General features: G+C 42.7%; 46 protein-coding genes and 1 riboswitch. Of the genes, 21 read left to right on the top strand and 25 right to left on the bottom strand.

From position 1 onward, the window contains the following. Window positions 1–21: 21 nt before the first annotated feature. Complete coding sequence (locus ACFQ3S_RS09795; protein ID WP_377163810.1) at window positions 22–984, bottom strand: isopenicillin N synthase family dioxygenase; 963 nt, start codon at window positions 982–984, stop codon at window positions 22–24. A 243-nt stretch (window positions 985–1,227) separates the two neighbouring features. On the opposite strand from ACFQ3S_RS09795, the gene ACFQ3S_RS09790 reads away from it, so the two are divergent. Together ACFQ3S_RS09790 and ACFQ3S_RS09785 are read left to right on the top strand one after the other, a co-directional pair. Next, window positions 1,228–3,099 carry a DUF6600 domain-containing protein gene (locus ACFQ3S_RS09790; protein WP_377163808.1) on the top strand — a complete coding sequence of 624 codons (1,872 nt, stop codon included), beginning with the start codon at window positions 1,228–1,230 and terminating at the stop codon, window positions 3,097–3,099. Between the two features lie 74 nt (window positions 3,100–3,173). Then, complete coding sequence (locus tag ACFQ3S_RS09785) at window positions 3,174–3,620, top strand: thioredoxin family protein (RefSeq protein WP_377163806.1); 447 nt, start codon at window positions 3,174–3,176, stop codon at window positions 3,618–3,620. 570 nt (window positions 3,621–4,190) lie between these two features. On the opposite strand, the gene ACFQ3S_RS09780 is transcribed toward ACFQ3S_RS09785, so the two are convergent. Then, entirely contained in the window at window positions 4,191–4,364 is a 174-nt protein-coding gene (locus tag ACFQ3S_RS09780) for a hypothetical protein (protein ID WP_377163804.1), read from the bottom strand. 153 nt (window positions 4,365–4,517) lie between these two features. Between ACFQ3S_RS09780 and ACFQ3S_RS09775 the strand changes: the two genes are divergently transcribed. Next, window positions 4,518–4,829 carry a hypothetical protein gene (locus tag ACFQ3S_RS09775; protein ID WP_377163802.1) on the top strand — a complete coding sequence of 104 codons (312 nt, stop codon included), beginning with the start codon at window positions 4,518–4,520 and terminating at the stop codon, window positions 4,827–4,829. Between the two features lie 236 nt (window positions 4,830–5,065). On the opposite strand, the gene ACFQ3S_RS09770 is transcribed toward ACFQ3S_RS09775, so the two are convergent. After that, complete coding sequence (locus tag ACFQ3S_RS09770; RefSeq protein WP_377163800.1) at window positions 5,066–7,168, bottom strand: glycoside hydrolase family 97 protein; 2,103 nt, start codon at window positions 7,166–7,168, stop codon at window positions 5,066–5,068. A gap of 630 nt (window positions 7,169–7,798) precedes the next feature. Here ACFQ3S_RS09770 and ACFQ3S_RS09765 point away from each other — a divergent pair. Both ACFQ3S_RS09765 and ACFQ3S_RS09760 read left to right on the top strand, forming a co-directional pair. Beyond that, window positions 7,799–8,272 carry a ribonuclease H-like YkuK family protein gene (locus tag ACFQ3S_RS09765; RefSeq protein WP_377163798.1) on the top strand — a complete coding sequence of 158 codons (474 nt, stop codon included), beginning with the start codon at window positions 7,799–7,801 and terminating at the stop codon, window positions 8,270–8,272. A gap of 75 nt (window positions 8,273–8,347) precedes the next feature. After that, entirely contained in the window at window positions 8,348–8,809 is a 462-nt protein-coding gene (locus tag ACFQ3S_RS09760) for an SRPBCC family protein (RefSeq protein WP_377163796.1), read from the top strand. An 84-nt stretch (window positions 8,810–8,893) separates the two neighbouring features. On the opposite strand, the gene ACFQ3S_RS09755 is transcribed toward ACFQ3S_RS09760, so the two are convergent. The 5 genes from ACFQ3S_RS09755 to ACFQ3S_RS09735 all read right to left on the bottom strand — a co-directional run bounded on the left by ACFQ3S_RS09755 (window position 8,894) and on the right by ACFQ3S_RS09735 (window position 14,289). Continuing rightward, window positions 8,894–9,712 (bottom strand): transporter, encoded by an 819-nt coding sequence (locus ACFQ3S_RS09755; RefSeq protein WP_377163794.1) that lies wholly within the window; start codon window positions 9,710–9,712, stop codon window positions 8,894–8,896. A gap of 21 nt (window positions 9,713–9,733) precedes the next feature. Then, window positions 9,734–11,173, bottom strand: coding sequence for an acetylxylan esterase (locus tag ACFQ3S_RS09750; protein ID WP_377163792.1), 1,440 nt, complete (start codon window positions 11,171–11,173; stop codon window positions 9,734–9,736). Window positions 11,174–11,191: 18 nt separating this feature from the next. Continuing rightward, window positions 11,192–12,421, bottom strand: a complete 1,230-nt coding sequence (locus tag ACFQ3S_RS09745; protein WP_377163790.1) for an acyltransferase family protein — start codon at window positions 12,419–12,421, stop codon at window positions 11,192–11,194. A gap of 64 nt (window positions 12,422–12,485) precedes the next feature. Next, a complete protein-coding gene (locus ACFQ3S_RS09740) occupies window positions 12,486–13,439 on the bottom strand; it encodes a TIGR01212 family radical SAM protein (RefSeq protein WP_377163788.1) in 954 nt (317 codons plus the stop codon). Window positions 13,440–13,632: 193 nt separating this feature from the next. After that, a complete protein-coding gene (locus tag ACFQ3S_RS09735) occupies window positions 13,633–14,289 on the bottom strand; it encodes a metal-dependent transcriptional regulator (RefSeq protein WP_377163786.1) in 657 nt (218 codons plus the stop codon). 109 nt (window positions 14,290–14,398) lie between these two features. Between ACFQ3S_RS09735 and ACFQ3S_RS09730 the strand changes: the two genes are divergently transcribed. From ACFQ3S_RS09730 to ACFQ3S_RS09700, 7 genes are all read left to right on the top strand, one after another. Beyond that, a complete protein-coding gene (locus tag ACFQ3S_RS09730) occupies window positions 14,399–16,867 on the top strand; it encodes a TonB-dependent receptor (protein ID WP_377163784.1) in 2,469 nt (822 codons plus the stop codon). A gap of 73 nt (window positions 16,868–16,940) precedes the next feature. Next, on the top strand, window positions 16,941–17,501 hold the full coding sequence (gene pth / locus ACFQ3S_RS09725) for an aminoacyl-tRNA hydrolase (RefSeq protein WP_377163782.1): 561 nt from the start codon (window positions 16,941–16,943) through the stop codon (window positions 17,499–17,501). A gap of 199 nt (window positions 17,502–17,700) precedes the next feature. Beyond that, window positions 17,701–20,127 carry a TonB-dependent receptor domain-containing protein gene (locus ACFQ3S_RS09720; RefSeq protein ID WP_377163780.1) on the top strand — a complete coding sequence of 809 codons (2,427 nt, stop codon included), beginning with the start codon at window positions 17,701–17,703 and terminating at the stop codon, window positions 20,125–20,127. A gap of 12 nt (window positions 20,128–20,139) precedes the next feature. Next, window positions 20,140–20,493: a Spx/MgsR family RNA polymerase-binding regulatory protein gene (locus tag ACFQ3S_RS09715; RefSeq protein WP_377163778.1), complete on the top strand. Its 354-nt coding sequence runs from the start codon at window positions 20,140–20,142 to the stop codon at window positions 20,491–20,493. Between the two features lie 92 nt (window positions 20,494–20,585). After that, on the top strand, window positions 20,586–22,562 hold the full coding sequence (locus tag ACFQ3S_RS09710) for a M1 family metallopeptidase (protein WP_377163776.1): 1,977 nt from the start codon (window positions 20,586–20,588) through the stop codon (window positions 22,560–22,562). A gap of 108 nt (window positions 22,563–22,670) precedes the next feature. Beyond that, complete coding sequence (locus ACFQ3S_RS09705; RefSeq protein ID WP_377163774.1) at window positions 22,671–23,366, top strand: hypothetical protein; 696 nt, start codon at window positions 22,671–22,673, stop codon at window positions 23,364–23,366. Window positions 23,367–23,386: 20 nt separating this feature from the next. Next, a complete protein-coding gene (locus ACFQ3S_RS09700; protein ID WP_377163772.1) occupies window positions 23,387–24,004 on the top strand; it encodes an HAD family hydrolase in 618 nt (205 codons plus the stop codon). Window positions 24,005–24,336: 332 nt separating this feature from the next. Here ACFQ3S_RS09700 and ACFQ3S_RS09695 read toward each other — a convergent pair whose 3' ends face one another. From ACFQ3S_RS09695 to murQ, 7 genes are all read right to left on the bottom strand, one after another. Then, entirely contained in the window at window positions 24,337–25,239 is a 903-nt protein-coding gene (locus ACFQ3S_RS09695; RefSeq protein WP_377163770.1) for a hypothetical protein, read from the bottom strand. Window positions 25,240–25,286: 47 nt separating this feature from the next. Further along, the gene (gene metF, locus ACFQ3S_RS09690) at window positions 25,287–26,243 is read right to left on the bottom strand and encodes a methylenetetrahydrofolate reductase [NAD(P)H] (protein ID WP_377163768.1); all 957 of its coding nucleotides are present in this window, start codon (window positions 26,241–26,243) and stop codon (window positions 25,287–25,289) included. 79 nt (window positions 26,244–26,322) lie between these two features. Further along, the gene (gene tnpA, locus ACFQ3S_RS09685; RefSeq protein ID WP_377163766.1) at window positions 26,323–26,787 is read right to left on the bottom strand and encodes an IS200/IS605 family transposase; all 465 of its coding nucleotides are present in this window, start codon (window positions 26,785–26,787) and stop codon (window positions 26,323–26,325) included. Window positions 26,788–27,050: 263 nt separating this feature from the next. Then, complete coding sequence (metH, locus tag ACFQ3S_RS09680; protein WP_377163764.1) at window positions 27,051–30,725, bottom strand: methionine synthase; 3,675 nt, start codon at window positions 30,723–30,725, stop codon at window positions 27,051–27,053. 173 nt (window positions 30,726–30,898) lie between these two features. Further along, a riboswitch (SAM riboswitch) is annotated at window positions 30,899–31,013 on the bottom strand. 204 nt (window positions 31,014–31,217) lie between these two features. After that, window positions 31,218–31,952 (bottom strand): Bax inhibitor-1/YccA family protein, encoded by a 735-nt coding sequence (locus ACFQ3S_RS09675; protein WP_377163762.1) that lies wholly within the window; start codon window positions 31,950–31,952, stop codon window positions 31,218–31,220. Window positions 31,953–32,022: 70 nt separating this feature from the next. Further along, entirely contained in the window at window positions 32,023–32,589 is a 567-nt protein-coding gene (locus ACFQ3S_RS09670; RefSeq protein WP_377163760.1) for a hypothetical protein, read from the bottom strand. A 103-nt stretch (window positions 32,590–32,692) separates the two neighbouring features. Continuing rightward, window positions 32,693–33,499, bottom strand: a complete 807-nt coding sequence (murQ, locus tag ACFQ3S_RS09665) for an N-acetylmuramic acid 6-phosphate etherase (RefSeq protein ID WP_377163758.1) — start codon at window positions 33,497–33,499, stop codon at window positions 32,693–32,695. Window positions 33,500–33,597: 98 nt separating this feature from the next. Between murQ and ACFQ3S_RS09660 the strand changes: the two genes are divergently transcribed. Beyond that, the gene (locus ACFQ3S_RS09660; RefSeq protein ID WP_377163756.1) at window positions 33,598–35,196 is read left to right on the top strand and encodes a S41 family peptidase; all 1,599 of its coding nucleotides are present in this window, start codon (window positions 33,598–33,600) and stop codon (window positions 35,194–35,196) included. Here the strand turns inward: ACFQ3S_RS09660 and ACFQ3S_RS09655 are convergent. The 5 genes from ACFQ3S_RS09655 to ACFQ3S_RS09635 all read right to left on the bottom strand — a co-directional run bounded on the left by ACFQ3S_RS09655 (window position 35,189) and on the right by ACFQ3S_RS09635 (window position 41,140). Then, complete coding sequence (locus tag ACFQ3S_RS09655; protein WP_377163754.1) at window positions 35,189–35,845, bottom strand: DUF4919 domain-containing protein; 657 nt, start codon at window positions 35,843–35,845, stop codon at window positions 35,189–35,191. The two genes, ACFQ3S_RS09660 and ACFQ3S_RS09655, sit on opposite strands and share 8 nt — an antisense overlap. A 44-nt stretch (window positions 35,846–35,889) precedes the next feature. Further along, window positions 35,890–36,969 (bottom strand): hypothetical protein, encoded by a 1,080-nt coding sequence (locus tag ACFQ3S_RS09650; RefSeq protein ID WP_377163752.1) that lies wholly within the window; start codon window positions 36,967–36,969, stop codon window positions 35,890–35,892. Window positions 36,970–36,994: 25 nt separating this feature from the next. After that, window positions 36,995–38,095, bottom strand: a complete 1,101-nt coding sequence (locus ACFQ3S_RS09645) for a hypothetical protein (RefSeq protein WP_377163750.1) — start codon at window positions 38,093–38,095, stop codon at window positions 36,995–36,997. Window positions 38,096–38,220: 125 nt separating this feature from the next. Continuing rightward, on the bottom strand, window positions 38,221–40,542 hold the full coding sequence (locus ACFQ3S_RS09640) for a response regulator (RefSeq protein ID WP_377163748.1): 2,322 nt from the start codon (window positions 40,540–40,542) through the stop codon (window positions 38,221–38,223). Next, window positions 40,529–41,140: a DUF6436 domain-containing protein gene (locus tag ACFQ3S_RS09635; protein WP_377163746.1), complete on the bottom strand. Its 612-nt coding sequence runs from the start codon at window positions 41,138–41,140 to the stop codon at window positions 40,529–40,531. The genes ACFQ3S_RS09640 and ACFQ3S_RS09635 overlap by 14 nt, the downstream gene beginning before the upstream one ends. A 387-nt stretch (window positions 41,141–41,527) precedes the next feature. Here ACFQ3S_RS09635 and ACFQ3S_RS09630 point away from each other — a divergent pair, with 387 nt between their 5' ends. The 3 genes from ACFQ3S_RS09630 (at window position 41,528) to ACFQ3S_RS09620 (ending at window position 44,825) form a co-directional block, all read left to right on the top strand. Further along, window positions 41,528–42,268 carry a tyrosine-protein phosphatase gene (locus ACFQ3S_RS09630; protein WP_377163744.1) on the top strand — a complete coding sequence of 247 codons (741 nt, stop codon included), beginning with the start codon at window positions 41,528–41,530 and terminating at the stop codon, window positions 42,266–42,268. Window positions 42,269–42,781: 513 nt separating this feature from the next. Continuing rightward, window positions 42,782–43,702, top strand: a complete 921-nt coding sequence (locus tag ACFQ3S_RS09625; RefSeq protein WP_377163742.1) for a glycosyl hydrolase family 28 protein — start codon at window positions 42,782–42,784, stop codon at window positions 43,700–43,702. A gap of 385 nt (window positions 43,703–44,087) precedes the next feature. Continuing rightward, window positions 44,088–44,825, top strand: a complete 738-nt coding sequence (locus ACFQ3S_RS09620) for a LytR/AlgR family response regulator transcription factor (protein ID WP_377163739.1) — start codon at window positions 44,088–44,090, stop codon at window positions 44,823–44,825. A 20-nt stretch (window positions 44,826–44,845) separates the two neighbouring features. Here ACFQ3S_RS09620 and ACFQ3S_RS09615 read toward each other — a convergent pair whose 3' ends face one another. The 4 genes from ACFQ3S_RS09615 to ACFQ3S_RS09600 all read right to left on the bottom strand — a co-directional run bounded on the left by ACFQ3S_RS09615 (window position 44,846) and on the right by ACFQ3S_RS09600 (window position 48,118). Continuing rightward, complete coding sequence (locus ACFQ3S_RS09615) at window positions 44,846–45,385, bottom strand: DUF4199 domain-containing protein (protein ID WP_377163737.1); 540 nt, start codon at window positions 45,383–45,385, stop codon at window positions 44,846–44,848. 252 nt (window positions 45,386–45,637) lie between these two features. After that, window positions 45,638–46,111: a response regulator transcription factor gene (locus ACFQ3S_RS09610; protein WP_377163735.1), complete on the bottom strand. Its 474-nt coding sequence runs from the start codon at window positions 46,109–46,111 to the stop codon at window positions 45,638–45,640. Between the two features lie 130 nt (window positions 46,112–46,241). Then, on the bottom strand, window positions 46,242–47,087 hold the full coding sequence (locus ACFQ3S_RS09605) for a serine hydrolase domain-containing protein (RefSeq protein ID WP_377163733.1): 846 nt from the start codon (window positions 47,085–47,087) through the stop codon (window positions 46,242–46,244). A gap of 17 nt (window positions 47,088–47,104) precedes the next feature. Next, window positions 47,105–48,118: a sensor histidine kinase gene (locus ACFQ3S_RS09600; RefSeq protein WP_377163731.1), complete on the bottom strand. Its 1,014-nt coding sequence runs from the start codon at window positions 48,116–48,118 to the stop codon at window positions 47,105–47,107. 180 nt (window positions 48,119–48,298) lie between these two features. Between ACFQ3S_RS09600 and ACFQ3S_RS09595 the strand changes: the two genes are divergently transcribed. The 4 genes from ACFQ3S_RS09595 (at window position 48,299) to ACFQ3S_RS09580 (ending at window position 54,026) form a co-directional block, all read left to right on the top strand. Then, window positions 48,299–49,378 (top strand): DUF5700 domain-containing putative Zn-dependent protease, encoded by a 1,080-nt coding sequence (locus ACFQ3S_RS09595; RefSeq protein WP_377163729.1) that lies wholly within the window; start codon window positions 48,299–48,301, stop codon window positions 49,376–49,378. Window positions 49,379–49,605: 227 nt separating this feature from the next. After that, window positions 49,606–53,031 (top strand): isoleucine--tRNA ligase, encoded by a 3,426-nt coding sequence (ileS, locus tag ACFQ3S_RS09590; RefSeq protein ID WP_377163727.1) that lies wholly within the window; start codon window positions 49,606–49,608, stop codon window positions 53,029–53,031. Next, complete coding sequence (locus ACFQ3S_RS09585) at window positions 53,031–53,417, top strand: TraR/DksA family transcriptional regulator (protein WP_377163725.1); 387 nt, start codon at window positions 53,031–53,033, stop codon at window positions 53,415–53,417. Before ileS ends, ACFQ3S_RS09585 begins: the two co-directional genes overlap by 1 nt. A gap of 3 nt (window positions 53,418–53,420) precedes the next feature. Next, on the top strand, window positions 53,421–54,026 hold the full coding sequence (locus ACFQ3S_RS09580; RefSeq protein WP_377163723.1) for a lipoprotein signal peptidase: 606 nt from the start codon (window positions 53,421–53,423) through the stop codon (window positions 54,024–54,026). Between the two features lie 610 nt (window positions 54,027–54,636). Here ACFQ3S_RS09580 and thiL read toward each other — a convergent pair. Next, the gene (thiL, locus tag ACFQ3S_RS09575) at window positions 54,637–55,689 is read right to left on the bottom strand and encodes a thiamine-phosphate kinase (protein WP_377163721.1); all 1,053 of its coding nucleotides are present in this window, start codon (window positions 55,687–55,689) and stop codon (window positions 54,637–54,639) included. A 216-nt stretch (window positions 55,690–55,905) separates the two neighbouring features. Between thiL and ACFQ3S_RS09570 the strand changes: the two genes are divergently transcribed. Continuing rightward, complete coding sequence (locus tag ACFQ3S_RS09570) at window positions 55,906–57,435, top strand: DNA/RNA non-specific endonuclease (protein WP_377163719.1); 1,530 nt, start codon at window positions 55,906–55,908, stop codon at window positions 57,433–57,435. The last annotated feature ends 236 nt before the right edge of the window (window positions 57,436–57,671 follow it).

Genomic DNA, 57,671 nt, shown 5'->3' with positions numbered 1-57,671 from the left:
GGGGAGGGCTGGGGAGGGGGTTTACTTCTTCAACCCAATCTCTCTCAGCCTTTCGTCTAAATACTCACCGGCGGTCATGTCGCTGTACAATTTAGGGTGTTCGGCATCAATGGTACTTTCTAAACTGGTTAAATCCATTTTTGATTTAGGGTGCAAAAAGAAGGGCACCGAAAAACGAGAGAACTTCATTTGCTCGCGCGGTGGGTTCACTACCCGGTGCGTTGTCGATTTTAATTTGTTGTTGGTTAAACGCTGCAGCATGTCGCCTACGTTAACCACCACATCTTCGCCATGTGCTTTTACCGGGTACCACTCCTTATCGCGGGTAAGTACTTCCAGTCCGTCGGCACTGGCACCAATAAGCAGCGTAATGAGGTTAATATCTTCGTGTGCACCGGCGCGTACGGCATCATCGGGCAGGGCATCCGGGTCTTCAATAGGGAAGTAATGCAGCGTGCGCAAAATAGAATTACCGTTGTGTATCTTATCGTAAAAATAATCTTGCGGCAAGCCCAGGTAAACGGCTATCGCTTCGAGCAGCATCGTACCGGCAGCTTCTAACTTTTGGTAGATCTCGCGGGTTACGGTATTAAACTCGGGCAATTCTTCTACATAAACATTATCAGGGTAGCTTTCTTTAACCGGGTCGCCATCGGTTACGGTTTGGCCTATTTGCCAAAACTCTTTCAAATCGGGCACTTTAAACCCTTTAGCGGTTTCTTTGCCTTTACTGGTATAACCACGCTGACCAGCCAGTTCGGGCTTTTCGTATTTTAACTTTACATCTTCGGGCAAGGCAAATAAGGCCTGTACCTGTTTGTAAAGATCGTCTATCAGTTCCTTGCTCAGGCCATGATTGGTAATGGTAACAAAACCGGTATCGTTAAACGCCTGGCCAATGGCATCCGAAAACCTTTTACGGCTCTCCGCATCTCCATTTTTGTAGGTATCTAAATCTAACCGTGGAATATTTACTGTGCTCATAAAAGATTATTTTAGGTAACGATTGGTAAAATTAGCAAAAATTAAAGCCCTTCCCAAACCAAGCCCCCTCTAAATCTCCCCCGGGAGGGGAGACTTTTTAGAATTATTTCTAAAGCCCTCCCTCCCGGGGAGGGTTGGGAGGGGCTCCTTCTAATTTGTTACATAAGAAACAATAAGCAGGGTTAAACGCTTTTAATTTAGCAGTGTCGAACATTGTAACCATACCAATTAAACTACCAACCCATGAAACTGCTCTTCAAATATATAACCCTGTGCGGCCTGGCATTTATTACCATGCTGGCTGTGCCCCAAAAAGCAGCCGCCCAAAGCAACGAGATCTCCTTTCAGGATTTTTATAACGAGTTGCAACCTTACGGTACCTGGATAGACGACCCCGATTATGGCAGCGTTTGGGTGCCCGATGTGGACGAAGATTTTAGACCCTATGCCACCAACGGCCATTGGGTAATGACCGAGTATGGCAATACCTGGGCATCAGATTACGACTGGGGTTGGGCACCCTTCCACTATGGCCGCTGGCGTTTTGACGATTACTACGGCTGGGAATGGATCCCCGATTATGAATGGGGACCGGCCTGGGTTGACTGGCGCAGCGATGATAATTACTATGGCTGGGCACCGCTTGGCCCTAATGCAAATTTAGATGCGTCCTACAGTGGGTATGACATTCCTTACGATTACTGGACCTTTGCACCACAACTGTATATTAATAGCCCGGTAATTTACAATTACTATGTACCAAGGCCACGCATAAGCGCATTTTTTGGCCGCACCCGTGTAATTGATAATTTTTACACCCGCAATAACCGCAGGTATGCGGCTGGCCCGCGTGTGGCCGATATTCAGCGGGTAACCCGCAGCCGGGTACAGGTTTACAACATCAATAATATTAACCGCCCTAACAGGCCGTTCATACGCAACAATACTTTTAATATTTATCGCCCTAATGTAAGGAAGGTAGAAAACGCCCGCCCTAACCGCGTGGTAGATGCCAGGGCTTACCGCAATGCTAACCCCAACTTTAACATTGGGAACCGCAATGGCGCGGCTATTAACCGCAGCAATGCCGCACGTTTGGCCAGCACTGCCCGCAGTAACGATGCCGCTAACAGTAACGTAGTACGGGTAAATAACAACGACGACAGGTTTAACAACCGCAGGCCTAACAACGGCAACAGGCCAGCAAATACAACAGACGACCGTACCAGCCGCCCTAACCGTACCGACGGACAAGCCGGACGCATACCCGACCGTACCCGTACAGAGCAAGACCAGCGCCGCGGCCAGCAGCAAGATCAGCAACAGCTAACCGAGCAGCAACGCCAACAACAGGCCGATCAACGTCGTCCGCAATATGAGCAACGCAGGCAGCAAAGTGGTCAGGCAGCGAGCCAGCCACAAACCGATGAGCAGCGTCAGCAAGCCGAACAACGCCGTCAGCAATTTGAGCAGCAAAGACAACAGCGTCAACAAACAGGCCAACAAGGTCAGTCACAAACTGATGAGCAGCGTCAGCAACAGGCTGAGCAGCGCAGGCAGCAGGCAGAGCAACTGCGCCAACAACGCGAGCAGCAAAGGCAGCAGGCTGGCCAACAAACCGAGCAGCAGCGTCAGCAAAATCAGCAACAAGCTGAGCAGCGCAGGCAGCAGGGAGAGCAACTGCGTCAACAGCGTGAGCAACAAAGGCAGCAACAACAGCAGTCGGAACAGCAACGTCAACAATCAGAACAAGCCAACCAACAACGCCAGCAACAACAGGAGCAACAAAGACAGCAGCGTGAACAGGCTCAACAACAAAGACAGCAACAGGCCGAGCAACAAAAGCAACAACAGGAGCAAGCTAACCAGCAACGTCAGCAACAGGCCGAACAACAAAAGCAACAGCAGGAGCAAGCTAACCAGCAACGTCAGCAACAGGCCGAACAACAAAAGCAACAGCAGGAGCAGCAGCGTCAGCAACAGGAACAACAACGCCAACAGGCGCAGCAGCAAAGGCAGCAGCAGGCAGAGCAACAGCGTCAGCAAAGACAACAAGATCCGCAGCGTGAACAAAGGCCGCAACGCCCTCAACGGGAAGAACGTCGCCCACAATAATTCCCAAAGCAGCCTTTTAAAAATGAGGCTGCTTTTTATACATTTACCGTAATATTTTATTTGCTGATTACACCATGAAAATATTTTTGAGATCACTTGTTTGCCTGCTGATGCTGAGCTGTAATGCGCCGGTGAGCATGGCGCAAAACAATGGCAGCAGCCAAATTAATTTTACGGCCACTACCTGGGCCGATGCCTTAAAACAGGCAGCCGCACAAAACAAATACATTTTTGTAGATGCTTATGCCACCTGGTGCGGACCTTGCAAAATGCTAAAAGCAACTTCTTTTAAAAACGGTAAGGCAGCAGCACTTTTTAACCAGAATTTTGTGAACGTTGCCCTGGATATGGAGAAAGGCAGTAATCCGCAACTGGCACAGCAATGGGGCATGCGGGCATACCCCACCCTCATTATTTTTGACAGCAAGGGAAAAATTGTATTAAATACAGTAGGTTTTATATCCGGGAAAGACCTGGTACGCTTTGGGGAAGAGGCTTTAAGACGGCAAAAAACTATTTAACAAAAAAAAGCCGGAATTACTCTCGCAGTTACTCCGACTCTACATCTACCTATGAAAAACAGCCCTGTTGAGTAGGGCATTTATATATAAACAAACCTTATACCAACTGAAAAAATATATTATATTAAGCTATAAAATGCGGTTTATTAACATTTTTTCGTCCCTATTTGTGGAAAACATTACTGTAGAATGGGGCGCCATTTCCCGTTATTTTCCTGATAATTAAACCACTTCTTCACTAAGCATACTACACCAAGGTATCTGCCATTACGCAATGGTGCCACTTTTAATTTTTAAATTGTAATAAGCACTTGCAGTTGTATAAATCACTGATTAATAAGCTATAAATTATGCTTCATGATGATGGAGAGTAAACAACCCATCATTACCTTAAACATTCAATCGCGTAGAGGTATTAAACCTCCGGTGACCAGGATGTTACATCTGTAACCACAAATGGTGGTTTTTATCCTGAAAAGCATAAGCCATAAAAGCAAAATTTCTTTAGTAGAAAATATTTGTTATAAGCAGCATATTTCCTTAATTAAAATCAGGAAAACGTGCTTTAAGCTATTGTAAGCGGCCATCTGTACGCGTTCCAACCGAACTGGTGTCGCGCCTGGATGTCGCCGTGTCATTAACATTATTAGATGGGCCGCCAAATGTGTTTTTTGGGTTTTCGCCACAGGCTGCAAGGCTAAGCAAAAACGCTCCAATTAAAATGAATTTTCCTGCTGATTTCATGATTTAAATTTTAGTTAAAAAAAGACAAGTCAATAACTATATTGTTTAACATAAAATAATGTAGCTGTTTAAACATCATACAACTATTCAGAATAAACAATTTATATTCGGCATAAACACTAAACTATATGAAAAATACGGTGTTATTTTATTATGGAGCACCATGTATTCCTTTTATCAACCGATCCTAATGCCCCATGCCAGGACGTAATACACTCACGAGATACCCCTTTAAAAGTAAAGGTGTTTTGTGTTACAGAGAAAAATTACACCCCCAACCCTAATGAAATTCAGCTGTTTGGTTATGCGTATAAAAAATTATATGCATTTGAGACCATGAATATTAGCCCTGATGATGCACTGGATGTAATAAGTGCTATACAATGGTATGCCGATTATATAGAATTTCCCGATATGGAGATCCTACCCCAAGACCCGCGCATTGGACACAGCGTAGCTATTTAATTAACTCTTTTTACAGGTTGTTTAATATTTACAATCATAGGGTTTTAGCAGCCCCGAATGATCATATACCTGATTTAAGGTATGATATTTTATTTTCTACACGAGTTTCAATATAATAGTTTTTTATAAACATCATTGTGTTTTCAAAAGGGTATCGGTAAATATTGCTGCATTAAAGAACAAGGCCCGTTATTACTAACAAGCCTGTTCTATATATAAACACACAAAAACTTTCTTTATTTAATACTAATGGCAAAGCCACCACCAGGGGCTACGGCTTGCTTGAGTACGGTTTTAGAGGTCACCTTCATTTTACGGATGGTATAACTTTGCGGATTCTTGTCGAAACTGGCTTCTTTACCATCGGCGTAAATTGTGGCCTCATAGGTTTTACCTTTAGGCAGGTAATCGAATTTAACAGTAGCGGTACGGGCGTTTTCATCGGTGATACTGCCTACATACCATTCGTTTTTACCTTTGGCCTTACGGGCTATGGTGAGGTAATCACCGGGTTCGGCTTCTACCATATAACTGTCGTCCCAATCAATGGCTACGTCTTTTATGAATTGAAACGCATCCGAAAACTTATTATAAGTCTCCGGCAAATCGGCGGCCATTTGCAGCGGACTATACATGGTTACATATAAAGCCAATTGCTTGGTAAGCGTAGTATGCACGTACGATTTATTTTCGGGGTTATACGCGCTGATTTGAGTTTGAAAGATACCGGGTGTATAATCCATCGGTCCCCCTACTAAGCGGGTGAAGGGTAGTATAGTGGTATGGTCGGGGTTATTCCCTCCAAACGACTCATACTCGGTTCCACGGGCGGCTTCATTACCAATTAAGTTAGGATAAGTACGCGCTAAACCAGTAGGACGAATAGCCTCGTGCGCGTTCACCATAATTTTATAATCGGCTGCTTTGGTAATGGCATACAGGTAATGGTTAACCAACCATTGGCCATAGTGGTGTTCACCGCGTGGAATGATCTGACCTACATAACCACTTTTAACAGCATTGTAGCCGTTTTCTACCATAAACTTGTAAGCTGTATCCAAATGGCGCTCATAGTTACGCACCGAGCCTGATGTTTCGTGGTGCATAATTATTTTGATACCTTTAGATGCCGCGTAACGGTGCAGTTCTTTTACATCAAAATCGGGGTATGGAGTCACAAAATCGAAAACGTAGTCTTTAGTTTTACCAAACCAATCTTCCCAGCCTTCGTTCCAACCTTCTACCAATACAGCATCAAAACCATTTTTGGCAGCAAAATCGATATATTCTTTTACATGGGCGGTGTTAGCGCCATGTTTGCCGTTTGGTTTGGCTTTGGCAAAATCGGTTACGCCTAATTTTACGCTGTTTAAGTCGGTGTATGACCAGGTACTTTTACCGGTGATCATTTCCCACCATACACCTACGTATTTAACCGGCTTTATCCACGATACGTCTTTAAACTTAGTAGGCTCGTTCAGGTTATATACCAGTTTCGAGAGGAGGATGTCACCAGCCTTATCGCTTACGATCACCGTTCTCCATGGCGTTTGAGTAGGCGCCTGCATAAATCCTTTCAGGCCAATAGCATCAGGCGTTAAAAACGACTCGAGCACCATGTTCTTATCATCGAGGTTTAACGACATGCACGAGTAATCTACCAGCGCGGCTTCATGAATGTTAATGTACAAACCGTCTTTACTCTTCATCATCAACGGCGTTTGTACCCCTGTTGGCGAAAACGTGGTTTGGTTCACATTGTCGGTAATGGCAGCCTTCATTTTGCCGCGTATTTCAGACAAGTTAGAAGTTACCGTACTGTATTCCTGGGTATCGAAATCACCCGGTAACCAAAATGCTTTATGGTCACCCGCTAAGGCAAATTGCGTATGCTCTTCTTTGATGATGAAATAATTAAGTTCTGGTTGCGATGGAAATTCGTAGCGGAAACCTAAACCATCATTAAACAAACGAAAACGGATGCGAATAAAGCGGTCTTTAAGTGCCTTTTGAGTTAAGGTAACCAACAGTTCATTATAGTGGTTACGGATGGTTTTTTGCTCGCCCCAAACCGGGTTCCAGTTTTCATCGAACGTAGCCTGCTCTGTTTTAGTGATGGTAAATCCATCTAAAAAAGACGGAACGTCCTTAGTTTCCAAACCCAATTTACTGGTTTTAATAACGGCCTTTTGCTTGTAAGTAAGCTGGTACGTGGGTACGCCGTTATCTTGCAGTGCAAATTTTAGGGTGAGGTTTTTATCGGGCGATTGAATGGTTTGTGCTTTAACCAACAGCACGCTGTTAAAAAAAACAACAAGAGCTAATAAATATATACGCATGGTTTAAATAGGTTTTGTAGTACTTAATTGGTGCCGCAAAATTTGCAAACCTTTAAGCAGGCTCCTAATTATTTAAGCATTTGTAAATTAAATTTAAATCTTCAATATAGGTAATAAGTTATCAATCAACACAATAGCCATATATAAATTTATCTATTAGTGTATTTTATTTAATTCAATTTAAGCTTATTATTATCCCATTTAACGTTTTTTGGTTAATGCCACTAACAATTATTGCTTTTGCCCTGGTTTTTCGTCATGCGGAAAGCGGGGGCCTCGAGAGGTACGGCGACCATGCTTATCGCCAAATACAAAACAACTGCTTATAATAACCATCAAAGCTAATAAGAACAAAAAACACAATATTTTACTTTTAGTCATCTGCAAAAATGCTATCGTTTTAGCGGTAGCCTACCTCATTGTAAAAATATAATTTTAAACGTTAAAAGCATTAGTAGGCAAATTTGGTGTGTAAGTTATCCACCTGCATAAAAATACATGAGTAAACTGTTGAAAACCAACTTAATGTTAACAAATAAATCATCTTAAATTTCGTTTAATACGAATAACAATCGCTTATTTTTATAGACCCTAAAAAGGTCATTTAAAATTAACTCTTATTGTATTTTTATGACCTGGAGAAAATTCAGCGGTGAAATACTGCAAACCCCCATTTTAGAAGAAGTAGAAAAGACCATTGAGCGCGAAACCAATTCGGGTAATAAACTCAAGGTATGCATCGGTACCGATTCGCAGGTGAAAGGTGCCATTACCGATTTTGCCACCGTTATTGTTTTTTTGCGCGAACAGCGCGGCGGCTTTATGTACATTCATCAGGAACGTACTTCGCAAAAAATGAGTATTAAGGAGCGTATGCTGAGCGAGGTGCAAAAATCTATAGACATTGCCTACAAGCTTTGCGACTTGCTGGATTTGTATGATGTTGCTCTGGAGGTACATGCCGATATTAACACTAACCCGATGTTTAAAAGCAACCAGGCCCTGCACGAAGCCATGGGTTACATTTTGAGTATGGGTTTTGTTTTTAAGGCCAAGCCCGAAGCATTTGCCAGTTCGTATTGCGCCAATAAAATGGTACAATAACGTACCTTATTATCGAATTTGAATACTTTTACGTACTATTGAAACAGTTTATTTATTCTACTGTTAAAAAAATACATGAAAACTTACGAACGCCGCTGGGAGCTGTTTATTCCCATATCCTTGGATGAAGCCTGGGATTTTTTTTCGTCGCCGCTTAATTTGCAAAAAATTACGCCTGCCGATATGAAGTTTGTGGTAACCTCGCCTTACAACCAAGATACCAAGATGTATGCCGGCATGATTATCACTTACAAAGTGACCCCCGTGTTTGGCATCAAGCTTAACTGGATGACCGAGATTACCCATGTGCAGGATAAACAATATTTTGTGGATGAGCAACGCTTTGGTCCATACGCGTTATGGCACCATCAGCACCATTTTAAAGAAGTACCAGGTGGGGTATTAATGACCGATATTTTAAACTACGCCATAGGTTACGGCCCGGCCGGTAACATAGCCAACAAAGTGCTGGTTAAAAACAAGATAGCGCAAATTTTTAAGTATCGTGAAAAGGCGGTAAAGCAACTATTTGGATAGAATCGTTTTTTTAAAACGAAAATGGTGCCGTCAGTTTAAATGAGGGCACCATTTTAAATGCTGAGCAACTGTTTATTATAATTCTTAAAACCGGTATAGCCCTTGTAAGCCAAAGCCGTAGCCTCTACCTGTGTTACGTGCGGTTAAGGTATAAAAACCCGATGCCGAGAGCGAAAATCGGCGTGAAAACGCATGGGCATAGCTTAACGAGGTACGGGTTACGCGATAATCGCGGGCGGCGCCTGTAAAAATAATCCGTTGTTTATCGGGGCTGGAAGAATATATACCCGATACATCTAATACCAGCTGGTTTTCTTTATCTATAGAATAACCTAAAGCCGCTAAATAAGTAATTTGTGAAGGTCCGTTCGGATCGTAGAACTGGCGGTATCCTACCTCCAAGTTATAATATGCTTTTTTATCTTCAAGAGCGAGGTTACCCGTGTTCATTAATTTAACCTCGGTTCCATACATACCCAAACCCAAGGTTTGGTCGGCAAACTTGGCATAAAGCGGTACAATAACACCACCATATACCGAAGTATAGTTTTTGTATTTGTAATTAATGAGGTTGTAACTCAGGCCTAATGTTAAATCGGCCAAACCGGCAGATACCCTATCAGAAGTAGCGTAATTATTAACTTGTATGGCAATAGGCACACTAAAAACAAGATCTAACCTGCGCGATAAGCCGTAGCTGCCGTTAATACCCAAACTATAAGAAGCAAATGTTTTGGTACCCCTGATGTATTTACCATCGGCGTCCCAATAATCTTTTGCAAAAAAAGCCGATACGCCAGCACCCAGCATAAACCTTTTTTTACCCATAGGCCAACCCGCAAACGCCGGCTGTGTACAAATAAAATATAAGGCAACAAATGTTATGTAAAAAAATTTCTTCATATATAAGGGTTGGGATATAAGCTATGGTAATACAAAGCCTTCTTTAATCCAGTAATATTGGAATATGTAATAGCTATCGTCTACTTCGTGGGTTAAATTGGGGCTAACCCAGGTTTCTTTCTTTTTGCTGCCTAACTGGTTATACATGGTGAAACTGGCACGCGGTGGACAAAGCTCATCGAGCAAACTTACCGCCAGCAAAACCGGGCATTTTACGTTAGGTGCAAAATTAATAGGATCAAAATAATCCCATAAAGCAAATAATCTTTTTTCGTTGAATGATGGGGTTTTGCGTACATATTCGCCCAGCATCCATACGGGTGATTTTTTTCCGGGATATAGGGCAGCACTTACTTTTAACGCGGTACGCAGGTTACAATACAGCGGTAGTTCGGCTGTAACCAGTTTAACCCGGGTATCAATACCGGCCAGTGCTATGGCCAGAGCACCGCCCTGGCTACCACCAACTACGGCCAAGCGATTTTCGTCAATGCCAAAGTAATCGGAATATGCCGCTAAAAAGTCTAACCCGCGTACACAATCCATGTACACCGCACGGTAAATATAATCATCGCGCGAATTAATATGATACAGGTTGTACTCTCCGTTAAACTTCAGGGCATCTTTACTATTGCCATTCCCCCGTACATTAATGTTAAATACAATAAATTCATCATCGTCCATAGTAGGTTTCATGGTAATTACATAACCTGGCAACCTGTATTTAACAGGCATTTTTTTAGTGCGCTTAACGGGTATGGTCATCCAGCCGCGTATAACGGCGTTACCCCATGAGTGCATTTCCACCAGGTACACATCTTTTTCTTTGGTCGATAGGTCGGCCTGGCGGGTAACCTTGTATTGCGGCTCTACCTTAGCCAGTATAGTTTTGCTGTTTTCCCAAAAAGTATCAAAATCGCCGGGCTTGTTAAGCGGGTCAATTACTTTATCAGGGTCAACCCCGTAAATACGTTTAAGCGTATCATCATAAAATGATAAGTTGAGCATAAACTTTACCTGGTAAAAGCCTGGCTGCTGGCGTGGCAAATCCACATTAATAGTGCGGCTGCCTTCTTTACCCAGTTTAACATTATAAAGTTTTTCGGTAACTTTTTCGCCCATATCCGTAGTTACCATTACAGTTAGCTTCCCATCCTGTTTTACTTTATAAGTGCTCTGGAGTTCAACCTTGTAGCCAATTGATTGCGATGATTTTAATAAGCCCGATTTGGGGCTGGCTTTTATTTTAGTTATAATTTCACCTTCAGGATCATCTCCGCCGGCTTCCTCTTGGGGTAAAACAATAGGAGTATTGGCTTTTTTGTTAGGAGCAGGTGCCGTGGTAGTACTTGTACTACCTTTTTTGTTAGGCAAACTCGGAATAGTACCCTGCGGATTTTGAGCCCGCAACACCAAAGGAAAAAACAAGGAAAGTAGAAAGATGTAAGTATATTTTTTCATGTTTTATTAGCGGTGTTGTTATGTGGTAACCTTAACAGACTGCGCTGCTTTACCATCCTTGACTTTAATTAAAAAGTCTGATTTGCGAATATAATGATTTAAAGGCTCTTCAATAGTCTTAAATAACAATATGGATAGGGCATTAAGCAAAACAAACTGCAACGCTAAATTCACAATATCGTTCTCTAAAGGCGAGTGCCAGTCGAGGCCATTTTTATCATACCATTCAAAAATCCAGTCGTTAAGCCAATTAATTCCGTTGTTCAAATAATCGCGTATATAACCTAAATGTATAAGGTAAAATATATACGAGCTTTTACCCAGCAGCTCAACAAATTTATTGGAGAGCACCTTTTTTATAATACTACCCTCGGTAAGCAAGCCGTAAAAGAACAACGCAATGCAAACAGCCAGCAGATAGTTATTAGTAAATATCCCAAATGGGTTATGTAAGCCGGCCGACCATCCTTTTGGGATTGCCAGCTGCGACATAATGCCCACACAAACAAACATCAGCAAAAACCCTATATAAGTATAGCTAACGCTGCTGCTGCGGGTTGCCCCTTTCCTGAGCATGATAAGCGCCAATTGTATGCCAACAAAAAACTCAAAACAACGGCCCAGGAAGGTATGGATCATCATAAAGGTAAAATTACCGAAGAAACCGTACCAGTTTATGTTGCGAAAGAGGAATACCAGCAGCGCGCCAAAGCCGGTGATAACCACCGGAATCAAAAATTTATTGTAATTTTTAGATGCTAAAAACATGAATGGGGCCGAAAAATAAAAGCATTCTTCTACCGTAAGCGACCAGCCTTGCGAGATACCCGTGAACTTCAAATCATCAAAAAAACCCCTTAAAAAGGTAACATTCATGAGCAACGCACCTATGGGCGACGGGAAGTTGCCTACCACCCGGGCATCTTTAGTAAAGTAATAGTAAATGAACGCGCCCAATGTTAAAATAAGGTACATGGGATAAATGCGGGCGACCCTGTTTTTGAGATACTGCTTAAACCAGTTTTTCGTTAAATGAAAATTATGATAATACCGGTAAGCAATTAAAAAACCCGATAAAACAAAGAATATAGTTACCCCCATGTGAAACTCCTGTAGAAATCTTTGCACGGCGTGAGGAAAATTTCCGTCGAATATGTACTCAAAGTGGGATATAAAAACCAGGTATGCGGCTAAAGCACGCACACCAGTGAGGGCGGGGATATAGTTTGGTAAGGTTTTTTGCGACACTACAGCTTAAATTAAACACTAACTTAATCAGCTGTTTACTACAAAGCAAATACCAAATGCAGTTTTATAATAACGCAGAGCCTTGTACAATACCTCGGCTTTCTATCTTTTGATCGATATAGTATTGTATTTCCGATTTTTTAAGTTGCCAGTTAGGGGCTATCAGCAGTTCTCTATCCGAAAGGCCGAAGAGGCGCTGGATTACTACATCCGCCCGTACCAGAGGCAACAATTCGCACAAAAATTCGGCATAATCATCCAGCGTGAAAAGCTTAAAGGGTTCGCGTTTGTATTTAACACCCATTACCGAGCCTTCTACAATATGCAGGTGGTGAAACTTCACAAATTTGATCTGCGGAAAACGGTTGATCTCATCGGCATAGCGCAGCATCATTTCGCGGCTCTCCCAAGGGAAACCAAAAATGGTATGCACACAAACATCCAGCTTACTGTTCTCTACCAGTTTAAGCGCTTTAATCAAATCATCGTGCGTACAGCCGCGGTTGATCTGGTTAAGCGTATCATTATAAATGGACTCCATACCCATTTCCAGGTCTACATCGAAACGATCGGTATAGCTTTCGAGCAGGGCGATTTTTTCGGCGTCGATACAATCGGGACGTGTACCTACCGAGAGGCCCACAATGTTTTCAGTATCAATACTCAACGCCTCATCGTACAGCATTTTTAAATAATGGGTGGGCGCATAAGTATTGGTATTAGGCTGAAAGTATATAATAAACTTATCGGCCTTATTGCCTTTGCGGGCACGTTCCATGCCCTGTACAACCTGCTCGCGCAAGGTTGGTGCCTGGCGCGATACCGAAGGTGTAAAAGAATCTACGTTACAGTAAGTACAACCACCGTAGCCTTTAGAGCCATCGCGGTTGGGACAGGTAAAGCCGCCATCCACAATTACTTTAAACACCCTGTGCCCCTTATATTTGTTTTTGAGCCAGGCCCCGTAATTATTGTACCCCTTAAACCCCTGTTTAACTGTAGTTTCTGTTAATTGCATGAGATGCAAAGATAGAAAATTACCTACAGGGAAGAATAGGTTAAATTCAGTTTAAAGTAAAGTTAGAGACGGGTATAATTAAATAGCACCCATTTCATTGCCCCAGATAATAGCCCGGCTTTGCCGTTTACACCAGTGTGCTATGTGCTAACAAGGCTATTGCCTCAGATAATATTTTAGCTTTAATTGTGCGTTAACTAATTAAAATATTTTCTCCAAACTTAGATGATACCGTAGTAGGCTCGGTATGGTTAATGCTGATAATGAGCGATTGATCGAACGTAATTTGCTCAATGAGTTTAATTTGTGTACCGATGTTAATTTCCAGTTTATGCAGGTATTGCAAAAAAGAACTGCTGGTATCTCTCACCGCGGCTACCCGGTAGGTAGTGCCAATTTTTCCATCGGCCAGGGAGGCGGAGTAGGTTTTAGCCATTTTACCATTGGCTTTAGGTATAGGGTCGCCATGCGGATCATATTCGGGGAATTCCAGAAACTGCTCCAATCGGTCGGCCAGGTCCGGGTGTTTAATGTGCTCCAGTTCTTCGGCTATATCATGGATCTCATCCCAGCGGTACCCCAGCTTTTGTAATAAAAAAACCTCCCACAGGCGATGTTTACGCACAATTTGTATGGCATCCTTTTGTCCATGAGGGGTAAGTTTAACGCCTTTTTTCTTATCGTACTCAATGAGTTGCTTATCGGTGAGTTTGCGGATCATATCCACCACCGATGCCGGGTTGTTACCCAATGATTCGGCAATGGCGCTGGTGGAAATCTTTTTAACATCCGGCATTTGAGATAATCTGAAAATAGACTTCAGGTAATTCTCTTCAGAGAAAGTGTTCATTTCTTTTCAGCATTTAGTTAAATCAAACGTATAAAAATAAATTTAACAATCTATAAAATTAGTTATACCTAATTTTATAGATTTGCCTTATCTATTTAAATAATTAGTAATGGCGAAATACATATACTTAACTCTTACATATTCAACACTTCTATTATCTTCTTATGCTCAAACTGGTGGCATAAAAGGACGGGTAATCTCGGCTGAGGACGGCCCCCTGGGGTTTGTATCGGTTGGCATTATAACCAAAACCACCGGAACCCGAACGGGTAACGATGGTTATTACCAGTTACGCAACCTTGCGCCGGGTACTTATAACGTCCAGTTTTCAGCAGTAGGTTATCAAAAGCAACAGTTGGTAGCTCAGGTAAAAAGTAATGAAGTATTGGTGCTTAATGTATCGTTGGTTAAAAGCGAATCACGCTTAAACGATGTGATTGTGACTGGGGTAAGCCGTGCTACTGAAGTTCGCCGAAACCCTGTGCCTGTTGCTGTAATGAGCAAAAAGGATATGGATAAAAACGTGAACAACAATATTATAGATGCTATTATTAAAGGGGTACCGGGTGTAAGCGCTGTCACCACCGGCCCTAATGTGTCTAAACCGTTCATCCGTGGATTGGGTTACAACCGGGTACTGACCCTGTACGACGGCATCCGCCAGGAGGGCCAGCAATGGGGCGATGAGCATGGTATTGAGATAGACCAGTACGGTATAGCACGTGCCGAAGTAGTAAAAGGTCCGGCCAGTTTATCGTACGGGTCGGATGCTTTGGCGGGGGTAATTAACATGATTCCATACCTGCCTAATTTTGAGAACAATGCTTTGAAAGGCGATTATACAGTTGATTATCATACCAATAACGGCCTCATCGGGTCATCGTTAGGGTTGGCTTATAAGCACACCGATTGGCGATTTACCGCCCGCGGTACCGGCAAACTGGCGCATAATTACACTAATAGTATTGATGGCCGGGTGTACGGCACGGCTTATAACGAACTAAACTTATCGGCTATGGCACGGGTTGATAAAAGCTGGGGTTACTCGCAACTGGCGGCCACCTTGTTCAACAATAAACAGGAAATACCCGATGGCAGCCGCGATTCGCTTACACGCCGCTTTACCCGCCAAACTTTGGATGCAGGTGACGATATTAAAAACCGCCCCATTGTGCCGCAAAACGAGCTAAAAACCTATAAATTAAACCCCTTATACCAGCACATTCAGCACTACCGGGTGTACACCAGCAACCAGTTTAATATAGGTGAAGGGAGCATCAACCTCATGGCAGGCGGCCAGCAAAGCGTACGTCGCGAGTACAATCATCCTACCCAACCACAACAGCCGGGTCTTTATGTAGTACTCAACACCCTTAACTACGATGTAAAGTACAACCTGCCCGAATTGGCCGGTATCGAAGCATCTGTAGGGGTAAACGGCATGTACCAAACCAATCGTAGTAAGAACGCAACTGACTTTCCTATCCCCGATTATGAACTGTTCGATATCGGCGCATTTGTATTTGCTAAGAAAACTTTTGGCCCTGTTGATATTAGCGGAGGCTTGCGTTTTGATAACCGCAGTATAAAATGGGGCGACTTTTTTGTGGCTGATAATCCGCAAAATGGTTTTCAAAAACGGATTAAAGATGCTGATACTATTGGTACCTATCTACAATTCCCATCTTTCAACAAGCGGTACAGGGGTTGGTCGGGGAGTTTGGGCTTAACTTATAATGTAAATGAACGGCTGCTGTTAAAAGCCAACATAGCCCGTGGTTATCGGGCACCTAATATTACCGAAATTGGATCTAACGGGCTCGACCCGGGCGCGCATATTGTGTATTTGGGTAACCGTGCTTTTAAGCCGGAGTTCAACGTACAGCAGGATATTGGCCTTATTGCTTACCTTAAAGACGCCGACCTGAGCGCCGAAGTATTCAACAACAACATCTACAATTATATATACCAGGCCAGGCTGAACGATGCCAATGGCAACCCTGTGGTGATAGTTCCGGGAAACAATACGTACCAGTACCAGCAGTCGGGGGCGCGGTTATATGGTGCCGAAATATCGGTTAACCTGCACCCCGAAAAAGCCAAATGGTTAAACTGGAACAACAGTTTGGCTTATGTAAATGGCCTGAACAAAAACGCCGAACTGATAGCCCGCGTGGGCAACGATGCTAAGTATTTACCCTTTATTCCGCCACTGCATGTACGTTCAGAAATTCGCGTTACTTTTCAAAAAACTTCAAAAACTCTCATTAAACCTTATATAAAACTCGAAGCCGATGCTTATACCGCCCAAAACCATTTTTACGCTTTAGATGATACTGAAACTGTCACACCCGGCTACACTTTGTGGAACATGGGTTGCGGTTCGGGCTTCAAAAACAAGAGAGGGAAAACTATGCTCGATGTATATTTGCAGGTCGACAATTTGCTCGACAAGGCCTATCAAAGTAACCTTAACCGGTTAAAGTATTTTGAATACTACCAGGCAACGCCCAACGGTAGCAGCGGGATTTATAACATTGGCCGCAACATTAGTTTAAAAATGATCGTGCCTTTGTAAAATCAGGTAGTCAATTAACATAGCGTTTCATTTGTTTAAAGGGGTTTGTTAGTTTTGTGGCTCTTAATAAATTATGAAATACCTGATCGTAGGCTTGGGCAATATTGGTCCCGAATATAAAGATACCCGTCATAACATTGGTTTTATGATACTGGACGAAATGGCCAAACAGGAAAAAACATCTTTTCATAACATGCGGCTGGCCTATTACACCGAGGTTAGTCACAAAGGCCGCATGCTGCATTTAATTAAACCCACCACTTACATGAACCTAAGTGGTAAAGCCCTTAACCACTGGATGCAGCAGCTCAAGATCCCGGTAGAAAACGTGCTGGTTTTAGTTGATGACCTGGCGTTGCCCTTAGGCACCCTGCGCCTCAAGCCCAAAGGAAGCGCAGCCGGCCATAATGGTTTAAAAAACATTGAACAGGTGTTAGGGAACAACAACTATGCCCGCCTGCGTTTTGGCATCAGCGATAATTACCCCAAAGGCCGCCAGGTTGATTACGTGTTGAGCAGTTTTGATAAAGACGAACAATTGGAACTACCGGCGCTCATTGACCGCTCTGTAGAAATGATCAAAAGCTTTGCCACCGTTGGTACCGAACTCACCATGACCCGCTTTAACAAGTAGTTAATTAGATTATAGTGTGTTAAATTTTAGTTAAATAATGTTAAGCCCTATTTTTAATACGCTATTGCTCATTACTTTGCAATTAAATAAATAACTCGCTGTAACGATTTTACTTTAAATCGCATCTTATGTAATGTAAGGCTGGTTTATTTTTCCATTGTTAAAGCTTTGCAACAACTACATTTTTATCACATTATTGATGAAAAAACTGATACTCGTTATTATACTTTGCTTTTATACCTGCGTTTTAACTTTTGCGCAAACAACTCCCGCAACTACAGCTACCATAAAAGGTTCGGTAATAGATTCGGTTAAAAAAGAACCGCTAAGTTATGTAACCGTTGCACTGATCGATGCAACCACTAATGTACCTGTAAAAAGCACCTTCACTAAAGATGATGGAAGCTTTACCTTAGCCGGTTTAACATTAAAAGCCTACAAAATAAGCCTGGTTAACGTAGGCTTTGCCACCAAAACCATCAACCTGCCCAAGCCCGAAACCATGAACGACCTGGGCAAATTACTCATGTCGGCGGTATCGGGTCAGCTTAAAGAAGTTAACGTGGTTGCCGTTAGGCCCCTGATGAAACGCGAGGTCGACCGCATCAGCTATGATGTGCAAGCAGATCCCGAAAATAAAGTTATTACCGTGTTGGATATGATGCGCCGTGTGCCCTTACTTTCGGTTGATGCTACCGATAATATAAAGCTGCAGGGTAACACCAATTTTAAGATACTCATTAATGGTAAAGAGTCGGCCCTGATTGCCCGTAACCCTTCCGATATTTTTAAATCGATGCCCGCCAGTAACATCGAAAGGATAGAAGTAATTACCACACCCCCTGCTAAGTACGATGCCGAAGGATTAGCCGGTATCATCAATATCATCACCAAAAAAGATATTAGCCAGGGCTATAATGGTAGTATTAACGCGCGCTACAGTAATTTATGGGGGCCGGGTGCTAACTTAAATTTAACCATAAAAAAAGGCAAGTTCGGCATTGGCGGCTATACCGGTTATAATAAGCGAAACAACCTTATTACCGGTTTCAGTAATTTCAATAACAACTTTGAAACGGATGGTACGCCCATTTCCTCATTAAACCAACAAGGTAGCAACACCAATACTGGTCATAACACCTATGCCAGCACTGAGCTGACTTACGAAGGGGATAGCCTTAACTTGCTAACCGGTACGTTTGAGTACTACCGCGGTCAAAATGATTCGGAACGTGAATTTATTTCCGGGTTTGAAAGCAATATTGCAAATGTTGTAAGTAACGCTTACCGTTCCTTAAATACAGCAAACAGCGGCTACCGCGGTTTAGGTGCCGGGTTGAACTACCAGTTAGGCTTCAAGCGCAGTAAAGAGCAGTTGCTAACCACATCATATAAATATAATTCTTCTAAGAACGATCAATTCAACGATATAGGATTTACACAGCGTCTTGAGTTTACCGATCCCAACTACAGGCAGTATAACAACTCCGGGAGCAAGGAGCATACGCTGCAACTGGATTATGTACAACCCGTAAAAAAACTGAACATAGAGGCAGGTGCCAAGGCTATTTTCCGTAATAACTTTAGCGATGCCTATACCGAAAACCAGGCAGCCAACGCATCTTACGTGGTTGATCCTAAACAGGTCAACGCGTTCGATTATCAGCAAAACGTATATAGCCTGTATAATTCGTACCAGATGAAGTTCAGCGAAAAGTGGGTAGCCAAAGGTGGTTTGCGCCTGGAGCACACTACCGTAAATGCCAGTGAGGCGGTAGATCAGAAGTATTCTAACCTGATTCCCTCGTTATCCTTACAGCGCAGCTTTAAAAGCAGCAGTATCAATATTGGCTATACCGATAGGATCCAGCGTCCGGGTATCTGGCAGCTTAATCCATTTATCGACAAGTCTAACAATACCTTTATTAGTGTGGGTAACCCCAACTTGAGGCCTGTAGTTAACCATAGTGTTGAATTAACTTACAGCAATTTCAAAAAGGGCTCTTTTAATTTTGGATTGAATTACAAGTTTGCCAACAACACGGTTGAAAATGTAACCGTATTTGATCCGGCTACAGGCGTAAGTTTAAGCAGCTACCAAAACGTAGGTAACAATAAGCGCCTCGGGTTCGATTTTAATGCCAATTATCCAATTACTACTAAGTTTAATGTTAATATTAACAGCCAGTTAGTAAGGGTATGGTTAAAAGGGTTTGTTAACAGCACCTTTTTTAATACCAGTGGCTACCAGGGGCATATTTTTGCCGGTGGCAGCTATAAATTCGACAACGGTTACCGGGTAGGTGCCAACTTTGATTACGACAGCCGCTACGTACTGCTGCAAGGGCGCGATAATTACTGGCTGGGCTATTCGGCCAGCGTATCAAAGGAGTTTTTGGATAAAAAGGCAACCATTTCTGTTTACGCAAGTAACCCTTTCCAAAAGTTTAGAACCATTGATAATACCGTGCGTACGCCAACCTCCTCTCAGCTTACTTTGAATGATATGTACGCCCGCGCTGTTAACATTAGCATCAACTACAAATTTGGCAAGCTGAGCGGCGAATTAAAGAAGAACCAGCGTGGTATCAATAACGATGATGTGGGCGGTAGCGGAAGAAATTAATACCTTAGCCGTATGAAAGTATATGGCATTACTAACTGCAATACGGTTAAAAAAGCGTTAAACTGGCTGAAAGAAAATCAGGTAGAATACGAATTTCACGATTTTAAAAAGCTGGGAATAAGCTTGGATAAACTACAGGAGTGGGATCAGAAAGCCGGGTATGAACAGTTTTTAAACAAAAAGGGACTAACCTGGCGAGGATTGGATGAGCATACCAAAACATCGGTAAAATCGGTGGCCAAAGCATTGCCATTGCTGCAACAAAACACCAGCATGATCAAACGCCCGGTTATTGAGGATACCGGCTTTTTGTATTTTGGCTTTGATGAAATGGCTTACGCCGAATACCTGGTTAAAAAAGAGTAAAAATTTATGGTGTAACATTAATTTACCTGTACACTATAACTTAAATTATCTTATAATTGCTCTTTGTTTAACTACAAACTATTTTCCTCAAAATGAGATACCAATTTATAGCCGGCATATCGCTGGCTTTGATGACTGTTAGCGGTTTGAGCCAGGCCCAGCAGCAAGCCCCGGTCGACCCGGCCGCACCTGTTTCCAAATACAATTACCGCGACGCTTTCGGTCCGCTTTTTTACTCCCATAATGGTACCGATTTCAGAGCTGCCAGCGGTGAGCCGGGCGCACGTTACTGGCAAAACCGGGCCGACTATCAATTAACAGCCCGCCTTAATGATAAAACCAACGAAGTTACCGGTACCGAGGTTTTAACCTATACCAACAATAGCCCTCAAAAGTTGGGTTTTTTATGGATGCAGCTTGATCAGAACCTGTTTAAGCAGGATTCGAGAGGTAGCGCCATTATACCAATGAGCGGTAGCCGTAACGGTGGCCGTGGCCAGGCTTTTGATGCCGGTTATAAAATTAAATCGGTTAAGGTGAATGATGCCGAGGTTAAGTTTTTAATAAACGATACCCGCATGCAGATCTATTTACCTAAAGAGGTTATGCCTAACGGTGGCCAGGTAAAGGTAAAAGTTGAGTACTCATTTATAGAACCCGATTACGGATCGGACCGGACCGGCATCCAGCAAACCAAAAACGGAAAGATCTTTACCGTTGCCCAATGGTACCCGCGCATGTGCGTATATGATGATGTAATGGGATGGAACACGGTGCCTTATAGTGGCCCTGGAGAATTTTACCTGGAGTATGGTGATTTTGACCTGGCTATTACCGCGCCTGCCAACCACATTGTACTGGCATCGGGCGAACTTACCAATGCATCAGAAGTTTATACCTCCGAGCAGCAAAAACGCTGGGCTCAAGCAGCAGTCAGCGAAAAAACAGTGATCATCCGTAGTGCAGGCGAAGTTACCGACGCGGCATCGCGCCCGGCCGGTAAACAGGAATTAACCTGGCGCTTCAAAATCAAGAACGCACGTGACGTGGCCTGGTCTTCATCGGCCTCCTTTATTGTGGATGCCGCCAAAATAAATTTACCAAGCGGAAAAAAATGTATTTCGGTATCGGCATACCCGGTAGAGAGCGATGGCAACAACGCTTGGGGCCGTTCAACCGAGTACACTAAAAAGTCGGTAGAGTACAATTCTCAAAAATGGTACGAGTACCCTTACCCGGTAGCTTCAACTGTAGCTGGTATTGTAGGCGGTATGGAATATCCGGGTATCGTGTTTTGCAGTTCACGCAGCAAGGGTGCCAGCTTGTGGGGTGTTAACGATCATGAATTCGGTCATACCTGGTTCCCGATGATCGTGGGCTCGAACGAGCGTTTATACGGCTGGATGGACGAGGGATTCAATACCTTTATCAATACCCTTACCACAGCCGATTTTAACAACGGCGAATATAAGCCAACCCGCGCGCAGGATATGCACCGTATTGGTGCTTTTTATACCAACCCAACCACCGAGCCTATTATGACCACGCCGGCCGGTTTAAAAGAAAGAAACACCGGCACCCTGTTGTACTCAAAACCGGGCGCGGGTTTAACCTTGCTGCGCGAGCAGATATTGGGCCCCGAGCGTTTTGATTTCGCTTTTAAAACTTATATAGACCGCTGGGCATTTAAGCACCCAACCCCCGATGACTTTTTCCGCACGATGGAAAACGCCGCCGGCGAAAGCCTGCAATGGTTTTGGAGAGGCTGGTTTGTTAACAACTGGCGTTTGGATGTAGCCGTTAACGATGTAAAGTATGTAGATGGCGATGCCGCTAAAGGTGCCAATATTACTATAGATAACATGGAAAAAATGGCAATGCCGGTTATATTGGAAATTAAACAAAAAGGCGGCAAAACCGAACGGATTACCCTCCCTGTTGAAATATGGGAGCGTAACTCCAGCTGGACCTTCAGGTACCCGTCTACCGCCGAAATAGAATCGGTAACGTACGACCCCGATAAGGTGCTGCCCGATTTTAACGAAGCCAATAACGTTTGGAAAAAGTAAATAAGAGACCCGGCCATTTGGCCGGTTTTTTTATTCGTTAACTTTAACACTTTAAACCAAACTATGCCGCTGTGTGGCGGTTAATTATTACTATATATACGGCTAACCATGAAATTCAGATACCTAATTATACTTTGCCTGGGCTTGTTAAGTTTAACAGCAAAGGCACAGCAAAATACCATACGCGGGCAAGTTGTTGAAACCGGCACCAACACCAAAATGCCCGAAGTATTGGTACGCAATACCAATAACAACCAAGTTACCCTTACCGATAATGGTGGTAATTTCCAGTTGCAGGGCTCTGTTGGCCATACAGTAATATTTTCATCGCCGGGTTATGTGTCTGATACACTGTTTATTGCTGATTTAGCTTCCAAGCGTGTGATAATGACCCCACTGGGTATTGCCCTGCGCCAGGTAAACGTTCGTGGTCAGCGTTTTGATCCTCGTGCCGAATATCCGCAGATCTATCAAAAAAGTAAAGTGTACGCCCTATCGCCAACTACGTGGTTTGGTAAGGATGCAAAAGATGCGCGCCGGTTAAAAAAATATTTTGAAAAGGAAGTACACGAACGCCAGATAGATTCGGTGTTTACCAAGGTATATGTGGGTAGCCTGGTGCCTCTTAAAGACCGCGAACTGGAAATATTTATGAACCTGTACCGCCCAACATACGAGTTTGTGCGCAGCAACAATGGCGAATCTATGGCCGCTTATATTAACGATTCGTACAAAAAGTACCAGGCCTTACCAGCCGATAAAAAGTCGGTACCTAAACTGGTTGCCGATCCGCAGCAGGAGTAATTTCAGTTGTTATTGCGATAATGATCAATACCATTATTTTTGATTTAGGTGGAGTACTTATAGATTGGAACCCGAACCATTTGTACAGGCGGTTGATTACAGATGAAGAAGAGCGCAAGCATTTCTTAACGCACATTTGCTCTCCCGACTGGAACGAGGAACAGGATGCAGGCCGGCCTTTAAGTGAAGGCACCGAATTGCTGGTGAGCCAGTTCCCGGAGCATGAAGCTAATATCCGTGCGTTTTATAGCCGTTGGGAAGAAATGCTGGGCGGCCCGATGGATGATACGGTAGAAATTTTCAGACAGTTGAAAGAAAGCAAGCGGTATAAAATTTATGCGCTTACCAACTGGTCGGCCGAAACCTATGATATTGCCTTGAAGCAATGCCCTTTCTTAAACTGGTTCGATGGTATTGTAATATCGGGCATAGAAAAGACCCGTAAGCCGCATCCTGAGTTTTACCAGATACTGCTGCACCGTTACCAGGTTAAACCGCAAGAAGCCCTGTTTATTGATGATAATTACCGCAATATTTTAGCGGCTGAAAAGATGGGGATCAAATCGGTTCACTTTACCACGGCCCCCGACTTGATAACAGCTTTAAATGATGAAGCTATACTAATAACAAAGAATTAATTCACTGTTTTAATAAATAGCGTAAACCAAGTCCATAACTCTTGTTACTGATACTGAATCTGACATATTGGGTATAAGCAGCTGGTCCTGTATATTGTCCAAATACCTCCAACCGTTTATTAATTATTACACCTGCTTGTACCGGAACATTTACCCACAGTTTAGCAAGTGTGTAAAAGTTTTTATATGCCGTATTATACCCTTCACGAACCAACTGGTTGTTACTATAAAACGAGTAATTAATACCCGCTCCCGCCCCTATATATACCTTAAATACTTCGGCATTATACAAGTTATAAATTAGCTGAGGGGTAAAAGCAACTGTATATTGATCAAACTGGTATTGAGACCGGGGAGTAGATATATTGGGATTGCCCTTCTTCTACAATGCGGGGCTTTATAAAACCGAAGGCTAACTCGGTACGCAAAAAGAATTTTTGTGTAAATTTATTGGCGAAAATATTATATCCTGCGCTTAATTTGGGCAGGTAGCTGGTATAGGGAATTCCGCTGAAAGTATTCTCACCCCCAAACTGAGTTATGGTGCGGTTTAAAGTAATTGCCGCAAAAAACCTGTTGCCGTTTATCTTATAGCTGGTTTTATGATCGCTATCTTTATTGATCGCCTTAAGCAAACGTTCCAGTTCGTTGGTACTAAATCTTATTTCTTCAATATCCCTATTGATGCTGACGTTCCAGTTATACTTTTGTGCAAGTAGCAGTATTTGAGTTTTGTACTTATCAACCGTACGAATTGTATTGCCATCGGTATAATACTGATAATATCTTAGTTCAGCTGGTGTTTTATCACCATCCTGAATAAATATCCGCACTTTTAAATCATCTTGATGTGTAAGTAAACTCAGCGGTGATCCCTCGTATGCCATTCGTAAAAATACCGTATCCCGAACGGTGGTAGTATCCATACCAAAAGTAAGGTCAGGGAAGATATTCTTATCCACGCTAACAGGTCCGGCATATGAAATATACTTGTCCATCCCACTTACTACAAAGCCGCGCAGCATACCCGGATAAAACCGGACACGATCCTTACCTGCAATTTCGGCCTTATACTCAATATATGATGGACTATTTTCCCATTCCTTATAATTAATATACCCTTTAAGGGTATCGCCACTGCTTTTAATGATGTAACCTACCTTGTAATTTGACTGGGCGATTGCATTTATTTGTATAAGTATGGCAAAGGCAATAAAAAAACTTATTATTTTCATATAGTTAAAAATAAGAATTTATAATCATATATCCTTTACCTATCTAACTAAAATATAGCCTGTGCAATTCGTTTAGTAGGTTCGGCATTACCCATGGTATAAAAGTGCATTACCGGCGCGCCAAATTCCATCAGCTCTTTACATTGGTTGATCATCCATTCAATACCCACCTCTTTTACATCCTTGTCGTTTTTACAGGCTTGCACCGCATCGCACAGGTCTTCGGGCATATCAATATGAAAAATCTTAGGCAGATTGATCAACTGCTTAGCCGAGGTGATGGGTTTTAGTCCCGGTATAATGGGTACGTTAATATCGTTCTCCCGGCAAAGGTTTACAAATTCCTTGTACTTACTGTTGTCGAAAAACATCTGCGTTACAATGAAATTTGCCCCGCCGGCTACTTTTTGCTTCAGATACTTAAAGTCTGCTTTCAAATTAGGTGCCTCAAAATGCTTTTCGGGATAAGCGGCCACGCCAATGCAAAAATCGGTTTTAAAGGAAGTATCCTGGTACTCGTGCAGGTAAATACCATTATTCATGTTGGTAACCTGCTCTAACAGTTCGCTGGCATAGCAGTGGCCGCCGGGCGTAGGAACGAACCCCGAATCAGCTTTACGGGCATCACCACGTAATACCAATACGTTATCAATCCCTAAAAACTGTAGATCGATCAATGCATATTCGGTTTCTTCCTTAGTAAAGCCGCCACAAATTAAATGCGGAACGGTATCAACCCCATATTTATGTTGAATAGCGGCGCATACGGCAACCGTACCCGGCCGCTTACGGTACGTAGCCTTTTGAATGTTACCATCCGACGATTCTTTATAAACCAGGTCTTCACGCGAAGAGGTTACATCGATAAACGGCGGCTTAAATTCCATTAACGGGTCTATAGCGTTATAGATGCCCTGTAAACTCTGGCCTTTTATAGGCGGCAACAGTTCGAAAGAGAATAAGGTCTTTCCTTTTGCATTCTCAATATGTTCAGTAATTTTCATGTTATGTTCATTACCCCCGCAGGGGCTACCTGTTTATAGTAAAGGTTAGTAATTCGTTTTTGCCTCGTAGAGGCTACCCTTAATCAGATGGATCTTTAAAAATAAGTTGTTCGTTATAATCAACACTGTAGGCTTCAAGCATTTCCAAATATTCTTCTTTGAATGTTTTTTTATGATGATGCTGTTTTTGATTGGCAATATACTTAATCACTGCATCTATTTGAGAATGGCTATTGCTAAATGCCCCATACCCGTCCTGCCACTGAAACCGGCCTGCTGCAAACTTTTCTTTATTAATAAACTCTGAGCTATCACCTTTAATAAGGCGCATAATTTCAGATATGGATTGCTTGGGATTAAGGCCTATCAACAAATGAATATAGTCTGCAACCGAATTGATGGCTAACATTTTATGCCCGTTGTTTTGAACAATTCCCGTAATATACTTATGCAAACGTTCCTCCCATGAGCGGTTTATAACCGCCGCCCTGTATTTAACTGCAAACACGCAATGGATGTATAGTTGGGTATAAGTGTTAGCCATGGGTTATTTAGGGTAGCCCCTACGGGGCATAATTATTTGTTATTCCTTTTCTATAAACAGGTAGCCCTAACGGGGCATATCTGTTGTTTGTATATGCTTTGTTCTGCAATTGGCACAAATGTCTACTATCGTATTTAAAGGATTTTAAATCATTATTGCCCCGTTAGGGGCTACCTGTTTATAGCAATGTGCATTATCAATTTTATTTGCGCCGTAGGTGCTACCCTTATACACTGTTAAGGTAATTCTTAAAACCCGCCCAACTAATAATTCAAATTCGGCCCTAACCATCTCTCTACCGTTTCAACCGACATATTCTTGCGTTGCGCATAATCTTCTACCTGGTCTTTGCCAATCTTACCCAAACCAAAGTATCTTGACTCGGGATGTGAAAAGTAGAAGCCGCTTACCGAGGCGGTAGGCAACATGGCCATACTTTCGGTTAAATGCATGTGAGCATTGTCTTCAGCTTTAAGCAGGTCAAAAAGGGTTACTTTTTCGGTATGTTCAGGGCAAGCCGGGTAACCCGGTGCCGGGCGGATACCCTGGTATTGTTCTTTAATGAGTTGCTCAGTATCCAGTTGCTCGTCTTTCGCGTAGCCCCAATATTGGCGGCGTACCAGTTCGTGCATTTTTTCGGCGAAGGCTTCGGCCAGCCGGTCGGCAATGGCTTTGGCCATAATACTGTTATAATCGTCGTGGTCGGCTTCGTATTGAGCGACTAATTCATCGCAGCCAATACCGGTGGTTACGGCAAAGCCACCAAAGTAATCGGGCACGCCGCTTTCTTTAGTTGCAATAAAATCCGAGAGGGCATAGTATGGTTCGCCTTTGGCCTTTTCGCTTTGCTGGCGCAGGGTATGTATGCGGGTAAGCAATTGTGTACGGCTTTCATCACTGTATAATTCAATATCATCGCCAACGCTGTTGGCGGGCCAAAAGCCTATTACACCATTGGCTTGCAGTAGATTTTCGTTGATCACCTTGTGCAGCATTTCCTGGGCATCGGCGAAAAGTTTGGTGGCTTCTACACCAACGTTTTTGTCGTTTAATATCTTTGGATAGCTACCGCGTAGTTCCCAGGTATGGAAGAACGGTGTCCAGTCTATGTAATCAACCAAATCTTTAAGCGGATAGGCCTCCAATACTTTGGTGCCCGTAAATGATGGTTTACAAGCAACAGAGCCATCCAAATCAAGCTGGAACTTATTGCCGCGAGCTTCCTCTAAACTCAGAAAACGCTTGTCGTTCCGTTTGTTCAGGTGCGCCTCGCGGGCTTTTTCGTATTCATCTTTAATACCTTGTATGTACTCGTCGCGGTTTTCTTTGCTCATGAGTGTGCTGCATACCGTTACGCTGCGCGAAGCATCGAGCACGTGTATAGCAGGTCCCGAATAATGGGGTGCTACCTTAACCGCGGCATGAATGCGGGAGGTGGTAGCCCCACCAATAATAAGCGGAATAGTAAAACCCTGGCGTTCCATCTCTTTAGCAAAGTGCACCATTTCATCTAATGACGGGGTAATTAATCCACTCAGGCCAATAATATCTACGTTGTGCTCCTTAGCTGCTTCTATAATTTTTTGCGCCGGTACCATTACGCCTAAATCAATAATCTCGAAGTTATTACAGGCCAGCACCACACCTACAATGTTCTTGCCTATATCGTGCACATCACCCTTAACGGTGGCCATTAATACTTTACCAGCGTTGCTGCGCTGGTTGGCATCGGCGTTCAGCAGTTTTTCGGCCTCAATGAACGGCAGCAGGTAAGCCACAGCCTTTTTCATAACCCTGGCCGATTTTACTACCTGGGGCAAAAACATTTTACCGGCACCAAACAGGTCGCCCACTATGTTCATGCCATCCATTAAAGGGCCTTCAATTACTTCAAGTGTACGGGCATACTGGTGGCGGGCCTCTTCCACATCCACATCAATATATTCTACAATGCCTTTAACCAACGCGTGCGACAAGCGCTTTTGCACCGGCTCTTCGCGCCAGCTTTCGTCGCGTACAATTTCTTTGCCCTTGCTTTTAACCGTATCGGCGTATTCTACCAAACGTTCGGTGGCATCTTCTCTGCGATTTAATAACACGTCTTCTACGCGCTCTAACAGGGGTTTAGGTATTTCTTCGTAAACCTCCAGCATACCGGCGTTCACAATGCCCATATCCATACCGGCCTGTATGGCATGGTACAAAAAGGCCGAGTGCATAGCCTCGCGTACAGTATTGTTACCGCGAAATGAGAACGAGATATTACTTACCCCGCCACTTACCTTGGCATGCGGCAGGTTTTGCTTGATCCAGCGGGTGGCGTTTATAAAATCTACCGCGTAATTGTTGTGCTCCTCTAAACCGGTTGCTACGGTCAAAATGTTAGGGTCGAAAATAATGTCTTGCGGGGGGAAGCCAATTTCGTTCACCAAAATATCGTACGAACGTTTACAGATCTCAATACGGCGCTCAAATGAATCGGCCTGGCCCTGCTCATCAAATGCCATTACTACAGTAGCTGCACCATAGCTTAATATCTTGCGGGCATATTCCCTAAACTTGTCTTCACCTTCTTTTAAGGAAATGGAGTTTACTATACCCTTGCCCTGTAAGCACTTCAACCCAGCCTCTATAACCGACCATTTTGAGGAATCGACCATAATGGGCAGTTTGGCAATGTCGGGTTCGGAGGCAACTAAATTCAGAAATTTCACCATCACGGCTTCCGAGTCAATCATACCCTCGTCCATATTAATATCGATGACTTGCGCGCCACCTTCTACCTGCTGACGGGCAACGGCCAGGGCCGCTTCATAATCCTCGGCCAGTATAAGTTTAGAAAACTTGGGAGAACCGGTAATGTTGGTACGCTCACCTACGTTCACAAAGTTGGCTTCGGGTGTTAGGGTAACCGCTTCCAGGCCACTCAGGCGCATGTAAGGTTTTAACTCGGGCATTTGGCGCGGCGCATATTTAGCCGCGCGGTCGGCAATACACTTAATGTGCTCAGGTGTGGTACCGCAGCAGCCACCTACAATGTTTACAATGTTGGCCTGCATAAAATCATCCACCTGGTGCGCTGTTTCATGCGGTGTTTCGTCGTATGCGCCAAACTCGTTGGGCAAACCGGCGTTAGGGTAAGCCGATATATATACGTTGGCTTTTTCAGATAATTCTTCCAGGTATGGACGCATTTCTTTAGCGCCCAAGGCACAATTTAAACCTACCGATAGCAGGTTGGCATGGCTGATAGAATTCCAAAAAGCTTCCACCGTTTGGCCCGATAAAGTACGGCCCGAGGCATCGGTAATGGTACCTGAGATCATGACGGGCAGATGCTTGCCGTTTTCGGTAGCATAACGTTGTACGGCAAAAAGGGCCGCTTTAGCGTTTAGGGTGTCAAAAATAGTTTCAATAAGCAACACGTCCGAACCGCCATCCACCAACCCGCGTACCTGCTCGTAATAGGCTTCGGCCAAATCGTCGAACGTTACGGCACGGTAGCCGGGGTCGTTTACATCGGGCGATAGCGAGGCGGTACGATTGGTTGGACCAACTGCTCCGGCTACAAAACGCGGTTTATCGGGTGTTTTTTTATTGTACACATCAACCACCTCGCGGGCCAGGCGCGCACCTTCAAAACTTAGCTCATAAGCCAGTTCTTCCATGTGATAATCGGCCAAACTAATGCGCTGTGTACTGAAGGTATTGGTCTCAATTATGTCTGCCCCGGCATCCAGGTATTCGGCATGAATGGCTTTAATTACATCGGGGCGCGTGATGTTGAGCAGGTCGTTATTCCCTTTCAGATCGGATGGATGATCTTTAAAACGCTCTCCGCGAAAATCCTCTTCCGTTAACTGGTAGCGCTGTATCATGGTACCCATGGCGCCGTCAATAACCAATATGCGTTTTTGTAGTTCTTTTCTAATATTCATTTTTTTGGATTTCACCGATTTTTTGGTGATTTCACCGATTATGTATGATACCTCTAATTGTTTAAAAGTGATTTCCTGATTCGTTTCAAAAAAATCGGTGTAATCAATTCCTAAATCAGTGTAATCACAACAAAAATGCTTATATCGAAAAGTCGGGTGTTGGATTTGACTCTCGCTTATCCGTCTTAAAGCCTTACCGTAGTCGGGTTTAAGTAGATTGTAGCACCTTGTAAGCACAGGTTGCTAAGACTTCGCAGGGTCCAGTCCCTCCATCTTTCTCTATAAGCCTTACAAAGTTGCGAAATAATAGTGTAAGAAGCAAGAGTCAAGAATACAGAATCAAGAGTACAGACCCAAAAAAGCCGGAATATATCAGGTGATCTTCCTGCTTAATATTCCGGCTTTATTGTTGAGTCTTACTCTGTACTCTTGATTCTGTATTATTGACTCTGTACTCTTGGCTTTGTACTTTTCACTTTGTACTCTTAACTCTTATTTCCTGCTCCCGAAAATTCTTAATAGCGATAAGAAAAGATTAATGAAATCAAGGTACAAGGTTAAAGCGCCCATAATAGCCATTTTCTTGGTATCGGCAGCACCGTACTCTAAACCGGCGCCAATACGCTTTAGTTTTTGTACATCATAAGCGGTTAAGCCTACAAATACAATTACACCAATGTAGCTAATTATCTGGCTCATGCCCGGGCTTTGAATAAACATGTTTACTACCGATGCGATCACCATACCAATTAAGCCCATAATCATTAATGATCCAAATTTGGTAAGGTCCTGGTTGGTAGTATAACCGGCTACGGCCATAATGCCAAAAACTGCTGAAGAGGTAATGAAGACACCCAAAACGGATGAAGCTGTATATAACGACAATATAAAGCTTAAACTACTGCCCATTAATACGGCAAATACAATAAAAAGCAAAGTGAGCACCGGTGCCGAAAGCTTATTAAGCCCGAACGACATGACCATCACAAAAATGATGGGAGCAAACATTACTAAAGTGCCTAATCCTGTTCTGCGCAGCGTAAGCGGATCGCGAAGCATATCGGCCAGTTGCGGGTTGGCGTTAAACATATAAGCGCAAAACGCCGATATGCCCAAAGCTACAAACATCCACAAAAACACATTGGCTATAAATTTGCGCGATGCCCCGGCTTCGTCATCCAATTGCACTACGCTATCGTATTGATAATTTAATTTGTTATTTTCCATTATTGTAAATTTACCCTGTAAAGGTATTGTTTAATTATGTAATAATTAGACAGCCAAACGGCTGTAAAGTTTAAGTTAACCTGCGGGTTAATTGCTGCTCCACCAGGTTAAAAAATTGCAGGGGTTTTAAATTGCGCCAGTTCATTTCATCCAGGCTTCCACCAAAGTTAATGTAGTAATCAATATTGTTCTGCTTAAACTCCTGTATTACGTGTTCTCTGAAATTAATACCGGCTATCCAGCCATCCTCCACATCCTGAAACCATTCTTCGTAATAACAATCATCCGACGAATGGTAGTTCAGTATGTTTTCGCCAATAAGGATAAATTTAGAAATGCCGTTATCTATCATCAGCTCCATGATCTCGCGTTTGAGCAGCATAATATCGTTATTAATGGCATCGTTCCACTCGCCAATAAATTCAATAATCACAAAGCCGTTATCATAATCGGCAAACAGCACTTTCAGATACAGCGTATTAGAGCCAAACGAATCCCATTGCGGGTGCAGCAGGTAATTATAGATCTGCTTATCAAACTCAAACTCATTATACACGGTAGCATAAAACGGCGAATACTCGTCTTCGGCGGCCACGTAATCATCCCTCCACTTGTAATACGGCTCTATTTCGTGCATGTTTTTTATTATGTGCAAATTACAAATGTGCAGATTTGCAGATTTGTAGCTGCATATTTTTTAATTTTTCATTTGCATATACGCACATTTACGCATCTGCACATCATCTCCCAAACGCTTCTACCGCTTTGCGTACGCTGCCATTTTCTTTCAGCAAACCGGCGGCAGTTTGCTCATCCACGCCAATTTCCTGCATTATCATGCGGGTGCCCCGGTCAACCAGTTTATGGTTAGTTAACTGCATATCAACCATTTTATTACCCTTTACGCGGCCTAACTGTATCATTACCGTAGTACTCAGCATGTTTAAAACCAGCTTTTGCGCAGTGCCAGCTTTCATGCGGGTAGAGCCGGTTACAAACTCGGGGCCGGTAACTACCTCCACCGGGTATTGAGCTTCGGCCGCTACAGGACTATCGGCATTGCAAACTATACAACCGGTAACCAATCCCATTTCGTTTGCCTTGCGTAAGCCGCCAATTACATAAGGCGTGCGGCCCGATGCCGCTAAGCCCACCAACACATCCTTATAGGTAATCTCATATTCCTGCAAATCCATCCAGGCTTGTTCGGCATCGTCTTCGGCAAATTCAACGGCCCTGCGTATGGCGGTATCACCACCGGCAATAATACCCACCACCCAATCAAACGGCACACCAAAAGTAGGTGGGCACTCTGATGCATCAACCACGCCTAAACGGCCGCTGGTACCTGCGCCTATATAAAACAAACGGCCACCGGCACGCATCTTTTCCGTAACGGCTAATGCCAGCTTTTCTATTTGCGGCAAGGCCGTTTCTACAGCATCAGGCACGGTTTTATCCTCACGGTTAATGTGCTTTAAAAGTTCAGCTACAGGCAATTGCTCCAGGCTGGTGTAGTGCGAATCCTGTTCGGTGGTGTTTATCATATTTATTCTTACAAATCTGTAACAAAATTCGGTAAAATTCCGTCAACTACAAGGGAACAATAACGTATTCAAATACGTATTTTTGTTACCAGGGATTTATGAAGCAAACAGCGGGTATTATTTTCAGATCGTTAGTGTTGATACTGGCAGGTGTAGCCATTGGCTTGCTCATTAATAACCAGCGTTTTAATGCCGGCGATGGAGATATTTATGCTGAAGGTAATACCAATAAGCTGGATAAGGTAATGGACCTGGTACGTAAAAAATATGTAGATTCTATTAATGTTGATAGCGTTGAAGGTATCACCATTAATAACCTGCTGCAAAAGCTGGACCCTCACTCTGTTTATCTTCATCAAAAACAGGCACAATCATTAAGCGAAAAGCTGGAAGGTGGTTTTGATGGTATTGGCATTGAATCGCAAATACTCCGCGATACCATGTTTGTTACACAGATATTACCCGGCGGCCCGGCCGCTAAGGCGGGGTTGCCTAATGGCGCGCGCATTGTAACCATTAACGGTCGGCCGTTTTCGGGCACGCACTTAAACAGCGATAAGGTAAATAACGCCTTTGCCAGTAATAATGATACCGGTTTAGAGCTGGGTATTATTACACCGGCTAATAATAAAGTTAAAACGTACCATATACGCCGAAGCCGTGTAGTAATGAGCAGTTTGGATGCCGCATATATTACGGCACCGGCTACCGGTTATATTAAAATAAGCAAGTTTGGCTCTACCACCGATACCGATTTCAGAAATGCCCTGCAAAAATTAAAAAATAGAGGCATGCAAAAATTAGTGCTCGACTTGCGTGGCAATGGCGGTGGATACCTTAACCAGGCTACTGCCCTGGCCGATGAGTTTTTGCCTAAAAATAACCTTATAGTTTATACCCAGGGGCAGCACGAGCCCCGTACCGATTATTTTGCTACCGATTCGGGCTTGTTTGAGCAGGGTAAACTGGCTATATTAGTTGATGAACACTCGGCATCGGCCAGTGAAATATTGGCCGGCTCATTACAGGACCTGGACCGGGCCGTAATTGTGGGACGACGTTCGTTTGGAAAAGGGCTGGTGCAGGAGCAATTTACGTTTAACGATGGTTCGGCTTTAAACCTTACCGTGGCACGTTACTTTACACCATCGGGCCGGAGCATACAAAAATCGTACAGCAAGGGTACCGAAAACTACCGTAACGAACTTACCGAACGCCTGCAAAAAGGCGAACTTTATACCGCTCAGAATAACCTGGAAGATAGCTCATTTAATAACCCCGCTGCTTACCATACCAGCGCAGGGAAAAAGGTTTATGGCGGTGGTGGCATTATGCCCGATATTTTTGTACCTGAGGATGCGGCTGTTAATGTCCCCCTTATTCAGGAACTGGCCCGCAACCAGTTGTTTTCGGCCTATGTTATGGATCAGATGCAACCACTATTGCGTAATTACGCCTCCCCGGCCGATTTTGCTAAATTTTATAATGTAGACGATATTACGTTCAACAATTTCATACAATATGCATCGGGCACTGTTAAGGATATAAACCCGCATGAAGTTAATATCGCCAAAAGTTATCTTAAAGTATTGCTGAAAGCCCAGGCTGCCCGCTTTAAATGGGGTAACGAGTGGTATTACCGCATTACCAATCAAAACGATGCAGGTGTGATGAAGGCGGTGGCTGCTGTTAATTAAACCCTTTGCTTAATGGCTTGCTTACGTTAAAGTAGAGTTCGGTAAGCCCGGTGCTATTGGGCTGTGCCAAGGTCATTTTATCGCACTGGGTAGCGGTTAACGTCTGTTTGGTCATTTGTACTTGCAGGGATGACATTACCTTATACTCGTCAGATACGCAGGCCACCACCATAGCCGTTTTTTCGGTTTTTCCGTCGCCGCTGCCGGTTATGCCGGCTATCAGCCCCTTCAAGAGTATAATCCAGGGCTTCATCTCGGCGGTTTTCTTTTGCTGGTAAAGGGCTGTTATTTTAAGGTATATGGCACTTAAACTAATAGGATGATCTTTTAAGTAAACATCAGCGGCTGTTATGGCTTCATTAAATTTACCTTCCTGAACCAATTTGCTGGCATCCCGCAAAGCCATGGCATCTCCGTAAGGATTATAATTAGTTTGAAAAATTTGCCCGAAGTAAAGCAGTTTATAATCGTTAGGCGTCAGGGTGCTATCGGTAATGGCGGCTCTTTTGAGTAAAGTTTGGTAATTGGTATTGCCTGGCCGGCTTACGCTTGCTTTAATCTCATCGAAGTTAACACCCGAAACCACCTGGGCACGGGTTGAAATGGTAAATATGCAGATGAGCAGGGCGAGGAATAAAGATCGGGTCATAATTAGGTTGTTTGGTTGAAATAAATGTAGGAATTACTCATAAATTAAAAAAGCCGCACAAAATGGCACGAGATCGTAAACTTCCTTTTGTACACATCCTGATCTCTCTTCCTATCCTTGGTAATATCACGGTCGAACAAGCGATTGAGATTGTTTCCAGCCAAATCTTCTAAACGGGCGTTAACCAGTATAATATATGGACCAGGTTGCCAAGCTTCGGCAGGGGTAAAGGAGATGCCCGTATCATTTGTATTGGTTTTTACACTGCCTTTAATAGGTTCACCTTCAGCATTCAAAACAAACACCGATTCTTCCAGCAAATAATGGTCAAGCCGTTCAATCGTGTTTACGGTTAAAGGCTTTACTGAACCTGCAGTTGGACTGTTCAGTTTCCAATTGCTGACAGCTGGTGAAGCATTATCACGCTGCCCAACAATAAACGCTTTATGATAGGTTTGTTTTAAGGCTTTGCCTTGTGTGTTAGTCCACCTGTTGGAGATGAGCAGCGTATAGTTTTCACCCTGTTTAAGGGGATTGCCTAATCGTAGGTTAGGTTCCAGATCACGCTTAATACGTCCCGGATCAAGCCATAAGGTAAGCATGGTGCCGGTAGTGTCCCAAAGTTCGGGTTGCAGGTTCAGGAAAACATTCAGCGTGTCATTCTTGCTGTTGAGCAACTTTATATGTTCTAAACTTTGCCCTGTACGCATAGGTTGCGTAAACTTTAAATAGATCTTTAATAAGTTCTCGGGCAGGGTATCAAGGTTTGGGTATATGGAAACCAGTTCCGGGCTTACTTTATTTTTATAGACAGGAACGGTGATCTTCCCTATTTGCTTTTCGCCCTTAAAAACCGTGTAAGTTAAACCCGGTGAAAATGGAATTAAAGGCCGGAATACCTTGTCGGTTCCATCTTCTTGCAAAATGCCCAGCATTTTAATTTGATTACCTTTTTTAAGCAGGCATACCTGAATAATACCAGCTATTTTATCCACCAGGGTTGCTGGAATGCGTAAACCAACGGCATGGTTATTTTGCATAACCAACGTAATTTCGGGTTTGCGTTGCTTACAGGCGGCCAAAACAAGGCATAAAAAAAACACCAGTATATATCTGTAATACATACTGGTGTTTTTCAAAAATATAGATTTACAGGTTTTTACCATCGGAGGTCCATAGATCTAAGGCACCGTCGGCTTTCTTTTGTAAGAGTACGGCACGGCTCTCATCCAGTTTATCCATTTGCACTACTTTTTCTAAAGGAAGCTTACTAAAGTCAACACCGGCGGTAGTAGCAACCCTTTCGGTTAATGTTCCCTGAAAATCTTCGATGCCTTTGTAGGAAATTTTAGCCACCGGCCGATGATCGTTTGCTAATACCAGGTATGCTTTACCACCTTCGGTGAGTTTGATCATATCTACCGGAGTGTTCATATTACCCATTTCGGCAATAGTACGGCCTTTTACATGGGTTCCTGCTTTCAATTCATCCAGCGGGAATAAAACCAGCGGGGTACAGGTATAACTGGCAATTAAATACTTTTTGCCGTTTAGTTCACCAGTAGTAAAAGTACGGATGGGCGAAGTAGTTTCATAGCGGCCATGGGAGGCATGATACATTTCCAGCGTTGCGTTATCCTGCTTATCGGTAAACGGAAACGGTATGCTGCGGAACGATGAGCTGAACTCTTTATTAGATAAACCGCTCACCAGCAGCTTGCCATCGGCATAGCCTATATCTGAAATAGAAGTAACTCTTAACGGTCGGCCACGCTGATCTTTAGCATCGGCGGCGGGTGCATCATTCAATGTAACGCTGGAATAGTTCACATCCTTTAAAGGTACAGCTTTAACAGAGCCGCCTTCCAGCAGAACCAAAATCGGTGTGCCATCGGCAGTTTGTACGGCTATATATAACTTCTTAGATATGGGGTTAACCGCCATATCGGTTATGTTAATACTCTCTTTAGTAGTACCTAAGGCGGCCGCTATTTTCTCATCTAAATTTTTTACCTCAAAGGCCTGCGCTTTAGCGTTCTTGGTGTCTTTGGTATCTAATGCGAATACCGTAGCGCTTTTTGAATCGCCGATAAACAAAATGCCGTTAGGCCCAAAAGTTATAGCGGTGGCCGATTTAAGTTCGGGCGTACCTTTAACAAAGCCAGCCGGTACATCGGTATTACGGTTAACACCTGCAAACAGGAATACCCCGGCAATTGCTGCCGCAAAAAAAAGGTAATATTTTTTCATATCATTAAGTTTTATAAGCGTATGTTTATAATGGTATATGTGCAGATTGTGAGATACTTAGTTGCTTAACTACAAATATAATACAAGCTTTGTTTGCTAAGCAAACTTATTATGCGTGAAACATATTAAACAAGGCCCGACAGATCTCCGGTATTGATTATTTTTTTACCGGTTTGCTTTAAAAAACCATGCCATTGTTGCAATTTATCTATCAGTTCGTCCATTTTAATAGGCTTGCTAATATAATCGTTCATGCCAGCCAGCAAGCACTCTTCGCGGTCACCTTTCATGGTATTGGCGGTAAGTGCAATAATAACCGGTTGCTGTATAATTAACTTACGAATAACCAGGGTGGCTTCCAGGCCATCCATTTCGGGCATTTGCATATCCATCAAAATTAAATCGTAGTTGTTTTTACGACATGCCGCTACAGCCTCTAAACCATTTTCGGCAATTTGGGGCTTATAACCTAATTTACCTAAGATATGCACAATCACATTTTGGTTGATCTTGTTATCTTCAGCTATCAGGATTTCTAAAGGGTTATTTAAGCCAAAATCGGGCGAAAGGATACTTTTTTTGGTTCTTTCTTCGGCATGTGGTTTATTCTTTAATTGCAGGCTGTTAAATACGTAACGGCTGAGATCGTCCTGCTTGATAGGTTTATTTAGTATATAACTAAATAGTTTACTGTGTTTACGGGCATGCTCATCCCCTATAGAGCTCAGCAAAATTATTGGGACGGCAGGGTGCTTTTGTTTGATGTTTTGTGCCAGTTGTACGCCGTCCATATCGGGCATTTGTGCATCGGTAAGTATAAGATCGGGCTGCAAACCGGAGTTTAAAAGTTCTATTGCCTCATGCCCCGATTTTACAACCGTTGGCACCAGCTTCCAGTTCTCCAACTGTGTTTGAAGTATTATTCTGTTTGTAGCATGATCATCCACAACCAGAACTTTCTTGCCCGCTTGGCTAGGAATAAGATAATCAATAGTTGTAGTCTCTAACGTTTTTGTACCGGCTTTGGTGTTAATTGAAAATTTAAAGGTAGACCCATAGCCCGGTTTGCTAAATACTTCAATACGTCCTCCCATTAAATTAACCAGTTTTTCGCAAATCACCAGGCCTAAACCGGTACCGCCATATTTACGGGTGGTAGACGAATCTACCTGGGTGAACGCTTTAAACAGGCGTTCAATCTTTTCAGGGGCTACACCAATACCCGTATCTTGTACTTCAAATTGAAGTATAGTAGTCTCTTTGCTTTCTAATGATTCTGCGAGGTTTACTCTAATAACCACCTCACCGTGCTTGGTAAACTTAAGAGCATTGCCTATCAGGTTAATCAGTACTTGCTGCAGGCGCACTTTATCACCTACAATTTGTATGGGTACACGGCGGTCAATAATATAGGCCAGCTCAATGCCTTTTTGCGAAGCTGATTTACTAAACAGATCCAGCACATCTTCAATGCAATAAATGAGGTTAAAATCCTCCATTTCCAAATCCATTTTGCCGGCTTCTATCTTTGAAAAGTCGAGGATGTTATTGATGAGCACTAAAAGATTTTCGCCGCAATTATTGATGGTATCGGTATAATTTCTTTGCTGCTCGGTTAAAGCAGTTTCGGCTAACAGGCCCGACATGCCAATTACACCGTTCATGGGCGTACGGATCTCGTGGCTCATCATAGCCAGGAAAATACTTTTGGCCTGGTTTGCCTTTTCGGCCTCTTTGCGTGCTTCATCAGCTTCCTGGTGAGCCAGTTCTAATTCCTTATTGTTCTGTAGCAGCTTTTTATTGTAACTTTCCAGTGTCTCCGCGCTTAATTTCCTTTCTGCGCTTAATATGGCTTCTTTTTGCAGTTCGGCCAATTTCAACGTTTGTTTTAAATGAATTTTGCCATACTTGTTTAGCTGATATGCCCATAACCCCGAGATAAAAAATATGATAACCGTAAGCAGGAGGTGAATAATAATGGTTTGAAGGTCAAACGAGTTGAGTTGGCTAAAATACACATCTTCTACACCCTGGTTTTGAAGATAACCAAAAGTAGCATGGTGAATGCCTACTATAACGAGCATAGGTACCTGTAATTTCCAGTTTTGATACGTTATAAGTACTGCACTCCCTATAAAGGCAAAAAAGTGCATCTCGAACATACCGTGCATCTGGTATATAAACAGGGCCATAAATATACCCAAAACACCGCTTAACACATACTGGTACATATTAGAGCGGGGCAATAGATATTTAACTGTGTAGTATGCAGTTAAACACAAACCGGTAACACAAAGGGCCATAATCCAGGTATCATAATAAGCCGATAAAACCAACCCGGTTATAACATAGCCTATCAGGAAGTAATCCATCAACCGGTCCGATCGCTCTTTAACCCCGGCTCTAAACGCGTATTTATAGGATTGATAATTATTAACGGTTGACATACTTGCCGGGGTTTAAATCAGCCAAACTGCAACCATAAGCTCGGGTTGCTGATGGATTATGCATGGCGGGTAAATTATGCAGCAGGTTATTAAGTGCCTGGCGGGCATATTCCGATGTTTTGTTGGTGCAGTAACGGCTGCTATTGTAGTTCCCTCTAAAAAAAAGCTGCTTAGTATTAGTTAATATTACAGCTTGAGGAGTTGAGTACACCCCGCATGCGGCAGCTAAAGCCGCATCCTGTAAAACAGGTATATTCAATTTATATTTATCCTGAATTTGTTTGGCTGTATAATTTTTAGCCGCTACCAGTATAACCACAAACGAAACTTGTTGGCCGTATTGTTTAACTAATGCTTTTACATGGTTTACATTAAACCGCGAGCAGGGGCAATCGGGGTTAAAAAAATGCAGAAAAACAGGTTTGCTCTGCTGCTTGTTTATAGAGTGAGGCAAACGTATTGCGGTGCCAGTGGCTACAACTTTGTATTTTGCAGGTAAGGGAGTTGGTAAGCTATACCTGTATTGGTTATACCAAAACAAGTTGCCAATGGCCAATACCAACAACATGAGCCATAAAGCAACCAATAGTTTTTTCATTAAGATAAAATAAATTCTTCGGCAACGGGGTTTATAAGCAGGGGAGTCTTTAATCCGGTTAAGTTGCCAAAACTTGTTTTACACAAATATATACAAATATATAATAGTGTTAATACTTATATATTTAAACTTAATTAGGGTTTCCTTTAATGATCATGTTTTATAAACCAATAAGTAATAATCTATTTCTTTAAACAAATATCATTTTATATTAATTGTAGTTTATTTGTTAATATGAAATTATATTTTTATAATATTACTTTATAAGAACGTAATATAATGATATAACGGGCCGGTAATTAAACGTTGTAATGGATTTAAGTACTGTATTATTAAAGTGTACATTTAGCAAATTTAAAAAAGCATCTATTTATCGCTTTAAAGGTTATGTTCGGATTATTCAGCAAAAAGAAAAAAGAACCACAGGAAATATTTGATTACGATTTTGTTTCGGTTGATATGCACTCGCATGTGCTCCCGGGTATTGATGACGGGGCACAATCTGTAGAAGAATCGGTAGTGCTGATACGCGAGATGGTGGCGTTGGGCATCAAAAAAATTATTGCCACGCCACATATTATGGCCGATTATTATAAGAATAACGCCACCACTATTAATACCGCGCTAAACACGCTTACGGAACACTTAAAAACCGAAAATATAGATATTGCCATACAGGCTGCTGCCGAACATTACTACGACGAGTTTTTTACCAAGTTAATTGATAACAACGAACTGATGCTGATTAACAACCAGTATGTATTATTTGAACTGGCATTCACCAGCAAACCGCCAAATGTAATTTATACCATTCAAAAAATAACCGATAAGGGTTTAACACCTATACTGGCCCACCCGGAACGCTACCCATACCTTACCCTGCAGGAGGCTGAAAGTATGCGCAGCTGGGGTTGCCGCATTCAGCTCAATGCCATTTCGCTCACGGGCTATTATGGTAAAGAGGTTAAAAAAAGTGCCGAGACTTTGGTTGACGCAGGTATGGTAGATTATATATCGAGCGATATGCACCATCCGCGGCATGCACATGCTTTTAAAACGGCGTTGCAAACGCCTTATCTTAAAAAGTTGAAAGACGAAGGTAACCTGCAAAACATACATCTGCTTTAATTTGGGGTATGGGCTCTGCCGGGCAACAAGCCGTTTATCGTATAAATACATATTTTTAAACAGCTTATTTTAATAATTAATGAGGTTTTTTTATGCCCGCCTTTCCTGTTTTTTATCACCGCGCTATCATTCGGTAAAATTCACAATATTAATAACAATGGTGCCAGGGCCAATGGTAAAACGCTAAATACCTTAGCCATACAAAAAACAATTGACGCCCGCGACAAAAATGGCAGTGATACGGTATTAATTCCGGCCGGCAAATTTATTACTGGTACCCTACACCTTAAAAGCAATATTACTCTTTATCTTCAAAAAGATGCTGTTCTGCTGGGCAGTGCCAACCTTAAAGACCATGAAAGCTATACCTCTCCGGGTTCAGGTCAATCATACCACGGCGTCCTGTTTACTACCAATGCAAGCAACGTAACCATATGTTGCACGGGCACCATTGATGGTAATAATTCCGACTTCTTCGATTTTACTAAAACCATTAAAATAGATACTGCGCTTATGCGCTACACCCGTCAAAAAAGCAATTACCGGAATGTGCTGAACGGCATAGGCGATGGCCCCGTATTGGCTTTTGACCACCCGCAACAAATGGTGGTATTTGCCGGATGTAAAAACGTAAGGGTACAAAACATAACCCTGCTTAACGCGCCCGCCCGGGCGCTTTGTTTAGTTGCCTGTGCCGGCGTTGTAATAAATGGTGCCCGAATATGGAGCTACCTGCACCTGCCCGATGCCGCGGGCATTAACATTAGCGACAGTAAAAATATAGTGGTTAACGCTTGTGATATACACACGGGAAATAATGCCATTGCCGTTGCGGGTTTTGACGATCAGTTGCAGATAGACGGCTTTAGTATGGGGCCTCACTTGTCTTACGGTATTTCTATAAGTAATTGCAGCCTGCAGTCCGGCTCCACGGGTATTCTCGTCTCATCTTTAGAAAAAAGATCTGTAAAAAACATAAGCGTAAACTACGTGAACATTACTAACCCGGCACGGGGCGTTGCACTTATTTTGCGCGATGAAGGTTCACTGGAAAACATGGCCTTTAATAACCTGTATATTCAAACCGGGTTGCGTACCCGGAGTTGGGTAGGTAACGGCGAACCTGTACACTTATCGGCCGTACGGGGCAAGCCGGTTATAAAGTTAGGCATTATCAAAAATATCAGTTTCAGCAGTTTGAACTGCACTGGCGAGAACCAGATCCTGCTGTACGGTTCAAAAGAAAGCCCTATACAAAATGTACGGTTTGATGATGTAATCTTCAAATTGCAAAACAGTAGCCTTAACGAAGTAGCCGGTGGAAATATAGATTTTAGAGTGAATACCGACCAAAGCAAGGCTCTATTTGCCAGCAACATTCCGGCGGTAATGGCTCGTAACACATCGGGTTTAATTATAATAATATTATTATAACCTGGGCCCCTGAGGTAACAACCCTATTTTACCGACGGTATTGAGATCAGCAATTTTTATACCCTTAAAATAACCGGCTATACCATTGCACCGGCACCCGCAAACCTTCAGGCACACGCGGTTTCACTAATCGATGGTTCATGGGCTACTGTAGATGCGGGCGACGTTAAGCGCATTCGGGTGATAGAAGGTAAAGTTTTAAAACCTCCTATTAACGCAGCAAATAAAAGAGGGCTACGCCGGTAATAGGTGCACGCATCGTGTCACTATTGCCGAGTTTAGCTTTGGGGTGAGTTTCTGCTTCAATACTAAATAAGAGAACATAACTTTAAATATTGCGTATTAATGTGGCCGTGTTAGCCTAAATATTGTTTTTTTTGCATTTATGATACGTTGCATTGCGGTTGATGATGAAGCTTACGCGGTTAAGATTATTGCTGATTATATAAACAAAGTGCCGTTTCTGGAGCTGGCCGGTACCACCACCAGTGCCATTGATGCACTTGGCATGGTGCAACAGGGCAATATCGATCTGGTTTTCCTGGATATTCAAATGCCCGAGCTCACTGGTATTCAGTTTCTTAAACTATGCGGCAGCAAATGTAAGGTGATATTAACCACCGCCTACCCGGAGTATGCCCTGGAAGGCTACGAGCACGATGTATTAGACTATTTGTTAAAACCTGTTGCCTTCGATCGGTTTTTTAAAGCAGCGCAAAAAGCGTTGAACTATTTACTACCCGCAGTTTTGCCACCTTCAAATTACACACCAAGCGCCCCGCTTCCCGCTCTCCCCGATGCCTCGCCTAACTACATATTTATTAAGGGCGATAGCAAGAACAAGTTTTTAAAGGTGGGCTACGATGATATTTTATATGTAGAGGGACTGAAAAATTACGTATCGGTATTTACGCCGCTTCAGCGATTAATTACCTACCAAACCCTGCGCGATCTGGAAGCACAACTGCCCCAGCCGCCTTTTTACCGGGTGCATAAATCTTATATTATATCGCTCAACAAGATCCGCATGGTAGATGGACATACCATTTACATACAAGACCAGGCAATTCCTATAGGCGAGACTTACCGCGATGGATTTTATAAGATCATCCGCGAGGAATAACAGACGCGTTAAAGCTGTGCTTAGGCAATAACCGCATTAGTTTTAGGTGTATTGCGTTTTAAAATTAATGCGCTAATTAGCGTTACTACAATACCTACAGGCAATACTTCAGCATAGGTTAGCAATATTACCCATATCGGGTTCTTGTATTTTTCTTTGTATGGAACAAGTTCGGCTATTTGCTTACTTAGCTCCGCCTGTGTAGCACCATTGGCTTTAGCTTGCGTAATGGTGTGGGCTATGTACTTATCCATAAAATCGGGGATGAACAAGTAAAAATCGAATAGCCAAACTACCACATAAACACTGGAGGCGATCAGCATAATAAGGCCGCCTATTTTTAAGGCTTGTACAAAACTTACCATGCCGTTGTTATACTTATCTCGGTAGTTCTTAATTCCTACAAATACAAACGAAAAAGCCAGCAGCATACCGGCATAACCCAGCAGCATGCTGCTTTCAAAAGTATTGCTGTGGTAACAGAGTGCCGAACTGATTACCATAAATGCAGCCACAATAAAGCCGGCAATTCCACCAAAGATCCAGATGTTTTTCTTCATAATATTATATTATTTGATGGCTCAAAAATGCGTTGCCGCCACTGTTTCACACTCATACTTTCGGGTGATTTTGCGTAAAATGCTGGTTATTCATCCTTTTGTACTATGGTTGAATGCTTTATATGGTGCAATGCTCCAACAGGCAACCCATTACCGAATAAATTCTCTTATGTCCTGCTGAACTTGTCAAAGCCTTAGCAAAGCGGCAAATGCTTCGACAGGCTCAGCACAACCATTTGCAGTTTATACATGTTAGGGTATTAAGCTCATCCGCTTTGCTTTTTCTACGGCTTGCGTACGGCGCTTTACTTCCATTTTTTCGAACACGCGTGCCGAATGTGTTTTAACCGTATTGAGCGATACAAACAGGCGTTCGGCAATTTCCTGGTTGCTTAAACCACCGGCCATCAGTTGTAATACTTCCAACTCGCGGCGGCTCATGTTTAGTTCGGCGAGGGCGTTTTCGTTAAGTGTAAAACCACGATCAGACCGCACATAAACCTGTTTTTCTATAACACGTGTTTCCACCCTGGGGCGGGCCAGTTTGAGGGCCAGCCAAATACCCAAGGCCGTAAACATAATGGCTATTGCCCCAGCGTAAATTTCAAAAGCATGGTTAATAATGAGCAACCGCAACTCCAGCCATTTAAGCACAAACAGCAGCACGGCTAACAACAAGCCGTAAAAGATGTTTTGTTTATGCCTGTTCAAAAAACTGGTAGTCATTTGGTATTTAACTAATTAGTGATTGGGTTACCCGAAATTAGCAATTATTTATGGAAGGAAGACATCATTAAACCCAAAAGCGGCTGAGTAGTATGCTACCGCCGCTTTTTATAATATATATTTAATAAAGTTATAACTGACGCCCAAGCCCGGGTATAAAGTTATCAGGAAAGTTCACGCGTTTGTTGGGGTAATTGCCTAAGCGAACAATGATCACGCCATTATCGGGGTTTACATAGATGGTTTGTTGTAGAATACCTTCGGCTTCAAAATCGGCCGAGTGCAGCCGTAAGTAAAACAAGTTGCTCTTGTTTTTGCCGGTAGCTTTTTCTAAAATAGCAGCCAGTAACTGTGTGCTGATGCTTTGGTATTCGAGTTTAGTGCCGGGATCGGTCTTCAGCTTTATTCGGTTCACCTGCCGCTTTAAAGACCGGCCATAGTACAGTTTGGTAATTTCGCCGAAGGCGGTTTCCTTATTCTCGTTGAAGGCTAAACCGGCGCGCATATCCAGCAAATGCTGTATGGTTAATTTGCTCATGCGGGTATCGTTCTTCGCTAAACCCGGAAAGTAATCAATCACGGGTTTGTTGGTTGAGCTAATCAGCCGCCTATCTACGGCTATACCTATTAAGGTGCCTATAAAAGATTTAGCTATCGAAAAGCTGGGATGTGTAGCCGTTGCGTTGCCGGTGGGATAGTTCTCATATAAAATAGTATCGTGGCTGATCACCACAAACGCATCGGTATTAGTGCGGTTTAAAAAAGTATCGAGGTAAGTTTTTAGTTTTTGATTCTTGCTAATGCCGGTACCGTCTATAAAAGCAAACGGTTGGCTGGATGCCGTAACCCTTACCGATTTAAATTTGTTGACATCATCTAAACCGGGTTCCCACCATCTTACAGCACGTATGGTGTAACAACCGGTGAGTAAAAGGCATAGCAAAGCCAGGCCACCTGAGTAGTTCAAATTTTTCATGATAAAAAAGTTTAAGGTTAAAGCTCGATGTTCAACGTGGTTTTGTACGATTGTCCATTATCGGCAATCAGTAGTTCGTGCCGACCGGGATACAATAACTGCAACCGTCTGCGCGTATTATCAAGACCAATACCGCTCGATTGATCTTTTTGACTACGGCTTATCTTATTACTTACAGTAAAAATCAGCTTATCACCAATCAGCTTGATCTGAATTTTAACAGGTCGGTCAGCATCATTAACTATACCATGCTTAAAGGCATTTTCAACAAAAGGGATCAGCATTAAGGACGCTATGCGCTTTCCCGATAAATTTTCATCTACATTAAATTCTACAAAAAAATTGTCTTCAAAGCGCAGGCGATAAATATCTATATAGTTTTTCAGGTAGTCTATATCCTGTTGCAGATCCACCTTACCATCGGCACTTTCATGCAGCATATAACGCATTAAATTGGAAAGCTTAATAATGGCATTAGCCAACGGATCGGATATGGGATAGGCCAGCGAGTAAATATAGTTAAGCGTATTGTATAGAAAATGCGGGTTAATTTGCGCTTGTAAAAAAGCGAGTTCGGCCTGTTGTTTTTCCTTTCTTAGCGTTTCGTTTTCTTCTTGCTGATTAAAAGCCTGCTGTGCACTCCATATAGCGGCGCTCACCACCGTTACCGCTACACCATAGTATAAGTTATCCCACAAATAATATAGCAAATTTACATCACCGTAGTAATTGCTTACGTTAAATAACGGTGGGTATAGCACTTGTTCTAACAAGTATCGGGTAATGGAAAAAACAATAGGCACAAAGAGTAAGGCCAATATTAATTGCAGCGCTTTGCCCTTTTTTAAATAACGGGGATAAGCAAACAAAAAGCAGTAATAGAACACACTAACCATGCTTATACAAAAAGAAAACTGCAATAGCATGCTAACCCTTGCATTTTTACCGCCCTCCCTCCATATACTACCCAGGTCGTAAGCTACTACCAGCAGCCAGCCGCCCAGGTGATATAGTTTTGCTTTTTGCTTCATGGTGTAAAACTACATATTAGCGGTTGGCTTATAAATTTATTACACCAACCCCGTACTTTCTTATTCCAAACCCTCTTTAAGTGAAAATAACAAGTTGGTATAATAAAACAGCCGGTTGAGATAATACAATTTAACAGCCGAATGGCACAAGGCACCTTTGCTGCACAAACAAAACCTGTTATGAAAAAGCATTTGCAAAAAGCCTTTATCATGTTTATGATGATCCTATCGCTGGCCCCTGCTTTAAAAGCGCAAACCATTAATATAGACGCCGCCTTAAAATATTGGGAACTTACCGATTCGCTAAAAAAGAACAAACCTATTACCGATGACCAATGGACCGCTTTCATCAACCTCGAAGGCAACAAAACCTACGCGCATTCGGTGTTCGATTCCGTTTCGCTGGTGAATTACCGCCGTGCGCTCGAAATGGTTTATATGCCCGCTAACGATGCCCGCCTGCAAAAAAACCTGAAAGCTAAATACTGGTACGCCATACTCATTAAGCGGTATAAAGACCAGGAAGATTCACTGAAAACGTACCTGCAGCAAACCCTGCAAAGCCCGGCTTATAAAGCGGTAATGTATAAGTACGTGTACGAATATCTTCCTAAAAAAGACCGTCACCATGTTAAAAACCTGAAGTTTTATTATAACGGTTTGGCTATGGACGCGGTATCATATCCTAATGGCATCTTTGTTAGCCTTATGGCGGGTGTAAATAATTCTAAAATTAAGAATGGCATTTTAGAAGCCCACGAACTGCACCACCAGTTACGTACCCAAATGGAGTTTAAAAACATTAAACCCGAGCATGAAGGTTTGCTTTACGCCATCAGAAGCATACAAAACGAAGGTATTGCCGATATGATAGATAAAGTACCGATGCTTGCCCAGCCCGGCGACCCGGATGAAATTGCCGATTGGCTGCTGAAACACGCCCCTGTTACCATTAAAACTTTAGATTCCAATTTAGTGGCAATGGTAAAATCCAAAGGCATTAGTTTTCAAAATGAAAAAAGTTACCGTAAGCTGCTGCGTTCATCGGCCGGGCACATGCCTGGATTTTATATGGCCCGCACTATAGTGAACAACGGTTATAAAAAGCAAATGCTCAATACAGCCGATAACCCTTTTCAGTTTATCTACCTGTACAATAAAGCAGCTAAAAAAGATGCTACGCACCCGCCGGTATTTAATAATGAGGCTATTGAATACCTCCAAAGCTTAGAAAATATTTACAAGCAAAAGCATCAATAATATCCTTGTCAATTGCGAACGATAGCGTGGCAACCGCACATGTTTAGATATGCAATCGTTCGGTTGCCCCGTCGCTATCGCAATTACTTTTGGCTTTTTTTAACCACTATCAACAGGCTAAACGGTTATTTGCGCCTGTAACTAACCATACATTTCCACTAATCAAACTAAATTATTACCTTAAAAATCCGTATTTTTGCACCTCTTAATTTTTGTGGAAAACGCTGATGTACAAGGAATATAAACAGTTAAATTTATCGCAGATAGGCAAGGATGTTTTAGAGTTCTGGAAAGAGAACAATATTTTTGAAAAAAGCATCAGCAGCCGGCCTGCCAGTAATCCCTATACTTTTTACGAAGGACCACCATCGGCCAATGGTATGCCCGGCATTCACCATGCTATGGCGCGGTCTATTAAAGATATATTTTGTCGCTATAAAACCTTAAAGGGCTACCAGGTAAAACGCAAAGGCGGCTGGGATACCCATGGCTTGCCTATTGAACTGGCGGTTGAAAAATCGTTAGGCATCACTAAAGACGATATTGGCAAAAAGATCTCTATTGAAGATTATAACGAGGCTTGCCGTAAAGAGGTAATGCGCTATACCGATGTTTGGAACGATTTGACCGAAAAAATGGGTTACTGGGTCGATCTGGAAGATCCGTATATCACTTACAAAAACGAGTATATCGAATCGCTTTGGTGGATACTGAAACAGCTATACAACAAAGGATGGTTGTATAAAGGTTACACCGTACAGCCGTACTCGCCCAAATCGGGTACGGGCTTAAGTTCGCATGAACTGAACCAGCCGGGTACTTATAAAATGGTGAAAGACACCAGTATAACCGCCCAGTTTAAGGTTAAACGCGATAGCGATTCAGCATTTTTATTCGAAGGTGTTGATACCGATTTGTACATCTTAGCCTGGACTACCACTCCCTGGACTTTACCCTCGAATTGTGCTTTAGCTGTTGGTGAAAGCATTGCCTATAGAGTTGTTAAGACATTTAATCAGTACACTCACACTGCTGAAACCGTAATATTTGCGAATGCTTTAACTCATAAAGTTTTAGATAATAAGAAGTACCATGAGGTTTTTTCCGATGAGGACTTACAAAGCTTCGATCCGAATACTTCTAAATCAATTCCATACAAAGCTATACGTTTTGGTGCGCCTACTGATAGCGGACACATTTTTGGTAAAGAGCTTGTAGGCTTGCATTACGAACAGCTGATGCCTTATGTGACCAATGAAGATCTGGAAACAAACGCGTTCCGCGTTATCCCGGCCGATTTTGTGACAACCGATGATGGTACAGGTATTGTACACACGGCATCGGTTTTTGGTGCGGATGACTTCAGGGCCTGTAAAGAGAACAATGTTCCCTCGGTAATGGTGCTGGATGAAACCGGAAAGGAAGTACCGCTGGTAAACAAACAAGGTCGCTTTGTGGACGAGGTAACCGATTTTGCCGGTCGTTACGTTAAAGAAGAATATTACAGCGAAGCCGAACGTTCTGCCCCCGATTTCCGTGCAACCGATGTGCAGATAGCCATTAAACTCAAGGAAGAGAACAAGGCTTTCGATGTTAAAAAATACGAACACAGTTACCCGCACTCGTGGCGTACCGATGAACCTATTCTATATTATCCGTTAGATAGCTGGTTCATTAAAACCACGGCGGTTAAAGATAAACTGGTTGAACTAAATAAAACCATCAACTGGAAACCCGAAAGTACCGGTACAGGCCGTTTTGGCAACTGGCTGGAAAACTTGGTGGACTGGAACCTATCGCGCTCACGCTACTGGGGTACCCCGTTGCCTATTTGGCGCGAGGAGAACGGTAACGAAGAAAAATGTATTGGCTCGGTTGAAGAGCTTAACCAGGAAATTGATAAGGCTGCTGCCGCCGGTTTAATGCCGCAGGGCTTTAGGCTCGAAGATATGCACCGCCCGTTTGTGGATGATGTGATCCTGGTTTCCTCGACCGGAAAGAGAATGCTGCGCGAACCCGACCTCATTGACGTTTGGTTCGATTCGGGCGCTATGCCTTATGCACAGTGGCATTTCCCATTTGAAAACAAGGAAGCGTTTGCTACCGCCTACCCGGCCGATTTTATTGCCGAGGGTGTGGATCAAACCCGCGGCTGGTTCTTTACCCTGCACGCTATAGCTGTAATGTTGAGCGAAGCGAGTGAAGAAGTTAAGGCTGTGAACGAAAAGACCGGCAACCCGGGTATCGCGTTTAAAAACGTAGTATCTAACGGCTTGGTGCTGGATAAGAACGGCAATAAAATGTCGAAACGTTTGGGCAACGCTGCCGATCCGTTTGAAACCATTGAACAATACGGTGCCGATGCCGCCCGCTGGTACATGATCAGCAACGCATCTCCCTGGGATAACCTTAAATTTAATTTGGAGGGGTTGGATGAAGTGCGCCGTAAATTCTTTGGAACGCTCTACAATACGTACTCTTTCTTTTCGCTATACGCTAATATAGATAAGTTCGATTACAGCGAACCGGAAATTGAGTTAAGCCAGCGCCCCGAAATCGACCGCTGGATCTTATCCCTGCTAAATACGCTTACGCAGGAAGTTGACGCTTTTTACGCCGATTTTGAGCCTACCAAAGCTGCCCGGGCTATGCAGGATTTTGTGGACGCACACCTGAGCAACTGGTACGTACGCTTGAGCCGTCGCCGTTTCTGGAAATCGGATAACTCAACTGATAAGGTTTCGGCTTACCAAACGCTATATACTTGTTTGGTTACCATTTCTAAACTGATGTCGCCTATTGCGCCGTTCTTTGCCGAGCGTTTATTTAACGATTTAAACACCGCTACCGGTAAAGAGCAAGTTGAATCGGTACACTTAGCCAATTTCCCGGTTTACCAAACCGAGCAGGTAAATAAAGAACTGGAGCAACGCATGCAATTAGCACAGGATATATCGTCGTTAACCCTGTCATTACGTAAAAAAGTGGGCATAAACGTACGCCAACCGTTGAGTAAAATCCTGTTACCTATATTGGATAAGAACTTTGAGCACCAGGTTGATGCCGTAAAAGAACTGATCCTTTCGGAAACTAACATCAAGGCAATAGAATACATCACCGATACAGCCGGCTTCATTACCCGTAAAATAAAACCCAACTTTAAGGCGTTAGGCCAAAAGGTAGGTAAGGATATGAAAGCAGTAGCACAAGCCATTAGCGAGTTTACCCAGGATGATATAGCAACATTAGACAAGGAGGGCAGTATAACGCTTCCCGCAACCGGCCACACCATACTTACCACCGACGTTGAGATCATAGCTGAAGACGTTCCGGGATGGCAGGTAGCAAATTTAGGCAAACTTACTGTGGCTTTAGATGTTACGCTAACCGACGAATTGAAACAGGAAGGTATATCGCGCGAGCTGATTAACCGGATACAAAACCTGCGTAAAAACAGCGGACTGGAAGTAACCGATAAGATAACCGTAAGCCTGAGCGATCATCCGTATATTAACGAAGCGGTTAAAAACAATTTAGCTTATATTTGCGCCGAAATTTTAGCTGTTGATATTCAGTTAGATAATGCTTTAACCGAAGGTGAAACAACGGTTATTGACGAAAACGAAATAATAATTTTGATAAGTAAAGTATAATGAGCACACCACAAACAGAGAGAACAAGATATTCTGATTCGGAACTGGTAGAGTTTAAAGAACTTATACTGGATAAAATCCGCGTTGCCCGTGAAGAACTGAATGCCCTGGCATCATCGTTAAGCAACCCTAATTTGAACGGTACCGACGATACCGCCGGCACTTACAAAACGCTGGAAGATGGTTCGGCCACGTTAGAAAAAGAATCGATTAACCAACTGGCTGCCCGCCAAAAGAAATTTATTGAGCAGTTAGAGGCCGCTTTGGTACGTATTGAAACCAAAAGCTATGGTGTTTGCAAGGTAACCGGTAAACTGATCCCTAAAGAGCGCCTGCGTGCCGTGCCGCATACCACCATGAGCATGGAAGCTAAACTGAAGCAGTAATACATGAAGGCATCTTACGTTAAACCTTTTTTGTTAGCTGCGCTGGTTTTACTGGCCGACCAACTCATTAAAATGTGGGTGGTTAAAAACATGTACATGGGCCAGGAGATCCATCTTATTGGCGAAAGGGGCATGTTACTTTATACCCAAAACAACGGTATGGCATTTGGCATGGAGTGGGGAGGGGTGGCCGGTAAACTGGCTTTAACCATCTTCCGTATTTTTGCCGTGGGTGGTATTGGTTACGCGCTGGTATATTTAATACAGCATAAATATAACCGCGGACTCATATTAAATGTAGCCCTTATATTTGCCGGCGCACTGGGTAACATAGTAGATTCTACCTTTTACGGTTTAATTTATCAAAACAAACCAATTTTTCAGGGTGAAGTGGTAGATATGTTCTATTTCCCTATCATACAAGGTCATTTTCCCGATTGGTTCCCGATATGGAAAGGCGAAGAATTTAAGTTCTTCCGCCCCATCTTTAACCTGGCCGATTCGGCCATATCGGTAGGTGTGATTTTAATCCTCATCTACCAAAATCACTATTTCAAAAAACAGGAAGAGGAAGTGGCCAGCCCGCATAGCGAGGTAGTAGAAGAATAATTCTTAAATGTGCAAATGCGTGGTGATGCAGATGTGCGAATGGTATATATGAAAAGCCGCACAAAATGGCACGAATAGTCGGAAGAAATTCCGGCTATTTTTATGTTTAAAAAACAGTCCGGGGTCTCCTCCGTATTGTACCACGATAAGTGCGATAGCCAAATCTCTTATTTCCATAGCAAACGGCGTTTTGATTTCATCTTCATCAAAGTTAAAAAAGCATCTTGAACAGCGAATAATGGAATTTGTCCTCGAGGCTTCGCTTGGCTAAGCCTGTCATTGTCTAAAAATGCCATAGAGCAGCAAATAAAAAAGCTTGTTACCATGAAGAACATTTGTGTAATGATCGATCTTTGTCGTCACAGACAAATTGCTATCTGTCCCTCTGGAATGAAGCTTAAGAGCTGCTTTACAATAACGGTATGATCTTTAAATATGGCCATATCTTATTTCTGTCATTAAGATAGCAAATCAATATAATAAAAAATACAAATAACTGATAATCAGTTATTTTATATCAAAAGCCCTGGTAACTTAAAAACAAAAGAGGCCGGAATATTAAATCTTCCGGCCTTTCGTGGTTGTACTCCGGTCTTTTTTTATAAGCTAACTATGCTTTATTTGTGTTATTGAAAGCATTCCAGCCTTGTGCTTTCAGTTCATGCACGGCTCCGCTTTTAGAAATTAAGTTACAGCCGGCTGCTGCCTCTGTAATGTAGCCAATGATGCTGACATCCACATCGTTCTTAATTTTGTCGTAATCGGCTTGTTTAACAGTGAACAGCAGTTCGTAATCTTCGCCGCCACTCAGGGCACATACGGTTGGGTCTAAACCAAATTCTCGCGCGGTTTCATAGGTCATGGGGTCAATAGGAATCTTTTCTTCATATAACTGGCAACCTTTGTTACTTTCTTTACAAATGTGTAAAACTTCCGAAGCTAATCCGTCCGATACATCGATCATAGCCGTTGGTGTAACTTTAACATCGCGTAATAAGGCTACAATATCCTGACGGGCATCAGGTTTTAACTGGCGCTCTACAATGTAATCCTTACCTTCCAGGTCGGGTTGAATTTGAGGATTTTCTAAAAATATGCGTTTTTCGCGTTCTAATAACTGCAAGCCAACATAAGCGCCGCCTAAATCACCCGATACGCAAAGGAGATCGCCCTCCTGGGCACCATTGCGGTACACAATATCTTTTTCATCGGCCACACCTAAAACTGTAATGCTAATTACCAGGCCTTGTTTCGATGAACTGGTATCGCCGCCAATAATATCCACATTATATTTTTCGCAAGCCAGGTAAAAACCTTCGTATAGGTCTTCAATGGCTTCTAAGGTGTACTTGCTCGACATGCCTATGGAAACCGTAACCTGGGTAGGCGTGGCGTTCATGGCGCAAATATCGCTCAGGTTTACCTGTATGGCTTTGTAGCCCAAATGCTTTAACGGGGTGTAAGCCAAATCAAAGTGAATACCTTCCAGCAACAGATCCGTTGATACCAATACTTTTTTATCAGCATAGTTCAATACCGCAGCATCATCACCCACACCTTTAATGGTGCTCGGGTGGTTGAGCTGTATATTTTTAGTAAGATGTTTAATTAAGCCAAACTCGCCTAATTCATCAATATTGGTTTTATCTACGTTATCGAACATATCCATAATGCAAAAATAACAAATGCAGTTCTTAATCGGCCACCTACTTACCAATTGATTTTGAAACTAATACTTTTTCATTTACAATGGATTGAATTGATGAAAACAAATTCGGTAATTTTTTAACTAATTGTTTGTGATAATTTTATTACACTATACATAATTAACATTCAGTTAATATTAATAAACCACCTTTGTAATCACAAACAACATTATATGAAATTAAAACATTTACTCATTTACCTTTTTGTTCCTTTAGCATTAGCCAGTTGTAAACGAGATATTGACGAACCTATGCCGGAGGAGCCCACAGTTCCGGTTGTAGTACCTGCTGTTCCAAAACCGTATGCCATTACTGAAGATTTTGAAAACGGTGTAAAACCAGGCTATGATGTAGCCGACGCTACTACTATAACCGGTTTATGGAGTTATAACGGAGCGTTATTAGGTACTGATAAAGGTGATATTAAAAATGGTAAGAAATCTGTTCGTATTCAAGGAACTAAAGATAACGACAAGCGAAATGGTAATCTTGCCATGAAATTTGATGTTAAACATTTAAAGAGTATAACCATTAAAAGTTCTATTGCCAATTTTGCTGATAAACAGTTTGTAACACCTACCAATCCGGTTGCTTTAAAAGCCAGTTGGGTATTACAAGTATCTAATGATGGCGGTAAAACTTATACTCAAATTGGTGAGGCTGTTAAGGAAACAGATACAATATTGGTTAATCACGTTTTTCCAATAACTGATACTGCTGCACAGCGTTTTATAATATTTAATACATCAGAATATAACGGCAGTAACAAAGTTCGTTTAAATATTGATGATATCACATTTACAGGCATAGGCGAATCGGGCATTACAATTGGTGGCAGCGATACACCACCAGACGATAATGCAGGTAATACAGGTGGAGGCACGCCAGCTGCTGCCAGAGGTGTTACTTTAGGTGCTGATGCTCCTCCGGTAACCGGCGATAATAGCAATGTTTTGTTCGGTAATCCATCGGGTGCCGCTACGATATCTGTTGATAACTACTTACTGGATATGGGTTATTTTGTAGAATCGTACAGTGCCACCCGCGGTACACCTAATTGGGTGAGCTGGCATTTAGATGCTACCAGCAGTACTAATGCTACTCCACGTTTAGATAATTTTGCTGCATTTAACGGTTTACCAACCGGCGCATATGCCGTACAAAGCACCAGTTATCAAAATAGCGGTTTCGATAGGGGCCACAACTGTCCGTCGGCCGATCGTACCAGTTCGGCTAACGCTAACTCGGCTACTTTCCTGATGACTAACATGATTCCTCAGGCGCCACAGAACAACCAGCAAACCTGGAATAACTTAGAAGGCTATTTACGCAACCAGGTTACTGCAGGTAACGAAGTTTATATTGTTATGGGTAGTTATGGTAATGGTGGTGTTGGTAAAAACAATGCTTCGGTAGTTACTACTATTGATAACGGCCATGTGGCCGTACCCACTAACGTATGGAAAGTGGCTGTAATCATTCCAACAGGTAACAGCGATTTGATCAGGGCTGGTAATGCAAGCGCTATCAGGGTTATCGCGGTAAATACGCCTAACATCAATACTACCAATAGCGACTGGACCAGATACTTAGTTACCGTTCGCGAAATTGAAACAGCGGTAGGTAATGGCTTTAACTTACTATCGGCCTTGCCACAATCAGTTCAGGATGCTATAGAAGTTAAAAAAGACGTTGGAATTTAAACCGCACTTAGTTTTTTTTAGTGATTTAAAAGATGACAGTTATCAAATGAGAATAAGTGAATTATTAATAATACAAATAAAATCGGGGCTCTGAGGATCGCTTAAAAGAAAACGTTCTTTACCGGGTTAATCCAATAAATTACATAAAAAAGAGAGGCTGCATCATATTGGTGTGACCCCAAAAAGTTAGACAGTTTACAAAATTAAGTTTTTTGTATCAGAGCTCGGTATACCAC

This window comes from Mucilaginibacter terrae (assembly GCF_042679325.1).
Lineage (GTDB): Bacteria > Bacteroidota > Bacteroidia > Sphingobacteriales > Sphingobacteriaceae > Mucilaginibacter > Mucilaginibacter terrae.
Note: the sequence above shows the minus strand (reverse complement) of the source record. Positions and strands in the feature narration are given on the sequence as shown.

Coding starts and splice junctions, on each gene's coding strand:
- metH (WP_377163764.1), bottom strand. CDS start 30,725: ATGAATATTAGAAAAGAACTACAAAAACGCATATTGGTTATTGACGGC.
- ACFQ3S_RS09650 (WP_377163752.1), bottom strand. CDS start 36,969: ATGTATTACAGATATATACTGGTGTTTTTTTTATGCCTTGTTTTGGCC.
- ACFQ3S_RS09735 (WP_377163786.1), bottom strand. CDS start 14,289: ATGAACACTTTCTCTGAAGAGAATTACCTGAAGTCTATTTTCAGATTA.
- ACFQ3S_RS09655 (WP_377163754.1), bottom strand. CDS start 35,845: ATGACCCGATCTTTATTCCTCGCCCTGCTCATCTGCATATTTACCATT.
- ACFQ3S_RS09775 (WP_377163802.1), top strand. CDS start 4,518: ATGGAGCACCATGTATTCCTTTTATCAACCGATCCTAATGCCCCATGC.
- ACFQ3S_RS09790 (WP_377163808.1), top strand. CDS start 1,228: ATGAAACTGCTCTTCAAATATATAACCCTGTGCGGCCTGGCATTTATT.
- ACFQ3S_RS09660 (WP_377163756.1), top strand. CDS start 33,598: ATGAAGCAAACAGCGGGTATTATTTTCAGATCGTTAGTGTTGATACTG.
- ACFQ3S_RS09610 (WP_377163735.1), bottom strand. CDS start 46,111: ATGACTACCAGTTTTTTGAACAGGCATAAACAAAACATCTTTTACGGC.
- ACFQ3S_RS09630 (WP_377163744.1), top strand. CDS start 41,528: ATGTTCGGATTATTCAGCAAAAAGAAAAAAGAACCACAGGAAATATTT.
- ACFQ3S_RS09640 (WP_377163748.1), bottom strand. CDS start 40,542: ATGTCAACCGTTAATAATTATCAATCCTATAAATACGCGTTTAGAGCC.
- ACFQ3S_RS09600 (WP_377163731.1), bottom strand. CDS start 48,118: ATGAAGCAAAAAGCAAAACTATATCACCTGGGCGGCTGGCTGCTGGTA.
- ACFQ3S_RS09710 (WP_377163776.1), top strand. CDS start 20,586: ATGAGATACCAATTTATAGCCGGCATATCGCTGGCTTTGATGACTGTT.
- ACFQ3S_RS09635 (WP_377163746.1), bottom strand. CDS start 41,140: ATGAAAAAACTATTGGTTGCTTTATGGCTCATGTTGTTGGTATTGGCC.
- ACFQ3S_RS09695 (WP_377163770.1), bottom strand. CDS start 25,239: ATGAAAATAATAAGTTTTTTTATTGCCTTTGCCATACTTATACAAATA.
- tnpA (WP_377163766.1), bottom strand. CDS start 26,787: ATGGCTAACACTTATACCCAACTATACATCCATTGCGTGTTTGCAGTT.
- ACFQ3S_RS09625 (WP_377163742.1), top strand. CDS start 42,782: ATGCGCTACACCCGTCAAAAAAGCAATTACCGGAATGTGCTGAACGGC.
- ACFQ3S_RS09760 (WP_377163796.1), top strand. CDS start 8,348: ATGAAAACTTACGAACGCCGCTGGGAGCTGTTTATTCCCATATCCTTG.
- ACFQ3S_RS09605 (WP_377163733.1), bottom strand. CDS start 47,087: ATGAAAAATTTGAACTACTCAGGTGGCCTGGCTTTGCTATGCCTTTTA.
- metF (WP_377163768.1), bottom strand. CDS start 26,243: ATGAAAATTACTGAACATATTGAGAATGCAAAAGGAAAGACCTTATTC.
- ileS (WP_377163727.1), top strand. CDS start 49,606: ATGTACAAGGAATATAAACAGTTAAATTTATCGCAGATAGGCAAGGAT.
- ACFQ3S_RS09620 (WP_377163739.1), top strand. CDS start 44,088: ATGATACGTTGCATTGCGGTTGATGATGAAGCTTACGCGGTTAAGATT.
- ACFQ3S_RS09715 (WP_377163778.1), top strand. CDS start 20,140: ATGAAAGTATATGGCATTACTAACTGCAATACGGTTAAAAAAGCGTTA.
- ACFQ3S_RS09795 (WP_377163810.1), bottom strand. CDS start 984: ATGAGCACAGTAAATATTCCACGGTTAGATTTAGATACCTACAAAAAT.
- ACFQ3S_RS09670 (WP_377163760.1), bottom strand. CDS start 32,589: ATGCACGAAATAGAGCCGTATTACAAGTGGAGGGATGATTACGTGGCC.
- ACFQ3S_RS09730 (WP_377163784.1), top strand. CDS start 14,399: ATGGCGAAATACATATACTTAACTCTTACATATTCAACACTTCTATTA.
- thiL (WP_377163721.1), bottom strand. CDS start 55,689: ATGTTCGATAACGTAGATAAAACCAATATTGATGAATTAGGCGAGTTT.
- ACFQ3S_RS09645 (WP_377163750.1), bottom strand. CDS start 38,095: ATGAAAAAATATTACCTTTTTTTTGCGGCAGCAATTGCCGGGGTATTC.
- ACFQ3S_RS09580 (WP_377163723.1), top strand. CDS start 53,421: ATGAAGGCATCTTACGTTAAACCTTTTTTGTTAGCTGCGCTGGTTTTA.
- ACFQ3S_RS09720 (WP_377163780.1), top strand. CDS start 17,701: ATGAAAAAACTGATACTCGTTATTATACTTTGCTTTTATACCTGCGTT.
- ACFQ3S_RS09770 (WP_377163800.1), bottom strand. CDS start 7,168: ATGCGTATATATTTATTAGCTCTTGTTGTTTTTTTTAACAGCGTGCTG.
- ACFQ3S_RS09765 (WP_377163798.1), top strand. CDS start 7,799: ATGACCTGGAGAAAATTCAGCGGTGAAATACTGCAAACCCCCATTTTA.
- ACFQ3S_RS09615 (WP_377163737.1), bottom strand. CDS start 45,385: ATGAAGAAAAACATCTGGATCTTTGGTGGAATTGCCGGCTTTATTGTG.
- ACFQ3S_RS09585 (WP_377163725.1), top strand. CDS start 53,031: ATGAGCACACCACAAACAGAGAGAACAAGATATTCTGATTCGGAACTG.
- ACFQ3S_RS09675 (WP_377163762.1), bottom strand. CDS start 31,952: ATGGAAAATAACAAATTAAATTATCAATACGATAGCGTAGTGCAATTG.
- ACFQ3S_RS09595 (WP_377163729.1), top strand. CDS start 48,299: ATGAAAAAGCATTTGCAAAAAGCCTTTATCATGTTTATGATGATCCTA.
- ACFQ3S_RS09785 (WP_377163806.1), top strand. CDS start 3,174: ATGAAAATATTTTTGAGATCACTTGTTTGCCTGCTGATGCTGAGCTGT.
- ACFQ3S_RS09700 (WP_377163772.1), top strand. CDS start 23,387: ATGATCAATACCATTATTTTTGATTTAGGTGGAGTACTTATAGATTGG.
- ACFQ3S_RS09705 (WP_377163774.1), top strand. CDS start 22,671: ATGAAATTCAGATACCTAATTATACTTTGCCTGGGCTTGTTAAGTTTA.
- ACFQ3S_RS09740 (WP_377163788.1), bottom strand. CDS start 13,439: ATGCAATTAACAGAAACTACAGTTAAACAGGGGTTTAAGGGGTACAAT.
- pth (WP_377163782.1), top strand. CDS start 16,941: ATGAAATACCTGATCGTAGGCTTGGGCAATATTGGTCCCGAATATAAA.
- ACFQ3S_RS09780 (WP_377163804.1), bottom strand. CDS start 4,364: ATGAAATCAGCAGGAAAATTCATTTTAATTGGAGCGTTTTTGCTTAGC.
- ACFQ3S_RS09755 (WP_377163794.1), bottom strand. CDS start 9,712: ATGAAGAAATTTTTTTACATAACATTTGTTGCCTTATATTTTATTTGT.
- ACFQ3S_RS09570 (WP_377163719.1), top strand. CDS start 55,906: ATGAAATTAAAACATTTACTCATTTACCTTTTTGTTCCTTTAGCATTA.
- murQ (WP_377163758.1), bottom strand. CDS start 33,499: ATGATAAACACCACCGAACAGGATTCGCACTACACCAGCCTGGAGCAA.
- ACFQ3S_RS09750 (WP_377163792.1), bottom strand. CDS start 11,173: ATGAAAAAATATACTTACATCTTTCTACTTTCCTTGTTTTTTCCTTTG.